General features: G+C 45.6%; 52 protein-coding genes, 1 other RNA gene, 1 pseudogene and 1 other annotated feature (1 of these 55 running past the window's edge). Of the genes and pseudogenes, 33 read left to right on the top strand and 21 right to left on the bottom strand.

The annotated features are described in order from the left end of the window. Nucleotides 1-140 (top strand): annotated as a pseudogene (locus tag QTN95_RS02050) (IS4 family transposase); the annotation flags it as partial. A gap of 44 nt (nucleotides 141-184) precedes the next feature. Here the strand turns inward: QTN95_RS02050 and serA are convergent. From serA to QTN95_RS02075, 5 genes are all read right to left on the bottom strand, one after another. Beyond that, on the bottom strand, nucleotides 185-1,414 hold the full coding sequence (gene serA / locus QTN95_RS02055) for a phosphoglycerate dehydrogenase (protein WP_138971866.1): 1,230 nt from the start codon (nucleotides 1,412-1,414) through the stop codon (nucleotides 185-187). A gap of 252 nt (nucleotides 1,415-1,666) precedes the next feature. Continuing rightward, a complete protein-coding gene (gene rpiA / locus QTN95_RS02060; protein WP_331416157.1) occupies nucleotides 1,667-2,323 on the bottom strand; it encodes a ribose-5-phosphate isomerase RpiA in 657 nt (218 codons plus the stop codon). A gap of 62 nt (nucleotides 2,324-2,385) precedes the next feature. Next, entirely contained in the window at nucleotides 2,386-2,973 is a 588-nt protein-coding gene (locus tag QTN95_RS02065) for a 5-formyltetrahydrofolate cyclo-ligase (RefSeq protein WP_331416158.1), read from the bottom strand. 33 nt (nucleotides 2,974-3,006) lie between these two features. Further along, a non-coding RNA gene (ssrS, locus tag QTN95_RS02070) (6S RNA) lies at nucleotides 3,007-3,189 on the bottom strand. Nucleotides 3,190-3,207: 18 nt separating this feature from the next. Further along, a complete protein-coding gene (locus QTN95_RS02075) occupies nucleotides 3,208-3,516 on the bottom strand; it encodes a cell division protein ZapA (protein ID WP_138971863.1) in 309 nt (102 codons plus the stop codon). A 237-nt stretch (nucleotides 3,517-3,753) separates the two neighbouring features. Here QTN95_RS02075 and QTN95_RS02080 point away from each other — a divergent pair, with 237 nt between their 5' ends. The 3 genes from QTN95_RS02080 to QTN95_RS02090 are packed head-to-tail and all read left to right on the top strand — an operon-like array spanning nucleotide 3,754 to nucleotide 6,773. Continuing rightward, nucleotides 3,754-4,329 carry a YecA/YgfB family protein gene (locus QTN95_RS02080; RefSeq protein ID WP_138971862.1) on the top strand — a complete coding sequence of 192 codons (576 nt, stop codon included), beginning with the start codon at nucleotides 3,754-3,756 and terminating at the stop codon, nucleotides 4,327-4,329. An 11-nt stretch (nucleotides 4,330-4,340) separates the two neighbouring features. Further along, nucleotides 4,341-5,516, top strand: a complete 1,176-nt coding sequence (gene ubiH / locus QTN95_RS02085) for a 2-octaprenyl-6-methoxyphenyl hydroxylase (protein WP_331416159.1) — start codon at nucleotides 4,341-4,343, stop codon at nucleotides 5,514-5,516. Between the two features lie 24 nt (nucleotides 5,517-5,540). Beyond that, nucleotides 5,541-6,773: an FAD-dependent 2-octaprenylphenol hydroxylase gene (locus tag QTN95_RS02090; protein WP_331416160.1), complete on the top strand. Its 1,233-nt coding sequence runs from the start codon at nucleotides 5,541-5,543 to the stop codon at nucleotides 6,771-6,773. Between the two features lie 40 nt (nucleotides 6,774-6,813). Here QTN95_RS02090 and QTN95_RS02095 read toward each other — a convergent pair whose 3' ends face one another. The 3 genes from QTN95_RS02095 to ygfZ all read right to left on the bottom strand — a co-directional run bounded on the left by QTN95_RS02095 (nucleotide 6,814) and on the right by ygfZ (nucleotide 9,093). Then, nucleotides 6,814-7,020 carry a DUF1107 domain-containing protein gene (locus QTN95_RS02095; protein ID WP_138971859.1) on the bottom strand — a complete coding sequence of 69 codons (207 nt, stop codon included), beginning with the start codon at nucleotides 7,018-7,020 and terminating at the stop codon, nucleotides 6,814-6,816. A gap of 635 nt (nucleotides 7,021-7,655) precedes the next feature. Next, a complete protein-coding gene (locus tag QTN95_RS02100) occupies nucleotides 7,656-8,132 on the bottom strand; it encodes an aminoacyl-tRNA deacylase (protein ID WP_138971858.1) in 477 nt (158 codons plus the stop codon). Continuing rightward, nucleotides 8,125-9,093, bottom strand: coding sequence for a tRNA-modifying protein YgfZ (gene ygfZ / locus QTN95_RS02105; protein ID WP_331416161.1), 969 nt, complete (start codon nucleotides 9,091-9,093; stop codon nucleotides 8,125-8,127). Before ygfZ ends, QTN95_RS02100 begins: the two co-directional genes overlap by 8 nt. 201 nt (nucleotides 9,094-9,294) lie before the next feature. On the opposite strand from ygfZ, the gene QTN95_RS02110 reads away from it, so the two are divergent. Both QTN95_RS02110 and QTN95_RS02115 read left to right on the top strand, forming a co-directional pair. Beyond that, nucleotides 9,295-9,555: an FAD assembly factor SdhE gene (locus tag QTN95_RS02110; protein ID WP_269376511.1), complete on the top strand. Its 261-nt coding sequence runs from the start codon at nucleotides 9,295-9,297 to the stop codon at nucleotides 9,553-9,555. 55 nt (nucleotides 9,556-9,610) lie between these two features. Then, the gene (locus QTN95_RS02115) at nucleotides 9,611-9,922 is read left to right on the top strand and encodes a hypothetical protein (RefSeq protein WP_331416244.1); all 312 of its coding nucleotides are present in this window, start codon (nucleotides 9,611-9,613) and stop codon (nucleotides 9,920-9,922) included. Between the two features lie 16 nt (nucleotides 9,923-9,938). Here QTN95_RS02115 and nadB read toward each other — a convergent pair whose 3' ends face one another. After that, nucleotides 9,939-11,552 (bottom strand): L-aspartate oxidase, encoded by a 1,614-nt coding sequence (nadB, locus tag QTN95_RS02120; RefSeq protein ID WP_331416162.1) that lies wholly within the window; start codon nucleotides 11,550-11,552, stop codon nucleotides 9,939-9,941. A gap of 404 nt (nucleotides 11,553-11,956) precedes the next feature. Here nadB and rpoE point away from each other — a divergent pair, with 404 nt between their 5' ends. From rpoE to acpS, 11 genes are all read left to right on the top strand, one after another. Then, complete coding sequence (gene rpoE / locus QTN95_RS02125; RefSeq protein ID WP_331416163.1) at nucleotides 11,957-12,535, top strand: RNA polymerase sigma factor RpoE; 579 nt, start codon at nucleotides 11,957-11,959, stop codon at nucleotides 12,533-12,535. 25 nt (nucleotides 12,536-12,560) lie between these two features. Beyond that, nucleotides 12,561-13,175 (top strand): RseA family anti-sigma factor, encoded by a 615-nt coding sequence (locus tag QTN95_RS02130; protein ID WP_331416164.1) that lies wholly within the window; start codon nucleotides 12,561-12,563, stop codon nucleotides 13,173-13,175. Next, the gene (rseB, locus tag QTN95_RS02135; protein WP_138971851.1) at nucleotides 13,172-14,137 is read left to right on the top strand and encodes a sigma-E factor regulatory protein RseB; all 966 of its coding nucleotides are present in this window, start codon (nucleotides 13,172-13,174) and stop codon (nucleotides 14,135-14,137) included. Before QTN95_RS02130 ends, rseB begins: the two co-directional genes overlap by 4 nt. Continuing rightward, on the top strand, nucleotides 14,134-14,604 hold the full coding sequence (locus QTN95_RS02140) for a SoxR reducing system RseC family protein (protein WP_331416165.1): 471 nt from the start codon (nucleotides 14,134-14,136) through the stop codon (nucleotides 14,602-14,604). Before rseB ends, QTN95_RS02140 begins: the two co-directional genes overlap by 4 nt. A 103-nt stretch (nucleotides 14,605-14,707) precedes the next feature. Continuing rightward, nucleotides 14,708-16,501 carry a translation elongation factor 4 gene (gene lepA, locus QTN95_RS02145; RefSeq protein WP_331416166.1) on the top strand — a complete coding sequence of 598 codons (1,794 nt, stop codon included), beginning with the start codon at nucleotides 14,708-14,710 and terminating at the stop codon, nucleotides 16,499-16,501. 175 nt (nucleotides 16,502-16,676) lie between these two features. Further along, nucleotides 16,677-17,573 carry a signal peptidase I gene (lepB, locus tag QTN95_RS02150; RefSeq protein WP_331416167.1) on the top strand — a complete coding sequence of 299 codons (897 nt, stop codon included), beginning with the start codon at nucleotides 16,677-16,679 and terminating at the stop codon, nucleotides 17,571-17,573. A gap of 17 nt (nucleotides 17,574-17,590) precedes the next feature. After that, nucleotides 17,591-18,268 carry a ribonuclease III gene (gene rnc / locus QTN95_RS02155; protein WP_138971847.1) on the top strand — a complete coding sequence of 226 codons (678 nt, stop codon included), beginning with the start codon at nucleotides 17,591-17,593 and terminating at the stop codon, nucleotides 18,266-18,268. Beyond that, nucleotides 18,261-19,238 carry a GTPase Era gene (gene era / locus QTN95_RS02160; RefSeq protein WP_138971846.1) on the top strand — a complete coding sequence of 326 codons (978 nt, stop codon included), beginning with the start codon at nucleotides 18,261-18,263 and terminating at the stop codon, nucleotides 19,236-19,238. The genes rnc and era overlap by 8 nt, the downstream gene beginning before the upstream one ends. 91 nt (nucleotides 19,239-19,329) lie before the next feature. Continuing rightward, nucleotides 19,330-20,058 carry a DNA repair protein RecO gene (recO, locus tag QTN95_RS02165; RefSeq protein ID WP_331416168.1) on the top strand — a complete coding sequence of 243 codons (729 nt, stop codon included), beginning with the start codon at nucleotides 19,330-19,332 and terminating at the stop codon, nucleotides 20,056-20,058. 43 nt (nucleotides 20,059-20,101) lie between these two features. Next, entirely contained in the window at nucleotides 20,102-20,833 is a 732-nt protein-coding gene (gene pdxJ, locus QTN95_RS02170; RefSeq protein ID WP_331416169.1) for a pyridoxine 5'-phosphate synthase, read from the top strand. Between the two features lie 3 nt (nucleotides 20,834-20,836). Continuing rightward, nucleotides 20,837-21,217 carry a holo-ACP synthase gene (gene acpS / locus QTN95_RS02175; protein WP_331416170.1) on the top strand — a complete coding sequence of 127 codons (381 nt, stop codon included), beginning with the start codon at nucleotides 20,837-20,839 and terminating at the stop codon, nucleotides 21,215-21,217. Here acpS and barA read toward each other — a convergent pair. Further along, nucleotides 21,214-24,000 (bottom strand): two-component sensor histidine kinase BarA, encoded by a 2,787-nt coding sequence (barA, locus tag QTN95_RS02180; protein ID WP_331416171.1) that lies wholly within the window; start codon nucleotides 23,998-24,000, stop codon nucleotides 21,214-21,216. The genes acpS and barA overlap by 4 nt on opposite strands. 219 nt (nucleotides 24,001-24,219) lie before the next feature. Here barA and rlmD point away from each other — a divergent pair, with 219 nt between their 5' ends. The 5 genes from rlmD to eno all read left to right on the top strand — a co-directional run bounded on the left by rlmD (nucleotide 24,220) and on the right by eno (nucleotide 32,047). Next, nucleotides 24,220-25,539: a 23S rRNA (uracil(1939)-C(5))-methyltransferase RlmD gene (gene rlmD / locus QTN95_RS02185; RefSeq protein ID WP_331416172.1), complete on the top strand. Its 1,320-nt coding sequence runs from the start codon at nucleotides 24,220-24,222 to the stop codon at nucleotides 25,537-25,539. Nucleotides 25,540-25,612: 73 nt separating this feature from the next. After that, complete coding sequence (gene relA, locus QTN95_RS02190) at nucleotides 25,613-27,832, top strand: GTP diphosphokinase (RefSeq protein WP_331416173.1); 2,220 nt, start codon at nucleotides 25,613-25,615, stop codon at nucleotides 27,830-27,832. Nucleotides 27,833-28,080: 248 nt separating this feature from the next. Beyond that, a complete protein-coding gene (gene mazG / locus QTN95_RS02195) occupies nucleotides 28,081-28,884 on the top strand; it encodes a nucleoside triphosphate pyrophosphohydrolase (RefSeq protein ID WP_331416174.1) in 804 nt (267 codons plus the stop codon). Nucleotides 28,885-29,030: 146 nt separating this feature from the next. After that, nucleotides 29,031-30,671: a CTP synthase gene (locus tag QTN95_RS02200; RefSeq protein WP_331416175.1), complete on the top strand. Its 1,641-nt coding sequence runs from the start codon at nucleotides 29,031-29,033 to the stop codon at nucleotides 30,669-30,671. Nucleotides 30,672-30,748: 77 nt separating this feature from the next. Next, nucleotides 30,749-32,047 (top strand): phosphopyruvate hydratase, encoded by a 1,299-nt coding sequence (gene eno, locus QTN95_RS02205; RefSeq protein WP_331416176.1) that lies wholly within the window; start codon nucleotides 30,749-30,751, stop codon nucleotides 32,045-32,047. 357 nt (nucleotides 32,048-32,404) lie between these two features. Here the strand turns inward: eno and QTN95_RS02210 are convergent, their stop codons facing one another. Then, nucleotides 32,405-33,625 (bottom strand): multifunctional CCA addition/repair protein, encoded by a 1,221-nt coding sequence (locus QTN95_RS02210; RefSeq protein WP_331416177.1) that lies wholly within the window; start codon nucleotides 33,623-33,625, stop codon nucleotides 32,405-32,407. An 88-nt stretch (nucleotides 33,626-33,713) separates the two neighbouring features. Here QTN95_RS02210 and QTN95_RS02215 point away from each other — a divergent pair, with 88 nt between their 5' ends. After that, a complete protein-coding gene (locus QTN95_RS02215) occupies nucleotides 33,714-35,336 on the top strand; it encodes an ExeA family protein (RefSeq protein WP_331416178.1) in 1,623 nt (540 codons plus the stop codon). Further along, nucleotides 35,329-36,102: a general secretion pathway protein GspB gene (locus QTN95_RS02220; protein WP_331416179.1), complete on the top strand. Its 774-nt coding sequence runs from the start codon at nucleotides 35,329-35,331 to the stop codon at nucleotides 36,100-36,102. The genes QTN95_RS02215 and QTN95_RS02220 overlap by 8 nt, the downstream gene beginning before the upstream one ends. A 49-nt stretch (nucleotides 36,103-36,151) precedes the next feature. On the opposite strand, the gene QTN95_RS02225 is transcribed toward QTN95_RS02220, so the two are convergent. The 3 genes from QTN95_RS02225 to QTN95_RS02235 form a co-directional block, all read right to left on the bottom strand. Further along, entirely contained in the window at nucleotides 36,152-36,763 is a 612-nt protein-coding gene (locus QTN95_RS02225; protein WP_331416180.1) for a TIGR04211 family SH3 domain-containing protein, read from the bottom strand. A gap of 173 nt (nucleotides 36,764-36,936) precedes the next feature. After that, nucleotides 36,937-38,196 (bottom strand): inorganic phosphate transporter, encoded by a 1,260-nt coding sequence (locus tag QTN95_RS02230; protein ID WP_138971832.1) that lies wholly within the window; start codon nucleotides 38,194-38,196, stop codon nucleotides 36,937-36,939. A 132-nt stretch (nucleotides 38,197-38,328) separates the two neighbouring features. Further along, nucleotides 38,329-39,009 (bottom strand): TIGR00153 family protein, encoded by a 681-nt coding sequence (locus QTN95_RS02235; RefSeq protein ID WP_171052190.1) that lies wholly within the window; start codon nucleotides 39,007-39,009, stop codon nucleotides 38,329-38,331. 206 nt (nucleotides 39,010-39,215) lie between these two features. Here QTN95_RS02235 and QTN95_RS02240 point away from each other — a divergent pair, with 206 nt between their 5' ends. Then, on the top strand, nucleotides 39,216-40,733 hold the full coding sequence (locus tag QTN95_RS02240) for a CYTH and CHAD domain-containing protein (protein WP_331416181.1): 1,518 nt from the start codon (nucleotides 39,216-39,218) through the stop codon (nucleotides 40,731-40,733). A gap of 30 nt (nucleotides 40,734-40,763) precedes the next feature. Here QTN95_RS02240 and QTN95_RS02245 read toward each other — a convergent pair whose 3' ends face one another. Further along, on the bottom strand, nucleotides 40,764-41,525 hold the full coding sequence (locus QTN95_RS02245; RefSeq protein ID WP_331416182.1) for a potassium channel family protein: 762 nt from the start codon (nucleotides 41,523-41,525) through the stop codon (nucleotides 40,764-40,766). A gap of 110 nt (nucleotides 41,526-41,635) precedes the next feature. Between QTN95_RS02245 and QTN95_RS02250 the strand changes: the two genes are divergently transcribed. The 3 genes from QTN95_RS02250 (at nucleotide 41,636) to hldE (ending at nucleotide 47,336) form a co-directional block, all read left to right on the top strand. Further along, nucleotides 41,636-42,892 (top strand): methyl-accepting chemotaxis protein, encoded by a 1,257-nt coding sequence (locus QTN95_RS02250; RefSeq protein WP_331416183.1) that lies wholly within the window; start codon nucleotides 41,636-41,638, stop codon nucleotides 42,890-42,892. Between the two features lie 112 nt (nucleotides 42,893-43,004). After that, nucleotides 43,005-45,845 carry a bifunctional [glutamate--ammonia ligase]-adenylyl-L-tyrosine phosphorylase/[glutamate--ammonia-ligase] adenylyltransferase gene (glnE, locus tag QTN95_RS02255; RefSeq protein ID WP_331416184.1) on the top strand — a complete coding sequence of 947 codons (2,841 nt, stop codon included), beginning with the start codon at nucleotides 43,005-43,007 and terminating at the stop codon, nucleotides 45,843-45,845. 60 nt (nucleotides 45,846-45,905) lie between these two features. Beyond that, nucleotides 45,906-47,336 carry a bifunctional D-glycero-beta-D-manno-heptose-7-phosphate kinase/D-glycero-beta-D-manno-heptose 1-phosphate adenylyltransferase HldE gene (gene hldE / locus QTN95_RS02260; protein ID WP_138971826.1) on the top strand — a complete coding sequence of 477 codons (1,431 nt, stop codon included), beginning with the start codon at nucleotides 45,906-45,908 and terminating at the stop codon, nucleotides 47,334-47,336. A gap of 108 nt (nucleotides 47,337-47,444) precedes the next feature. Here hldE and arcA read toward each other — a convergent pair whose 3' ends face one another. After that, complete coding sequence (gene arcA, locus QTN95_RS02265) at nucleotides 47,445-48,161, bottom strand: two-component system response regulator ArcA (protein ID WP_138971825.1); 717 nt, start codon at nucleotides 48,159-48,161, stop codon at nucleotides 47,445-47,447. A 325-nt stretch (nucleotides 48,162-48,486) separates the two neighbouring features. On the opposite strand from arcA, the gene QTN95_RS02270 reads away from it, so the two are divergent. Continuing rightward, nucleotides 48,487-48,741 carry a DUF3293 domain-containing protein gene (locus QTN95_RS02270; RefSeq protein WP_331416185.1) on the top strand — a complete coding sequence of 85 codons (255 nt, stop codon included), beginning with the start codon at nucleotides 48,487-48,489 and terminating at the stop codon, nucleotides 48,739-48,741. A gap of 86 nt (nucleotides 48,742-48,827) precedes the next feature. Further along, entirely contained in the window at nucleotides 48,828-49,313 is a 486-nt protein-coding gene (locus QTN95_RS02275) for a putative 4-hydroxy-4-methyl-2-oxoglutarate aldolase (protein WP_331416186.1), read from the top strand. On the opposite strand, the gene QTN95_RS02280 is transcribed toward QTN95_RS02275, so the two are convergent. Further along, a complete protein-coding gene (locus QTN95_RS02280) occupies nucleotides 49,310-49,771 on the bottom strand; it encodes a hypothetical protein (RefSeq protein WP_269376548.1) in 462 nt (153 codons plus the stop codon). The two genes, QTN95_RS02275 and QTN95_RS02280, sit on opposite strands and share 4 nt — an antisense overlap. Before the next feature lie 284 nt (nucleotides 49,772-50,055). Then, nucleotides 50,056-50,175: a sequence feature (Thr leader region), on the top strand. Between the two features lie 28 nt (nucleotides 50,176-50,203). On the opposite strand from QTN95_RS02280, the gene thrA reads away from it, so the two are divergent. The 3 genes from thrA to thrC are packed head-to-tail and all read left to right on the top strand — an operon-like array spanning nucleotide 50,204 to nucleotide 54,916. After that, a complete protein-coding gene (gene thrA, locus QTN95_RS02285) occupies nucleotides 50,204-52,663 on the top strand; it encodes a bifunctional aspartate kinase/homoserine dehydrogenase I (protein WP_331416187.1) in 2,460 nt (819 codons plus the stop codon). A 16-nt stretch (nucleotides 52,664-52,679) separates the two neighbouring features. Next, a complete protein-coding gene (gene thrB, locus QTN95_RS02290; protein ID WP_331416245.1) occupies nucleotides 52,680-53,636 on the top strand; it encodes a homoserine kinase in 957 nt (318 codons plus the stop codon). Then, complete coding sequence (gene thrC / locus QTN95_RS02295; protein ID WP_331416188.1) at nucleotides 53,633-54,916, top strand: threonine synthase; 1,284 nt, start codon at nucleotides 53,633-53,635, stop codon at nucleotides 54,914-54,916. Before thrB ends, thrC begins: the two co-directional genes overlap by 4 nt. A 241-nt stretch (nucleotides 54,917-55,157) precedes the next feature. Here thrC and QTN95_RS02300 read toward each other — a convergent pair whose 3' ends face one another. From QTN95_RS02300 to mtnN, 4 genes are all read right to left on the bottom strand, one after another. Continuing rightward, the gene (locus QTN95_RS02300) at nucleotides 55,158-55,778 is read right to left on the bottom strand and encodes a TRIC cation channel family protein (RefSeq protein ID WP_138972569.1); all 621 of its coding nucleotides are present in this window, start codon (nucleotides 55,776-55,778) and stop codon (nucleotides 55,158-55,160) included. 73 nt (nucleotides 55,779-55,851) lie between these two features. Next, complete coding sequence (gene btuF, locus QTN95_RS02305) at nucleotides 55,852-56,673, bottom strand: vitamin B12 ABC transporter substrate-binding protein BtuF (RefSeq protein WP_331416189.1); 822 nt, start codon at nucleotides 56,671-56,673, stop codon at nucleotides 55,852-55,854. Beyond that, nucleotides 56,674-57,627: a cobalamin biosynthesis family protein gene (locus tag QTN95_RS02310; protein WP_138972567.1), complete on the bottom strand. Its 954-nt coding sequence runs from the start codon at nucleotides 57,625-57,627 to the stop codon at nucleotides 56,674-56,676. 14 nt (nucleotides 57,628-57,641) lie between these two features. Further along, nucleotides 57,642-57,671: the 3' end of a 5'-methylthioadenosine/S-adenosylhomocysteine nucleosidase gene (gene mtnN / locus QTN95_RS02315; protein ID WP_331416190.1), read on the bottom strand. Its footprint extends 666 nt past the window's final position; only the last 30 of its 696 coding nucleotides appear in the window; its start codon lies off the right edge, out of view; it ends in the stop codon at nucleotides 57,642-57,644.

The following is a 57,671-nucleotide window of genomic DNA, read 5'->3' on the forward strand; positions in this document are numbered from 1 at the left end:
GTTCGATCCCCAAAAAGTTAAGGGCGATGCGAGAGCGAGTGAAGCGCTACATTCTGCCAGAGCGAAAAAAACGGCCCAAATCAAGGACCGTTCGTATGAATAAGACTCGCTATCCAGTTCGTTCCAAACACGTTAAGTGATAGGAGTTACCGTATAACGGTGGTTTTTTGCATTTATGAATTGATTAGTGAAGGATACGAGCGCGAATAGTACCTTCGATGCTTTTTAGCTTTTTCAGTGCTTCTTCAGAGCGTTCCGTCTCTACATCAATAACCACATAACCGAAGTCTGCTGCTGTCTGTAGGTATTGACCTGCGATGTTAATCCCCTCTTCAGCGAAGATGGTGTTAATTTGAGTCAGAATACCTGGACGGTTTTCGTGAATGTGCAGCAGTCGTGAACAATCGCGATGCTCTGGTAGAGAAACTTCAGGGAAGTTAACGCTTGATAGCGTTGAACCATTGTCTGAGTACTTAGCCAACTTTCCTGCTACTTCTACGCCAATGTTTTCTTGAGCTTCTTGAGTTGAGCCGCCTACGTGAGGAGTTAGGATCACGTTATCGAATTTTTGCAGTGGAGACTCAAATGGATCTGCGTTGGTTTTTGGCTCGGTCGGGAATACGTCAATTGCCGCACCAGCAAGGTGACCTGCTTCCAGACTATGGCAGAGTGCTTCGATATCAACCACGGTACCACGAGCAGCGTTGATAAAGATTGAACCTGGCTTCATGCGAGCGAACTCTTCGGCACCCATCATGTTCTTTGTATCAGCGGTTTCAGGAACGTGAAGTGAGATGACATCACATTTATTCAGAAGCTCACTCATAGTGTGGACTTGAGTCGCGTTACCTAGTGAAAGCTTGTTCTCAATATCGTAGAAGTAGACACGCATACCCAGGTTTTCAGCAATAATACCTAACTGTGTACCAATGTGACCATAACCGATAATACCTAAACGTTTACCGCGTGCTTCGTATGAATTGTCAGCACTCTTCTTCCAAATACCACGGTGAGCTAGCGCGTTCTTTTCTGGAATACCGCGTAGTAGCAATAAGATCTGACCTAGTACCAATTCCGCAACACTACGTGTATTTGAGAAAGGTGCGTTAAATACTGGAATACCGCGAGATGCGGCTGCTTTAAGATCAACTTGGTTGGTACCAATACAGAAACAGCCAATGGCGACTAACTTTTCGGCAGCGTTGATCACTTCTTCTGTCAAATTAGTGCGCGAACGGATACCAATAAAATGGACATCCTTAACGGCTTCTAGAAGCTCATCTTCTGGAAGTGAACCTTTGTGATACTCAATGTTGGTGTAGCCGGCAGCCTGAAGAACTTCTACTGTTGATGGATGTAGACCTTCAAGCAAGAGAATTTTTATTTTGTCTTTTTCCAGTGAAACTTTGGCCATTGTCTTCTTCCTTAAAGTGGGGAAATTGGGCTTAAGTGGCGCACATTAGACTAAAGCAGATAAAGCAAACGTTTTTATCAGCGTTATGTAGTACGCAAACGTTTTCCTTGTGCGTCTTCTGACCATTAACTTAACAAAAAAAATACAGTTTGGGTAAGAAAATTACGGAATAAGGCAGAATATTTATTGATTAAAATGAAAAAAACGGCGCCAAATGGCGCCGCTTGTAATGAAATAACCAAAATTGATGGGTTACTCTTCGATTTTTGCCCCTTCCGGCGTGCCAGTGATGACAACATCAGCACCACGGTGTGCGAATAGACCAACAGTGACGACACCAGCAATAGAGTTGATTTTATCTTCTAGATCTTTTGGATCAGTAATCTTCATGCCATGCACATCAAGAATAACGTTGCCATTGTCAGTGACTACACCTTCACGGTAAGCAGGATCACCACCTAATTTAACCAACTGGCGAGCGACGTAAGAGCGTGCCATTGGGATAACTTCTACTGGTAGTGGGAATTGGCCAAGTACGTCGACTGCTTTAGTATTGTCAACGATACAGACGAACTTCTCAGAAATAGCAGCAACAATTTTCTCACGAGTCAGTGCTGCGCCACCGCCTTTGATCATGTCACGAGATGCGTTGATCTCATCAGCACCATCAACATAGATGTCTAGCATCGCAACATCGTTGCAGTCGAAGACTTCAATGCCGAGACCTTTTAGCTTTTCAGTTGATGCTTCAGAGCTTGAAACAGCACCTTTGATGTCATCTTTCATTGTTGCAAGTGCATCGATGAAGTGATTCACAGTAGAGCCTGTACCAACACCAACAATGCTGCCTTTTTCAACATACTTAAGTGCTGCCCAACCAGCTTCTTTCTTCATTTCATCTTGAGTCATGCTCATCTCCTAGAGGCGGTAGTAAAATCGTTTGCGGCGGCGATTATAGCTGCAAATTGGTTTTATTCCCAATCCCAGATCTGGCTTGGCGTCACTATTTTAGGTAGAGGTACATCCCAAGACTCAATAGGCAGTGAGTCGACTTGTTGGCAGTCATGGGCTAATCCAATCGGTTTAGGCCCGAGGCGTGTGTTGAACCAAGGCTCTAGCGTTCGATCGTAGTAGCCCCCTCCCATTCCTAGGCGATGTCCAGTCGAGTCAAAAGCGACTAAAGGGGTGCAGATGAGATCAAGCTGAGCGACAGGAATAATCTGAGTCTGGTTTAATTTGGGTTCTGCAATTGCATAGCGGTTTAGCACCATAGGTGTCGTGCTTGAGTATCGAAGAAACAGTAGATGACCGTGGGAGAAGGGATGAATTACAGGCAAGTAGACATCCTTTCCCTGATGCCATAGCCATTCAATGAGTGGTTTAGTATCGATCTCGCCATCTGCGGTGATGTACAAAGCGATGTGTTGTGCTGAGGCGCTCTCAGGCAATTGCTTGAATTGTGTCACTAAGTCTAATCCTGCCAGATATTGCGTGTCGCTACTGAGCGCATTGCGTTTCTGTCGAATGACTTTGCGTAAGTCTTGGCGTGAAAGAGTCATGACATTACCCATGGTTGCTGGGTATCGAGATAGGGATACCCCAGAGTGCCGTTGGAGATATGGACCCTTGAACCAGCTGGTTCAAGGCGGATCAGCAGAGATAACCGTAGGCTTCTCGGTACAAGCCGAGCTTGCTCAATAGCTATCAAGTACTAACCCTTGGGTATTGCTTATCGGCTCAGGGACTTAATCCCCTCACGAACACTCCAGGGTAAATTCTTGATGGTGTAAAGGTTACTGCTGTCCTGGCTTAACTTTACTAATTGCATCATCCAAAGACGCAGAGAGCAGTTCCATACGCTCAACCATTGCATCTTGTTCCTGCTTTGAATCGTTGTCGCGGACTTCGAGTTCGTGACAAAAGTTTAAGGCAACAAAGGTCAGCAGCTGTACTTCGTTGGTCATCTTGGTTTTAGCCGCTAACTCTTTAAGGCGATCATCTAAACGTGCTGCTGCATTGATCAAAGACTCTTCTTGTCCTGCTGGACAGTTAACACGAGTTAGTTTGCCTAAGATTTCGACTTCTACCGCTTGATTACTCATACCGACTCTATATCTGTTGTCTAAGGTGATAAAGCAGATAATCACCGAGGGAGAAACTATAGAAAAAGCCTTATTAAGATTCAAGCTTTTCAGTTAGACCTAACCAAAATCAGTGTGTAACAACACAGTAATTGGGCAATTTGTGTAAAAGCTCCCCACAATTGCGCAATCACGCGTTTTCGCCTGCTTTGGTAAGTGATACGATTGAGGATATTTACTTTATTTTAGGTCATAGCAATGAGCGACACCAAATTACCTGATTATCTGACATTTGCCAGTGAGTTACAGTCGGCAGGCTTAGCGGTTAACCCAGCAGAACTTCACGGCTTGCTCACTGGAATGCTTTGTGGCGGTTTGAGCCTAATAGATAAAAGTTGGCAGCCACTTGTTTATGACTATGTGAGTGAAGGTATGGGGTGGCCTACAAAATCTTTGCAGTTAGCCGAAGGCACTTTAGATGCAACTATTCAGGAGCTAACAGGTTCTGGAATGGATCTTGAGCTACTCCTTCCCGATGATGAAGCGAGTGCAACACTGTTTGACGTCGCAGATGGTTTGGCCGAATGGGTTAACCACTTTATTTCTGGTCTTGGTTTAATCAATGCTGCGCTCAATAAGGCATCAAGTGACGTTAAAGAGGCATTGGCTGATTTAGAAGAAATAGCCAAACTGGGTATTGACGAAGAGGATGATCTCGAAGAACAAGCTCAGTTATTAGAGCACGTGATCGAACATGTTAAGGCATGTGTGTTGACCATTCATGCAGAATTTGGCCAAAAACCGGTCGAGAAACAGGCTCCAACGATTCATTAATAGGTAACGCGATGAAGCAGTTTGATGTGGTGATTGCTGGTGGTGCTATGGCAGGAATGACCTTAGCATTAGCGATAAATAAGCTTTCCAAACAACCTTTGTCTATTGCGGTGATAGAACCTTTTCCTGTTGACGATCAGGCTCATCCTGGCTTTGATTCACGTTCGATTGCACTTTCCTATGGTAGCGCGGCGATCCTGAGGAAGTTTGGTTTATGGGAAGAAATTGCAAAAATTGCCACGCCAATTGAACACATTCATGTCTCCGACCGAACCCATGCAGGTCTGACCGATATCGCAACTCAGGAAGTGGGTCTAGAAGCCTTGGGGTATGTTGTCGAATTGGCTGATGTTGGTCGTATTTACAATAGTCAGGCTCAGTTAGACGGCAATATTGAACTGATCCAAGCTTCTGTAAGTCAAGTTACTCGTCATGAGAAAAAAGTGCAGATAAGGCTCACCAATGAAACGGTGGTTGAAGGTAAATTGTTGGTTGCGGCAGATGGCGCGATGTCTACCTGTTGCCAGCAGTTGGGGCATGAACTGACTGAGCATAACTTCGATCAAGTTGCTGTGATAGCGAATGTTACCACAGAGCTTGCTCATAAGGGGCAAGCATTTGAGCGTTTCACCGAGTCCGGACCTGTTGCCCTGTTACCTATGTCGGAAGGGCGTATGTCCTTAGTTTGGTGTTTGCGTCCAGAACATGCGACAGAAGTCATGGACTATGATGACAAACAGTTCTTGTCAGAGCTTCAAACGGCATTTGGTTGGCGGTTAGGTAAGTTAAAAAAAGTCGGACAGCGAGCGAGCTACCCGTTACTACTTAGATACCGAAAAGAAAATGTTTCGCACCGCTTTGCTGTTGTCGGGAATGCGGCACAAACGCTTCACCCTATCGCTGGACAGGGATTTAACTTAGGTATCAGAGACGTCGCTACCTTGGCTGAAAGTATTGCAAATTCGACACATGATGTGGGTTGTTATCAGGTTTTAAAACGCTTTAAGCAGTCTCGATGTGATGATCGTGATGCGACAATTGAGATGACCTCTGCGTTAGTACATCTGTTTTCAAATGATTACTTAGCGACGCGGATCGGGCGAAATGTGGGTCTGTTTGCGATGGATAATTTGCCGATACTCAAAACACCACTATTGAGAAGAACATTAGGTTTGGTGTCTCGTTAGAGATATCAGCAAGGACACAAAGATATGATGCAAAGTGTAGATATCGCCATTGTTGGTGGTGGAATGGTTGGCTTAGCGCTCGCCGCTGCGTTCAAAGATACAGAACTACGTATCGCGGTGATCGAAAGTCGTGAACCAGAAAGTGAGCTTGGTGAGCTTCCTGATGTGCGTGTTTCAGCATTAAGTCGTTCTAGTGAGACAATTTTGCGAAACCTAGGGGCATGGCAAGGAATCGTTCAGCGTCGAGCGGCCCCTTATCGTGCAATGGAAGTCTGGGAACAAGACAGTTTTGCTCGAATTGAGTTCGAAGCACAGCAGCTAGCGCAACCGGACCTCGGTCATATTGTTGAGAACCGAGTTATTCAACTTGCGTTACTTGATCAAGTTAAGCAGCAAAGTAATGTCACTCTATTTATGCCGGCGAAATGTGCTTCGATGGCGATTGGAGAGAGTGAAGCATGGATCAACTTAGATAGCGGGCAATCATTGACGGCCAAGCTAGTTGTTGGTGCTGATGGCGCCAACTCTTGGGTACGCAAGCAGCAAGATATTCCTTTGACACATTGGGATTACGGTCACAGCGCGATTGTTGCTAACGTTCGTACTCAAGAATCTCACCAAGGTGTTGCGCGTCAAACCTTTACACCTCAAGGTCCAGTGGCTTTTCTTCCTTTAGGTGAAGATAATTTGAGTTCTATTGTGTGGTCGACGGAACCGAATCGTGCTGAACGTTTACTTGGTATGTCAGCCAATGAGTTTAGTAAAGTGCTTACTGCTGAGTTTGATAATAGACTTGGCTTGTGTGAAGTGCTTGGTGAGCGATTCGCCTTCCCATTAAAAATGCGCTATGCACGCGACTTTGTGACAGAGCGAGTTGCATTAATTGGAGATGCGGCACATACCATTCACCCACTCGCAGGGCAGGGGGTAAACTTAGGTTTGCTTGATGCGGCGAGTCTTGCCCAACACGTACTAGAAATGTGGCAGCAAGGTGAAGACTTTGGGACTAAACGAAATCTACGGGGTTATGAACGTTGGCGTAAAGCTGAGGCCGCTAAGATGATTGCGGCAATGCAAGGATTTAAAGATCTCTTCGAAGGCAATAATCCAGCGAAAAAACTGCTCCGCGGTATAGGTATGAAGCTAGCAGGCCAACTTCCTGGTGCAAAAGATGAGATTATGAAGCGCGCATTGGGTTTGAAAGGTGATTTGCCGAAACTGGCACAGAACAGAGGAATAAAATCTCAAACCCACTAAAGTGGAAAGGGTTGGCATTGCCAACCCTTTTTAAATTCTGTTATGCGTATGCACAGCGGAGTTTCATGATTTCTTTATTGATCTCTTTTACCGCTTGAAAATGCCTGCGCTCTGCCTTTTCTGGCAGAATAAGCTTACCGTTATCAAACTCAAATTTACCTACTCCGTAGATATAAATCCTTCCTTTAAATAGTCGACTAATGTGTTTAGCAATCATACCTGGTGTATAGCGCTTAAACAGTCTCATATATTTGTCCTTATGTTTAGCAAGCACCGCAATTATACTGAGTTCCCACCGTTAATTGTGTGATTGTCATGGGGGAATATGCAGTCAAAACTGTGTTATTTGGATATTTGTGTTGCTGTAGGCAAATTCGCGGATAAATATCCAAATTATTGTGATAATTACCTCATTTATGTTCTGAGTTAGGAACTTATAGAAGCTCTTAATCGTGAAGTATTAAGCCTCAACTATGTGACAGTTTTAAGAATAGTTTAACTTTTTAATTGGGTGTTAATTTGGTGTTAAATTTGCAAAAAAAAGCCCGCTTCAAGGCGGGCGAATAGTCACAGATGCATTACACAAAAAGTGGATGTCCTGAAACAATCAGTGGATTCACTTTTTTTTGTTGGAGAAGGAGTGCACTCGCATTCCAAGTTATATACAGACTCTTCAGCGAGTGTCGAACGGGGCACATGACCTTTGTTCGAACTTTAACCAACAAAAACAGAATACTTCAAAAAACACACCTTGACTACTTATGCTTTTAAATTGAATAAAAACTTAACAACCAATACTTGGGTGTGAGACGCTAATCACCAATTAATGAAATCGATTGCAAAAAAATATCTGAATGTTATCCAACTTGGGTAGGTTTCGTTTCAGTCGCGGCAGATATTGGCGACTCTAGGTTGGCAAAGGCGAATCAAATCATCACATTGGAGGGCAATACCCGCCATATTGGAGCCACTGCTGATGGTGACTTCAGGTTCACTCAGAAGTTGTTGATCGAAGATCACGGCCATTGGCGTTTTTAAAAGAAGGGGAACGACGGTACCAATCTGGTAGCCCGTTAAACTCGCTACCTGCTCCATAGATACGCAGGTCATACGTCGCCACTCTAGTAAAGCCCTGACTTTCTTGGGATCGATAGATTGATCTCCGGGTGCACAAGCGATGGCGTAACGATTGCTCATATCTCTCAGTACAATCGACTTCACCATCTGACTTGGGCGAATACCTCTTTGCATCGCCGCATCTTCAATTGTGACGGCTGGACGTTGATGAGGCAGCAGGCGAAAATTGACCTGCTGCGATTCAAGGTATTGGGTAATATGAGTAGAAAACGGACTAGTCATTGTCTTCAAGTGAGTAAGGAAGGGACGCGAAAGTCCACTGACTTTGAGCCTGGTCTTTAAGGCGTAGCTGAGTGTCCTCTTCCAAGTTGTTTGGTAATACAACAAGAGCCAAGGCATGGTTATCACTATAGCGATAGTGTGCGAGCAGTTGACCCGCGCTACGCCAGTTTTCTCCAACAGCGCGCTCTAGTTCTGCGTTAGCAGCAATCTCCTGCTGTGCTTCCCCTTTAATAATGAATAGCGCACGTTTGTTAATCCCGCGATATTTAGCTCGTGCTACCGTTTCCTGTCCGGTGTAACAGCCTTTAGTGAAGCTAATACCCGCTAAAGCTTGAACATTGAGTGCTTGTGGTATGTGCTCATTTTGCTGTTCAGCTGTTAAGATCGGCAAACCCGCTTGGATATCGAGGAGTGTCCAAAGTGTCTCATCAACCTTGTCAGCTTGGCTTGAAGCCACAATGTGCTGTGCCGCCTCTTGTGTTATTAGCAGCAACCAGCGCTGGTGGTCTATTTTAACGGCTGTTCCGCCATCTATTGGGCGCACATCTCCAGATAGAGTAGAGAGTCTATCAACCAGTTCGGTTGCCTTTTCACCCATCACACCCAGAGCGATCTCGTCGGCTTGCTTGATTTCTACCTTTGAAAAAACGGCATACTTTTTAATTTCAGCCAGCTCTTTTTCGATCACTGCTGACGGTTGAAACATGGCATAACCATCATTGTGATGGAAGAGTCGGAATACACTCCAGACTTTACCTTTGGCATCGCAGTGGGCGCCAAATGTGGATAAATGTGGTTCTAGCTTAACCACATCGCAGGTAACTTGGCCTTGTAAGTAAGACTTCTTATCTTCACCAACCATGGTGATTGCAGCCCATGAGTTGAGAGGGGCAATCGCCAGTTGGGGAAGAACATCATTTGACGCGAGTTGTAAGGGTGCAAAGTCGTTGTGCCAATCCATGATAGTTACCTAATAAGTAGTTGATGGCCGTATGTTATCGCCTATTCCTAGTGATAAACAACCTTTCGAATTGTGTGCCATTCATAATCTAGATAGTGAACGAAAATAGTGACCTTAGTCGGGAGTGTGACTGACGTACTAGTTGTAAGCTTATTTGCTTGTTACACTCGGCGCAAACAACCGATAAGGTGAGGAAGTAGAATGTATACCGCAGAACAAAAAGCGCGTATTAAATGGGCGTGTCGCCGTGGAATGTTAGAACTCGACGTAGTGATCATGCCATTTTTTGAAGAATGCTTTGATGGCCTACAAGAAAATGAACAACGTGACTTTGTCTCACTGCTGGAGTGTGATGATCCAGATTTGTTTACCTGGATTATGGGACATGGTCGAAGCGAGAACTTAGGCCATGCAGCAATGGTAGATAAGATTGTCGCGCATAACCTCAGCAAAGTGCGTTAATCTCACTTTAACCCCATCAGCTATTGCGCTAAAGGCCAATACCTTGCTACTGGTTTTGGCCTTCTCAATAATTACCCTCTCTACATTACCGTTAGCCCCAACCTTTTTGCTTTTGTTTGTGCTTTTTAAACACGTCAAGGCAGAACCGTTACTTATTAAGTCATTGCGAGATGAAGTGAGTTTTTTTTCTGCAACGCAATATCAATCAACTCGTGGTCGGCATAAGATCAAAAAAGTGATGTTCACGTTTCTACCGATCGGCTTGGTGATCATTCATCGCAATGAGGAAAGAGTGATGCTGTGGCGAGATAGTGTCACAGAAGCAAAATATCGTGAGTTAGTGGTGATGTTAAAAAGGGAGCCATAGGCTCCCTCAAGTGAGATTATTTTAGCTTCTCTGGTACTAAAATTGTTGGACCACTGTCTTCGGCAAGTTCAGGGTAGTCTAGAGTGTAGTGTAGGCCGCGGCTCTCTTTGCGTTCCATTGCACAACGTACCATAAGCTCAGCAACCTGTAGTAGATTACGCAGTTCAAGTAAGTTGTTAGATACTCTGAAGTTACTGTAGTACTCGTGTGTTTCCTGCTGAAGTAGCTGGATTCGGCGCAATGCACGCTCCAAACGCTTATCGGTTCTAACGATCCCCATGTAGTCCCACATAAAGAGACGTAACTCATGCCAGTTATGCTGAATGACGACCTCTTCATCTGAGCAGCTAACCTGACTTTCATCCCAAGCAGGAAGACTTGGTGGCAACGTTGCTTGATCGAGATTTGTGATGATGTCATTGGCAGCAGCCCACGCGTAGACCACACACTCAAGCAAAGAATTTGATGCCATGCGGTTTGCACCGTGTAGACCGGTATAGCTGACTTCACCGATTGCATAGAGTTGAGAGAGATCCGTTTGGCCTGTCTGCTCAACCATAACGCCACCACAGGTGTAGTGTGCCGCAGGAACCACTGGGATTGGTTCTTTGGTCATATCTATGCCAAGCTCGAGCAGGCGCGTATTGATGGTTGGGAAGTGTTTCTCAATAAAATCTGCTGGCTTATGACTAATGTCTAGGTACATACAGTCTGCACCCAGTCGTTTCATTTCAAAGTCGATAGCACGAGCGACCACATCACGTGGTGCAAGCTCTTCACGTGGATCGAAATCAGGCATAAAGCGAGAGCCGTCAGGACGACGTAAATAGGCGCCTTCACCGCGCAAAGCTTCTGTGAGCAAGAAGTTTCGAGCTTCTGGATGATATAAACAGGTTGGATGGAATTGATTGAACTCTAGGTTTGCCACTCGACAGCCTGCGCGCCAAGCCATCGCGATACCATCACCGGATGAAACGTCAGGGTTAGATGTGTATTGGTATACTTTTGATGCTCCACCTGTCGCAAGAACGACGAACTTTGAACGTACAGTTTCGACGTGCTCCTGATTACGGTTCCAGATGTATGCACCGACAACCTTTTTGCTGTCTCCACCGACTTTGTCTTCGGTAATTAAGTCTAGGGCGTTATGACGCTCTAAAACCGTAATGTTTGGGTGATTATGAACATTGTCTTGCAGAGAGGTTTGCATTGCCATGCCTGTAGCATCGGCGGCATGTAAAATGCGACGATGGCTGTGGCCACCCTCTCTGGTTAAGTGGTAACGAGGGGCCTCATCACTATCGTTTTCTTCACGATCAAATGGAACGCCACCATCGATTAGCCATTGCACACACTCTTTGGCGTTTCGGGCAATAAACTCAACCGTCTCTTTTTCGCAAATGCCTGCACCTGCGATTAGGGTGTCTTGAACGTGCGATTCAATGCTGTCTGACTCATCGAAAACTGCGGCGATACCACCTTGCGCGTAATAGGTCGCTCCTTCGCTACGAGCTCCTTTACTCAGCACGATGACTTTGCCGTATTCAGCGACACGCAACGCCAACGATAGACCTGCTGCGCCACTACCCACCACCAACACATCACACTGATGTTCACAGTTTGCGTTCATAAAACTTTATCATTCCCGAGTTAAGTTGTATCTGTGCGCCTTCCTTCCCGAAAAAACGCATAGACAACAGAGCGATCCCGCTCTTAAATCTGTCATTGAATTGCATATTTGACTCACAAAACAAAAGAGTCAATCCGCTATAGTACCACTCCAAGAATGGCTTTGCATAAATGCAATTGTTCGTAAATAGCATTGCTTTTCTTTACCTACATCCCCACAATTTGGAACATAGGTAGTTTGGTGCATCATTGCGTAAAAATAGTTTGAAGAATTTTTTGAACTTATCTTTATTAGCTAGGTCACAATAGTGCTCAAGTAAGCAGTGGTGTCAAGACTACATTTTGCATAATTAATGTCCATGTCAGAGAAGATAGGGGCGAATAACAATAGGAGTACCCGCTCGAATGAACGAGCAGCTGACCGATCAAGTATTAATTGAGCGAGTTCAGAATGGGGATAAGCAAGCATTCAACTTGTTGGTGACTAAGTACCAGAACAAAGTTTGCAATCTTATTTCTCGCTATGTGAATAATCCTGGTGATGTTCCCGATGTAGCACAAGAAGCATTTATTAAGGCGTACCGAGCGATACCAAGCTTTCGTGGTGAAAGTGCCTTCTATACTTGGTTATATCGGATTGCCGTTAATACTGCAAAAAACCACCTTGTCGCACAGGGCAGAAGACCCCCTGCACAAGATGTGGATACTGAAGATGCTGAATATTACGAAACGGGTAATGCATTAAAAGAAATTTCGAACCCTGAGAACTTAACGTTGTCCAATGAATTGAAACGTGTTGTTTTCAGTGCGATTGATGCACTGCCTGATGATTTAAAAACCGCAATGACGTTGCGCGAGCTCGATGGCTTAAGCTACGAAGAAATAGCAGCGGTTATGGATTGCCCTGTAGGAACGGTACGTTCGCGTATCTTCCGTGCTCGTGAAGCGGTTGAAAAGAAAATTCAACCCCTTTTGCAACGCTAGACCAGTAACATTAATGGTGAAAATAATGGCTGACAAAGAGAAACTTTCAGCACTCATGGATGGAGAGTTGGTTGATAAAGCTCTGATAAGTGAACTAGAGCAAGACCAAGAAAGCCTGCAATCATGGCACAATTATCATTTAATTGGTGACGTGATGCGTGGTGAGGCTCCGGAAAAACCGGAGTGGAACATTGCTGAAAGCGTAGCGCTAGCACTTGAAAGTGAACCAGCGCACTCAACAGTAACTCAGTTAGCGCAGCACCGTCGTGTTGAGTCTCAACCGACGCCGTCACAAGCTCGTCGTCAAATGCCTGCTTGGTTAAGCCAATTTGGTCAGGTCGCTATGGCTGCCTGTGTCTCGTTGGTTGTTATTCTTGGCGTGCAACAATATGGCGGCTCGGATGCTAGCGTTCCAGAAGCGGAAACTTTACCTGTTCTGCAAACCATTCCTTTCTCTGGAAGTGCTGAACCAGTGAGCTTAACCCGCTCTTCGCTTGAACAATCGAATACCAATGAATTAAATGTTCAGGAACAACGTCGTCGCATTAATGCGATGCTACAAGACTACGAATTACAGCTACGCTTGAATAGTGACAACGGCCTTGAGCACAGTGATAATCCTGAAACGGTAGTTGAATGAAAAAAATTCTGATCAGTGTGCTGACACTGCTCAGTTTGAATACAACATTGGCCTTTGCAGATGATGATTCTGCAGAGGCTTTGTTGCATCAAATGAACGAGGCAAGTCAGCATTTAAATTACGAACTGTCTTATATTTTAATTAAGAAAAATAGCATTGAACCACTGCTGTACCGACACGCTCGCGCAGAGGGTAAGCAACTTGCTCATCTACTTTACTTGAGTGGCCCAGTAAGAGAGGTTATTCGACGTGGTGATGAAGTGAGTTACATCGAACCTGGCGTCGAACCTTTTACGATTGAATCCGGTAACTTGGTTGCACCAACCATCCCTATGCTCAATGCCAATGTTGATAAGTTGAAAGGGTTTTACGACTTTATTCCTGTCGGACGCGCGCGCGAAGCGGGTACCGCATGTCAGGTGTTACGTGTTGTGCCTAAAGATGGGCAGCGTTACTCGTATGTGCTGTGGGTAGATGAAAAAAGCAAATTACCTTTACGGGCTGATCTGGTTGATCGAGACGGTGAAGTGTTAGAGCAGTACCGAACCATCTCATTTAGTGTTAACGATCAGATTGGACAGGCGATGAGTGGACTGAATCAGGTCAAATTGCCAGAAGTTCTCTCTTTGCCTAAAGGTCAGGTGAGCAGTTCATATTGGACGGTTGGTTGGATCCCTAATGGTTTCGAGCCGAAAGAGCTCAATCGTTATCGAATGAACAATACCGACCGCATGGTCGAAAGCCAAATGTACAGTGATGGCTTATTTAATTTTTCTATCTATATCTCGGATAGTGATGACTTGTCGCTTAAAGGACAGCTAGTGAGACAAGGTCGCAGAACGCTGCATAGCTTTGTTCGCGGCGAGTACGAAATCTCTGTTATCGGTGATATCCCCCCTGCTACTGCCAAACGTATTGCTCTGTCAGTGACGTTTGTAAAGAGTGAGAGTACCACCCAATGATGACCGCATTGGCAACAGTTTCTGAGGTGACAGAGCTGGCATCGGGATTTGATGTCGAGCTAAGTTGCGAACAGCAGACGAGCTGCAGTAGCTGTTCATCTCAGAAGAGCTGTGGGACGGGCATTGTATCTAAAGCCGTGGGGAAAAAATCGCTCCACTGGCATCTAGTGACAGATAAGCGAGTTGAGAAAGGGCAAGTGGTGGAAATCGGTTTGCCTGAAAAAAGCGTATTGCAGTCCGCAGCGCTGGTTTATCTCTTGCCACTGTTTGCGATGATCATTGGCGCGTTGGTCGCTCAATGGTGGATTGTCCCTGCGTTTTCTCTCGGAGAGGGGGTAGTCATCCTCACTTCGGCTCTTGCAACGGTTGGAGGGATTTATCTAGCAAAAAGATTATCTTTCAGATTAGAGCAGCAATCTTCGCAGCAAGTCATATTATTAAGGGTATTAGGTGAGCCAATTAGCTAGTGCGAAGCGGCTAGAAATTGGGTAGAATCTGCCAACTTGATTGAAATGCCGTCACAAGACGGCTTTCTTGTCCCCATTTATAAGAGTTTAGTCACCCCAAATCATGAAGCACATTCGTAACTTTTCGATTATCGCCCACATCGACCATGGTAAGTCGACCCTATCAGACCGTTTAATCCAAGTATGTGGTGGTTTAAGCGACCGTGAAATGGCCGCACAGGTTCTGGACTCCATGGATCTAGAGCGTGAGCGTGGTATCACCATCAAATCACAGAGTGTGACGCTAAACTACACCGCTAAAGATGGTGAAACGTATCAGTTGAACTTCATCGATACTCCGGGACACGTTGACTTCGCCTACGAAGTATCCCGTTCTTTAGCCGCTTGTGAAGGTGCGCTACTGGTTGTTGATGCGGGTCAGGGTGTAGAAGCTCAAACTCTTGCTAACTGTTATACGGCGATCGAGATGGATCTTGAGGTTGTGCCAATCTTAAACAAGATCGACCTTCCTGCTGCCGATCCTGAGCGTGTTGCTGAAGAGATCGAAGAAATCGTAGGCATTGATGCGATGGAAGCGACGCGTTGTAGTGCAAAAACAGGCCTTGGTGTGGATGATGTGCTTGAAAACATTGTCTCTGCGATTCCTGCACCAGAAGGTGACCCAGATGGGCCACTTCAAGCTCTAATCATTGACTCTTGGTTTGACAACTACCTTGGTGTTGTTTCTTTGGTTCGTATTAAGAATGGCCAGTTGAAGAAAAACGAAAAAATTAAGGTAATGAGTACAGGACAAGTGTGGGGGGTTGATCGTCTAGGCATCTTCACACCGAAACAGGTTGATACAAATTCACTAAGTACGGGTGAAGTGGGCTGGGTGGTTTGTGGTATCAAAGATATTCTAGGTGCTCCTGTAGGTGATACGCTCACACTGGCTAAACATGGTTGTGATGCACCGCTACCGGGCTTTAAGAAAGTAAAACCTCAGGTTTATGCCGGTCTATTCCCTGTATCATCTGATGATTATGAAAACTTCCGTGATGCACTAGGCAAGTTAAGTCTAAATGACGCCTCTCTGTTCTATGAGCCAGAGAACTCAGCTGCTCTTGGCTTTGGTTTCCGTTGTGGCTTCCTCGGCATGCTGCACATGGAGATCATTCAAGAGCGTCTAGAGCGCGAATACGATCTAGACCTTATTACTACAGCGCCAACCGTAGTTTATGAAGTAGAGAAGACTGATGGGACGATTATATACGTAGATAGCCCTGCGAAGTTGCCTGCGGTAAATGATATCGAGGAAATTCGTGAGCCAATCGCACGTTGTAATATTCTTGTTCCAGCAGACTACCTAGGTAATGTGATCACACTATGTGTTGAAAAACGTGGTATTCAGGTTGATATGGTTTACCACGGTAACCAAGTTGCTGTGACTTACGATATCCCAATGGCGGAAGTTGTTCTTGATTTCTTTGACCGTCTGAAGTCTACATCACGTGGCTATGCGTCACTTGATTACAACTTCCAGCGTTTTGAATTGTCTAACATGGTTCGTGTAGACGTACTTCTTAACGGTGATAAGGTTGATGCTCTAGCATTGATCACACACAAAGAACAGGCGCAAACTCGCGGTCGTCAGCTTGTTGAAAAGATGAAAGAGTTTATCCCTCGTCAGATGTTCGATATTGCGATTCAAGCAGCGATCGGCAACCACATCATCGCCCGTTCAACAGTGAAGCAGCTACGTAAGAACGTTATCGCAAAATGTTACGGTGGTGACGTGAGTCGTAAGAAGAAGCTACTGAAGAAGCAGAAAGAAGGTAAGAAGCGTATGAAGCAGATTGGTAACGTAGAGTTGCCTCAAGAAGCTTTCCTAGCGATCTTACATGTAGGTAAAGACTAAGTATCCTGATACTTTCTGACCCACTGCATGTCATTGGATAATCGCTGATTTCCTTATCGCGTAATGTGTAGAGAACTCAGTGATTTATCCAGTGTCATAGATACCGAGTAAAGCATTCAATTGAGTGGAAGAGTTATGCTCTTTCACTTTCGTATTTTTGAGAGAAGGGAAGTCAATGGCGAATACATTTTCACTCATCCTAGTAATCGTTACTTTAGTAACGGGCGTTGTCTGGGTTCTGGAAAAGCTCGTTTTTGCTAAAAAGCGTCAAGAAAAACTGGCTGAAGTTGAAGCTCAAACCAATGGTTTGGATGCAGCCGTTCTAGCAAAAGTGCAGACTCAGCCTTGGTGGGTAGAGAATAGCGTCTCTATTTTTCCAGTCATTGCTGCTGTCCTTGTATTGCGCTCATTTATCTATGAACCTTTTCAAATTCCATCAGGCTCGATGATGCCAACCCTGCTGGTGGGCGATTTTATCTTGGTTGAAAAATACGCCTATGGTCTGAAAGATCCAGTATGGCGCACTCAGTTAGTCGAAACCGGCAAGCCTGAGCGTGGTGACATTGTGGTATTTAAGTACCCACCTCAGCCAAATATCGATTACATCAAGCGTGTTGTAGGTCTTCCGGGAGATACGGTTCGCTACAACAGCAAGAAAGAAATCTGCATTCAGTCTTCAGGTGAGACGAGTTGTCAGCCTGTCAAACTGTCTAATGTAGAAGAGAGCCAGTTCATTCAAAATGGCATCCCATTGATTCAATTGGATGAAAAGTTGGGTGAAGTGGGTCATCAGATTTTGGTTAACCCACTGCGTCGTGACCGAGTTGAATTGTATCAACCTCGCAACGGTGTGAATGAGTGGGTGGTTCCAGAAGGTCAGTACTTTGTGATGGGGGATAACCGTGACAACAGTGCTGATAGCCGCTACTGGGGTTTTGTCCCAGAAGCCAACCTAGTGGGTAAAGCTGTTGCTATTTGGATTAGCTTCGAATTCGAACGCGATGCAGATAGTGTCTTACCTTCTTGGATTCCAACTGGTGTTAGGTTTAACCGCATCGGTGGTATTAACTAAATTATGAATGAGAGAGCATGAATTCTCCTATTGCAAAACTAGAGAAAAAGCTCGGCTATCAATTTAATGATGCCGAGCTAATCAGCTTAGCACTGACACATCGCAGTGCTAATGGAAAACACAATGAGCGTCTTGAGTTTCTGGGCGATTCAATTTTAAGTTTTGTCATTGCTGATGATCTTTACCATCGTTTCCCAAAAGTGAATGAAGGGGACATGAGCCGCATGCGTGCCACCTTAGTGCGTGGCAATACACTCGCGGAGCTAGGTCGTGAATTCGAACTAGGAGATCACTTAAAATTAGGTCCAGGTGAATTAAAGAGCGGCGGCTTTCGTCGTGATTCAATCCTTGCTGACGCTGTAGAAGCGATCATTGGTGGTATCTACTTAGATAGTGATATCGAAGTCGTGCGTGGCATCATATTGAGTTGGTACAAAACTCGCCTTGATGCGATTAAGCCAGGGGTTTCACAAAAAGATCCTAAAACTCGTCTACAAGAGTTTCTTCAGGGTCGAAGAAAACCTCTACCTGCTTACACAGTGACTAATATTAAAGGTGAAGCACATAACCAAGAGTTTACGGTTTCGTGTGATGTAGCAGGTATTGGACAACCTGTTATTGGTAAAGGCACCAGCCGCCGCAAGGCAGAACAAGCGGCTGCTGAATTAGCACTAGAGCAACTGACCAATGACTGATTCAACAGACAACAACGAATTTGATATCGATGCGTTTTTCTCATCGAGCAATGAACAGACAAGTTCGCCAGACAATCAACACTGTGGCTTTGTGGCGATTGTAGGTCGTCCAAACGTGGGTAAATCAACACTTCTTAACCGTATCCTAGGTCAGAAGATTTCGATTACTTCACGTAAACCTCAGACGACTCGTCACCGTATTATGGGCGTTGATACCGAAGGCGACTACCAAGCTATTTATGTCGATACTCCGGGTCTGCATATTGAAGAGAAGCGTGCGATTAACCGTTTGATGAACCGTGCAGCTAACTCTTCACTCAGTGATGTTAACCTAGTCTTTTTCTTGGTTGATGGCACGCACTGGACCAGTGACGATGAAATGGTGTTGACCAAACTGCAAAAGTCTAACTTCCCAGTGGTACTGTGTGTCAACAAAGTTGACAATGTACAAGACCGCAATGACGTAATGCTGCATATGATGGAAATGTCTAAGCGCATGGACTTTGTTGATGTGGTGCCTATCTCGGCGAAGCATGGCAAAAACATTGATGTGTTGCGTAAACATGTTCGTGAGCACTTGCCGAAGGCGACACACCACTTTCCTGAAGAGTATGTCACTGACCGTTCTCAACGCTTTATGGCGTCAGAGATTGTTCGCGAAAAGTTGATGCGTTTTACGGGTGAAGAGCTTCCTTACTCTGTTACCGTTGAAATTGAACGCTTTGACTACAACCCAGAAACAGACGGATTCCACATTAACGCTTTGATTTTGGTTGAACGCAGCGGCCAGAAGAAAATGGTAATTGGTAAAGGCGGCGAAAAGATCAAAACGATCGGCCGTGAAGCGCGTCTGGATATGGAAGAGTTATTTGGTCGCAAGGTTTACCTTGAAACTTGGGTTAAGGTGAAATCTGGCTGGGCGGATGATGAGCGCGCTCTTCGTTCACTCGGCTACATCGATGACCTTTAACGAGTGCGAGGCTTGAGCTTCGCTCCGTAGAATACGAAATAAGGAGCCACTGGCTCCTTCTTTTTTATGTAACACTAATCTGGCAGATTCTATGTCTTCTGATGGCTTACAGCGTTGCTTTGTTTTACACCGTCGCCCTTACAGCGAATCAAGTTTAATCCTTGATGTCTTTAGTGAGGAATATGGCCGTATTACCTTGATGTCTAAAGGTGCACGTAGTAAACGTTCTAACCTGAAAGGGGCTTTGCAGCCATTTACGCCTTTATTGCTCAAGTGGTCAGGCAATGGTTCGATGAAAACGTTACGTCAGGCTGAGCCAATTAGTCTCGGATTACCACTGTCGGGGAGCTCCCTTTATTCGGCTATGTATGTCAATGAGCTTGTCGGTCGAATTTTGATGGCGGAAGTTCCAATGCCTGCGCTGTTTCACGATTATTTACATGCCCTGACGGAATTGGCGCAGTGTGAAAATCCAGAGCCGGCCCTGAGACGATTTGAACTCGCTATGTTGTCAGCAATGGGCTATGGCGTCGATTTTATGCACTGCGCGGGTACGGGTGAACCCGTTGAACCGGCAATGACTTACCGTTACCGAGAGCAGAAAGGTTTCATCGCTTCGGTACGCAAAGATAACCTAACGTTTTACGGCAGTGAGCTTATCGCGATTAGTGAGCGTAGATTCACCACAAAAGAACAACTTAAAGCGGCAAAACGCTTTACACGCATAGCCTTAAAGCCGTATCTTGGCGGCAAACCATTAAAAAGCCGGGAACTGTTTTTATCCAGAGCAAAGGTTCCCTATACCAAGAACATTAATTGATAGACGATTGATGGGCTGGGTATTAAGCACGGAGTATTGGAAAATGAGCTCAATCTATCTAGGTGTTAATATCGATCATATTGCGACTTTGCGTAACGCGCGAGGTACAAAGTATCCAGATCCTGTACATGCTGCGGAAGTCGCGGAGCGAGCTGGCGCTGATGGTATTACCATCCACCTACGTGAAGACCGTCGTCATATCAATGATCGTGATGTGCGTATCCTACGTGAAACGCTTCAAACGCGTATGAACCTAGAGATGGCTGTGACTGACGAAATGGTAGAGATCGCGCTAAAAACTAAGCCTGAATACGTGTGTCTGGTACCTGAAAAACGTGAAGAATTGACCACTGAAGGTGGTCTAGATGTTGTTGGTCAGCTAGAGAAAGTTAAAAACGCGACACAAAAACTGACTGAAGCGGGTATTAAGGTATCGCTATTTATCGATGCAGACCGTGAACAGATCGATGCAGCAAAAGCATGTGGAGCGCCATTCATTGAGCTTCATACTGGTCACTACGCTGATGCAGAGAGTGAAGAAGATCAGCAAGATGAGCTGAAAAAAATCGCTGCTGGCGCAAGCTACGCGAACGATCTTGGTATTACAGTGAATGCTGGACATGGCCTGACTTACCACAACGTCGCACCGATTGCTGCTATCCCTGAAATTTATGAGCTGAACATTGGCCATTCAATTATTGGTCGTGCGGTGTTTGATGGTCTTCATAAAGCCGTTGCTGATATGAAAGCGCTAATGGTTGCAGCGCGTCGTTAAGTTATGGCAATTGTTGGCTTAGGGACGGATATTGCTGAAATAGAACGAGTAGAGAATGCGCTCACCCGTAGCGGTGAGCCCTTTGCTAAACGCATTCTCACCGCCAATGAACTCGCAAAGTTTACAGGACTGAAGCAGCAAGGACGTTTTTTAGCTAAGCGTTTTGCGGCTAAAGAAGCAGCTTCAAAGGCGCTAGGAACTGGCATCGCGTTGGGGGTTAGCTTTCAAGACTTTGAAATTACCAACGATGCGTTAGGTAAACCAGTGCTGACATTAAGTGGCAAAGCTTTAGAAATGGCACAAAAAAAACAGGTGGAGCATATCCACCTGTCCATCTCCGATGAGCGCCACTATGCCGTGGCGACAGTGATATTAGAAAGCTAGCTGCCTAAGTAGGGCTGAGCACTTGCCACTACTTTTTCCATTTCATCCTGCAATTCAAATAACTCAGGCTCAATGTCCTCGATACTTGAGCCTGAACGAAGCTCCTTCTCAATCGTTGCACAGATATTCTTGAGTCGTGGTACGCCACAATAAGAGCTACTGCCATGCAGTTTGTGCACATGATGAATCAACTGTTTAGTGTCAAAGTGATCATCTTCAAGGGCGCCCTCAACAATCGCACTCACTTCAGGCACATAGTCGACAAGCATCTGTAGCATGTCGCGTGCGAGATCTTCTTTATTCGCAGACTGTTTAAGTGCCGCTTGCCAATCGATGATCATATTGCTGTGCTCTGAATGAGCAGCTTGTTCAACCGCTTCCTCAATCACGGCTGAAGTGCTGATATCGAGTTTTTCGAGCTCTTCTTGGTTGGTATGCGGATTCCAGTGCATTAGAACCTGTTGAAGCACATGTTCTTCGATCGGTTTGGTTAGGTAGTCGTCCATGCCTGCTTTCAATAGTCGATCACGTTCGCCACTCATCGCGTGAGCAGTAACTGCGATCACTGGTGTGTTGGCATTCAACTCTGTTTGTTTAATCTTCTTACACGCGGTCACCCCATCCATATGCGGCATTTGAATGTCCATCAGGATAATATCGAAATGCTGAGCTTCTGCTTGTTTGACGGCATCGATACCATTGGTACAGGTAATGACTTGGTCAACACGCTCTTGCAGAAGGGCACTGATGAGCTTCAAGTTGGCAGGGTTGTCGTCGACAGCCATGACGGTCAGTGGCAGCGTTTTTCTATTCTCTGTAACACTTTCCAGCAACGGCTCGCTTTCTTGATTCGCCGCCAGAGTCTGAAGCAATTTGCGTCTAGAGAGTGGCTTGGTGATACAGTGAATATGATACTTCTGGATCAGGTGATCTGATAGCGCGAGGCTGGTACTAGGTGTACCAACGACGACGTGTGGAGCACAGCGCATCGCTTGTTCCACCCAGCTCTGTACTGTCGCCACTTCGTTATCGCCGCTCGGCGAAAGGTTGAGTAGAACGTAGTCATATTTCTCCACTTCCTCTGGTAATGAGGAGCGATAAGTCACGACTAAGCCTTCTTGAACCAGTGTCTGCTGAATGACAGATGCTGCTTGCATGTTTGGCTCAACCAGTAGCAATGAGCGTTGACGTAGTACTTGAGTTTCTAGCAACTCACTGACTGGCATATCGGTTGACGATAGACGTAAAGTAAACCAGAAGGTAGATCCTTGGTGGAGGCGACTGGTAAGACTGATTTCACCACCCATCTGGCTAACCAGTTTTTGCGTAATAACCAAGCCTAGACCTGTACCGCCATAACGTCTGGAGATACTGGCATCAGCTTGGCTGAACGCTTGGAATAGTTGCGATTGCTGACGCTCTGAAATACCGATACCAGTATCTCGCACCATAAATTGCAATTCGACAAAGTCATCTTTCTGAGAGCGCATCTCAACACTGATATCGATGTTGCCACGTTCTGTAAACTTGATCGAGTTACCGACTAAGTTAGTCAGAACCTGTTGAATACGCAGAGGATCCCCCACCAACCCAGCTGGAATTTTAGGATCGATCTTTAATGTTAATTCGAGCCCTTTCTCATGGGCGCTGGTGGCCTGTAGATTGACCACTTCTTCCAGCGAGCCTTGGAAATCAAACGGGATGTTCTCCAGTGCCAGTTTACCCGCTTCCAATTTAGAAAAATCTAAAATGTCATTGATGATATTGAGTAAGTTGTTTGCCGACTTTTCTATCGTTTGTAAGTAGTCGGCTTGGCTATTGGTTAGAGTTGTCTTGAGCATTTGTCGAGTAAAGCCGATAACACCATTAAGAGGGGTACGCAGTTCGTGGGACATGTTGGCCAAAAACTCGGATTTGACTCGAGCGGCTTCTTGAGCGCGTTTTTTGGCGATGTCGAGCTCGACGTTTTGAATTTCTAGCTGTTCAAGCGTTTCTCGTAAATCGGAGGTTGCTTGGTCAATGCTGTGTTGCATTTCTACGTGATATTCCGACAGTGACACCGCCATCGAGTTGATACCGTTTTTCAGGGAGTCTAACTCGCCATGCATCTTACCTTCGATACGGACATCAAGATGACCGCGACGAATTCGGTCGACCATGTTTTTCATATGGGAGATAGGGCGTGTCACGTCATACATCAATCGGTAAGCGAAGACGGCGGATAGACCTAACCCGATCAAGAGTACTAAGCAAGCCGAAAATATTTCCTGATACTGCTGCAAACGAAGTGAGGATAAATCGAGTTCAATCGCGACATAACCCAGAGCGGGGTTATTTCCCTGATCTTTCATTGTCGCCACGAGGCCTGATTCAGCGATCACAGGCGCTCTAAGTACCAAGGTGTTGTCGGTTAAATCAGAACTGACTAATAGTGGAATCGGTTCCGTGCGAGGAAAAGTAAGCAGCTCGAAATTGGGGTGAAAGTTTGAGGTAACAAAGAGGTCATGATTGTAATCGAATACTGCAATGCTTCGAACAAACTTAGAATTTTTTCGATGTGCATAACTAATGATTCGGCGGACTGACTCGCGGCTATTATTTTTTAACCCCTCTTCACTCGCGATCGCTAATGGTTCGATAATACTTAAACCTGAATTGATCACTTGCTTTTCAAGATCGTGATAGCGATTGAAAGAGAAAAATGCGCTCAAAAGCAGGCCGATAATCAGCGTAGGTGCTAACGTGAGTGTAATAACGCGGGCGCGCAAGCCATATCTTGTCATTATTATCTAAACATCGTGGTGTGGATATGGGAAAATGACTTCCAAAATTAATCGAAGTCGTCGAGTCCTTAAGCATAATCAACTCAGTCGGCTCAGACAATGATTCAGGCGTAAAAGCTTGGGACGTATACCTAAATAACCTCTAGATGAGGTTTGTCTTACGGGTATTTTAAGCAATTCGAGCACAAGGTCGTTAGACCATAGAAATAGGCACACAGCATGGCGCGTTTTTTCCAACCGAAGAAGAAAACTCAACTCAATACTAAGCATCAATCGCTAACCATTGAAAAACTCGATCATCACGGCGCAGGCATGGCTTATCAAAATAACAAACCTATCTTTATTGAAGGTGCTCTGCCCGGTGAGCAAGTGTTGGCGCAGCTGACAGAAAGTAAGAGTAAGTTTGCACGAGCCAAACTCATCAAAATTCAGCAACCCAGCCAGCAACGTATTGAACCTTTCTGTGCACATTATCATGAGTGTGGGGGCTGTAATATGCAGCACCTATCGAGTGCAGCGCAGCAAGAGTATAAGCAACAGACGTTGAGTCAGTTAATGAGTAAGTTTGCTGGGCAAAGTATTGAATTGGACGCGCCAATTTTAGGGGACTCTCAGAGTTATCGCCGTCGTGCCCGAGTGAGTATCAAGCTAAACAAAAAAACACGTCAGCTTGAATTTGGTTTCAGAAAAAAGAACAGTCAGGATATTGTCAACGTGACCCACTGTCCTGTGCTGGATACAGAACTGGATGCTTTGCTTGCCCCGCTGTATTCACTGCTACGCGGTTTCTCCAATCAAGAGAACATCGGTCATTTAGAATTGGTAAAAGGCGACAACACCAAGGTGATTGTGTTGCGCCACTTAAAGCCTCTAAAAGCACAAGATCAGCAGGCACTTGAAGATTTTGCACAGCAGCAGGGAGCGGCGCTTTATCTCATGCCAGAGAGTGATCAGCTAAATCGAGTTGTTGGTGAGTCGGCACACTATCGAGAAGCGGGAGTGACGATTCCATTTGAGCCGAATAACTTTATTCAGGTAAACCAGAAGGTCAACCAAGCTATGGTGCAGCAAGCTATCACTTGGCTAGAATTGACGGCTCAAGATAGAGTGTTGGATCTGTTCTGCGGTCTGGGTAATTTCAGTTTACCTATCGCTAAGCAGGTGATGAGTGTCGTTGGGGTTGAAGGTGTTGACGTTATGGTTGAAAAAGCCGCATCCAATGCCCAGTTTAACCAAATAGACAATGCGTCATTTTATCAGGCGAATTTGGAACAAGACGTTTCTGGTCAGCTCTGGGTCGCTGAAAAATTTGATAAAATACTGCTCGACCCAGCCAGAGCGGGGGCTAGTGGTATTATTGAGCAAATCTCTGCGTTGGGTGCAAGTCGAGTAGTTTATGTTTCTTGCAATCCTGCTACCCTAGCCAGAGATTCGCAAAGCTTGCTAAGTCAGGGCTACAGATTACAAAAATTGGGTATGCTTGACATGTTTCCGCATACCAGCCATTTAGAGTCGATGGCACTCTTTGTAAAGGATTAAACGAACTTCCTCAGCGGCTGGTAGTCTCAATGCTGAGGATATCGAAGATAAAAAATATAACAGGACGAAGATAATGGTTGCGGTAAGAAGCGCACATTTAAATCAAGACGAACAGTTTGAGCTAGATAAGTGGATTGCTAGCTTAGGGCAAGACCCTAAAATTGCTAAGCGCTTAAAAGAAGTTTACCGTCGTGGCGAAGAAATCTTAGAGGGGAACGATCAAGGCCCACTGCTTTTGTGGCGTGGTCGGGAAATGATCGAGATCTTGATTACTTTGTCGATGGACAAAGCGACGTTAGTCGCTGCATTGCTATTTCCGCTGGTGACCAGTGGGGCTTACGATAGACAGCAATTTGAAGAAGATTTTGGTAAAGAGACCATCAAGCTGATTGATGGCGTTGAAGAGATGGCCGCGCTTGGTCAATTAAACGTCACAATGGAAGGCGGTGCTGCCTCAACGCAAGTGGACAATGTTCGTCGCATGTTACTCGCGATGGTCGATGATTTCCGTTGTGTGGTTATCAAGCTTGCAGAACGAATTGCCAACCTAGTCGAAGTTAAAAAGGCGCCAGAAGAAGTTCGTCAAGCGGCAGCAAAAGAGTGTGCCAATATCTATGCGCCTTTGGCTAACCGCCTTGGCATTGGTCAGTTGAAATGGGAAATGGAAGACTACGCGTTCCGTTATCAGCAACCAGAAACCTACAAACAGATAGCTAAGCAACTTTCTGAACGCCGTATCGTGCGTGAAAAATATATCCAAGACTTTGTCGATGACCTGATGGCAGAGATGAAGGCCTCGTCAATCAATGCAGAGGTCAGTGGTCGTCCTAAGCATATCTACAGTATCTGGCGAAAAATGCAGAAAAAAGGTCTCGCATTTGATGAGCTATTTGACGTGCGAGCGGTACGTATCATTGCTGATAAGCTTCAAGATTGTTATGCCGCGTTAGGTGCTGTCCATACCAAATACAAGCATCTCCCTAGCGAGTTTGATGACTACGTCGCGAACCCGAAACCGAATGGATACCAATCGATCCATACCGTGATACTTGGCCCTGAAGGTAAGACGATAGAAATTCAGATTCGTACCAAAGATATGCACGAAGATTCTGAGTTAGGCGTGGCCGCGCACTGGAAATACAAAGAAGGTGGCGGTGGTCGTAGCGGTTACGACGAGAAGATTACTTGGCTTCGTAAGCTGCTGGATTGGCAAGAAGAAATGTCAGATTCAGGCGAGATGCTTGATGAACTGCGCAGCCAGGTGTTTGATGATCGCGTTTATGCCTTTACACCACGTGGTGATGTCGTCGACTTACCTATGGGCGCGACGCCTTTGGACTTCGCTTACCATATTCACTCAGAAGTCGGACATCGCTGTATCGGTGCGAAAGTCGCGGGACGTATCGTACCGTTCACTCACAAGCTGGCGATGGGTGATCAGGTAGAAATCATTACATCCAAAGAGCCGAATCCATCACGCGACTGGCTAAACCCTTCAATGGGCTTCGTCACTTCAGGTCGTGCTCGCGCTAAGATTAATGCTTGGTTCCGCAAACAGAGCCGTGAGAAGAACCTAGAAGCTGGACGTGAAATTCTCGAAACGGAACTGGCGAAAATCGGCGCGACGCTAAAAAATGCAGAGCACTATGCCATTAAGCGTTTTAACGTCAACAGTGCAGATGAGCTCTATGTTGGTGTCGGTAGTGGTGATTTGCGAATAAACCAAATCATTAACCATATCAACGCCTTGGTGAATAAGCCGACGGCAGAAGAGGAAGATAAGCAAGCCCTCGAAAAACTGCAAGAAGCAGAAAGCCGAGCTCCGGCTCAGAGCCGACCAAAGAAAGATGCCGTTGTCGTTGAAGGGGTTGATAACCTGATGACTCATCTCGCGCGTTGCTGTCAGCCAATCCCTGGGGATGAAATCGCAGGTTACATTACTCAAGGTCGAGGTATTTCTGTTCACCGAGCTGACTGTGAGCAGCTAGAAGAGCTAAGACATCACGCCGCAGAACGTATCATCGATACGGTGTGGGGCAGTGGCTTTGTTGGTTCATACATTTTGACGGTGCGCGTAGAAGCAATGGAGCGGAGTGGCTTGCTAAAAGACATTACCACCTTGTTTGCCAACGAAAAAATCAAAGTCACCAGCATGAAGAGTCGTGTCGACTATCGCAAGCAGTTGTCGATTATGGACTTTGACCTAGAGGTAACGAACGTTGAAGTACTGTCTCGTGTATCAAAGCGCGTAGAACAGATCAAAGATGTGATGTCGGTAAAACGCCTAGGCTAATTTTTACGTCGTATTTGGCTCCCTAACATCGTTAGCTGCACTTACTCGCTCCATCACATAGACGAGCTATGCTCAGGAGCCTCATAAGTTTGCTGCCTTGTTCGGAGAGCCAACTACTTAGTAAAAATAGTTTGTCGTATTTGGCTCTCTAACAGCGTTAGCTGCACTTATTTAGAGAACTGAGCAACATATAATCAAGGTGAGTGGTTTTGGCTACTCGCCTTTTTGTTTAAAGGAAGAGATTAAAGATGAGTCACCCAATTGAACAGTTAGAACAGATCATGGCAACGCTGCGTGATCCTGAAAAGGGTTGTCCATGGGATCTGAAACAGAGCTTCGACACCATAGTCCCTCACACCATCGAAGAGACATATGAAGTGGTTGATGCGATTCAAAACCGTGATTGGCCAAATCTCAAAGAAGAGTTGGGTGACTTGTTATTTCAGGTTATTTTCTATAGCCAGTTGGCTAAAGAGCAGGGCTTGTTCGACTTTTCGCAGGTCGTTGATACGGTCAATGAGAAGCTCACACGTCGCCATCCACACGTGTTTTCGGATATCGAATTTGAGAATGAAGAGCAAATTAATGCCAACTGGGAGGCTGAAAAAGCCAAAGAGAAAGCGCAAGTAGGCAAAACTGAGCAAAGTATTCTAGACTCAATACCAGTCTCTCTGCCGGCTCTTTCGCGTGCTACAAAAATACAGAAGAAATGCGCGAAATTCGGTTTTGACTGGGATTCAATCGGGCCTGTTGTTGACAAGGTTCATGAAGAAATTGAAGAGGTTATGGACGAAGCACTGCAGGTGACACCTAGCGATGAAAAGATAGAGCTAGAGCTTGGTGACTTGTTGTTTGCGACGGTAAATTTAGCTCGTCATTTAGGAGCTAATCCGGAAGTGGCTTTGAGCAAAGCTAACCTCAAGTTTATGCGCCGCTTTAAAGGTGTAGAAGGTTTGGTCGCAGAACAAGGCAAGCAACTGACTGATTTTACTTTAGAACAGTTGGATGCTTTCTGGGATGAAGTGAAAAGGCAAGAGGTCGGTGTTGATTAAACCGTCACTCGAATTTGATTTGAAGCAAAAAATAAAAAATTGCAGTGTGATAGATTTCACGTTGTAGCGGAAAAGGGCTTCTGGTATATTTATATCCCGTCCAGAAGAAATCCATTTTCCCTCATTCAACCAATTTCAGGTTAAACATGACGACAAATTACATTTTTGTTACTGGCGGGGTTGTATCCTCTCTAGGTAAAGGTATTGCAGCAGCATCTCTTGCGGCTATTTTAGAAGCTCGTGGTCTTAAAGTGACTATGATGAAGCTTGACCCTTACATCAACGTTGATCCAGGCACAATGAGCCCGACTCAGCACGGTGAGGTGTTCGTCACTGAAGATGGCGCTGAAACTGACCTTGACCTTGGTCACTACGAGCGTTTCATCCGTACTAAAATGACCAAGCGCAACAACTTCACAGCAGGTCGTGTTTACGCTGACGTACTACGTAAAGAGCGTCGTGGCGACTACCTAGGTGCAACGATTCAGGTAATCCCTCACATCACTAACGCTATCAAAGACCGCGTAATCGCTGGTTCTGAAGGACATGATGTTGCTATCGTTGAAGTGGGTGGTACGGTTGGTGATATCGAATCACTACCATTTATGGAAGCTATTCGTCAGCTAGCGGTAGAACTAGGCCGTGAGCGCGCAATGTTCATGCACCTAACTCTTGTTCCTTACTTAGCAGCAGCGGGCGAAGTGAAAACTAAACCGACTCAGCACTCTGTAAAAGAGCTACTGTCGATCGGTATCCAGCCAGATATTCTTGTTTGTCGTTCAGATCGTATGATCCCTGCGAACGAACGTAAGAAGATTGCTCTTTTCTGTAACGTTCCAGAGAAAGCAGTTATCTCTATGAAGGACGTAGATTCAATCTACAAGATCCCTCAACTAATCAAGTCTCAAGGTCTAGACGATCTTGTTTGTGCTCGTTTCGGTATTTCTGCACCTGAAGCTGACCTTTCTGAATGGGAACAGGTTATCTATGAAGAAGCGAACCCAACCGCTGAAGTGACTATTGGTATGGTTGGTAAGTACATCGAACTGCCAGATGCATACAAGTCAGTGAACGAAGCACTGAAACACGCAGGTCTTAAGAACCGCCTAAGCGTGAAAATTAAGTACGTTGATTCTCAAGATGTCGAAACTAAAGGTGAAGAAGCTCTGCACGGTCTTGATGCGATTCTTGTTCCTGGTGGTTTCGGCGATCGTGGTATTGAAGGTAAGATTCTTGCTGCAAAATACGCTCGTGAGAACAAAGTACCTTACCTAGGCATTTGTTTGGGTATGCAAGTGGCACTGATCGAATACGCACGTAATGTGGCGGGCATGGCAGGTGCACACTCAACAGAATTTAACAAAGAGACTAAGTACCCAGTTGTTGGTCTAATCACTGAGTGGGTTGACGGCGAAGGTAACGTAGAAGAGCGTACTGAGAAATCAGATCTTGGTGGTACTATGCGTCTAGGCTCACAACTGTGTCACCTAGAGAAAGGGACTAAAGCTTACGAACTTTACGGTAGCGCGACGATCCATGAACGTCACCGTCACCGTTACGAAGTGAACAACAATCTTCGTCCAAAAATTGAAAAGGCAGGCCTGAAAGTATCGGGTCTATCAGCGGACAAGAAACTGGTAGAAGTTATTGAGAACCCAGCTCACCCATGGTTTGTAGCGGCTCAGTTCCACCCAGAGTTCACTTCTACACCTCGCGATGGTCACCCACTATTTGCAGGTTTCGTTAAAGCAGCTGGTGAATTCCAGCGTGGCGAATTAGAGAAGTAAAGGATACAGGCAGTAGCGTTAGTAGTGCTGCTGCCTTTAATTTTGACATTATATATTCAACGAGAAGGAAACATTCAATGTCTAAGATCGTTAAAGTTCTAGGTCGTGAAATCATCGATTCACGTGGTAACCCAACTGTAGAAGCTGAAGTACACCTAGAAGGCGGTTTCGTAGGTATGGCTGCTGCTCCATCTGGCGCATCAACTGGTTCACGCGAAGCTCTTGAGCTACGTGACGGCGACAAAGCTCGTTTCCTAGGTAAAGGTGTTCTTAAAGCTGTTGAAGCTGTAAACGGTGCAATCGCTGAAGCTCTAGTTGGTAAAGATGCTAAAGACCAAGCTGCAATCGACGCTATCATGATCGAGCTAGACGGTACTGAAAACAAATCTAAGTTCGGTGCTAACGCAATTCTAGCTGTATCTCTAGCGAACGCTAAAGCTGCTGCAGCGGCTAAAGGCATGCCTCTATACGAGCACATCGCTGAGCTAAACGGTACTGCTGGTCAGTTCTCTATGCCTCTACCAATGATGAACATCATCAACGGTGGTGAGCACGCAGACAACAACGTTGACATCCAAGAGTTCATGATCCAACCAGTTGGTGCTAAGACTCTTAAAGAAGGTCTACGTATCGGTGCAGAAGTATTCCACAACCTAGCTAAAGTTCTTAAGTCTAAAGGCTACAGCACTGCAGTTGGTGACGAAGGTGGTTTCGCTCCTAACCTTAAGTCTAACGCTGAAGCTCTAGAAGTTATCGCAGAAGCTGTTGCAGCTGCGGGTTACGAACTAGGTAAAGACGTTACTCTAGCTATGGACTGTGCAGCATCTGAGTTCTTCGACAAAGAAGCTGGCATCTACAACATGAAAGGCGAAGGTAAAACGTTCACTTCTGAAGAGTTCAACCACTACCTAGCTGAGCTAGCTAACCAATTCCCAATCGTTTCTATCGAAGATGGTCTAGACGAGTCTGATTGGGCTGGCTTCAAGCACCAAACTGAACTACTAGGTGACAAGCTGCAACTAGTAGGTGACGATCTATTCGTTACTAACACTAAGATCCTTGCTGAAGGTATCGAGAAAGGCGTAGCTAACTCTATCCTTATCAAGTTCAACCAAATCGGTTCTCTAACTGAGACTCTAGCTGCAATCAAGATGGCTAAAGACGCAGGTTACACAGCTGTAATCTCTCACCGTTCTGGCGAAACTGAAGATGCAACTATCGCTGACCTAGCGGTAGGTACTGCTGCAGGTCAAATCAAAACTGGTTCAATGAGCCGTTCTGACCGTGTTGCTAAGTACAACCAACTAATCCGTATCGAGGAAGCTCTAGGTGAGCGCGCTCCTTTCAACGGTCTAAAAGAAGTTAAAGGTCAATAATTCATAGTTTGAATTATTAGCTTAAAGCTCTAATAAATGCCTCACTTTTTAGTGGGGCATTTTGCATTTAAGGCTCTAAGAACAATGAGCCGTTCTGACCGTGTTGCTGCTATACCTAAAAGAAAGCAACCAACTAATCCGTATCGAGGAAGCTCTAGGTGAGCGCGCTCCTTTCAACGGTCTAAAAGAAGTTAAAGGTCAATAATTCATAGTTTGAATTATTAGCTTAAAGCTCTAATAAATGCCTCACTTTTTAGTGAGGCATTTTGCGTTTAAGGCTCTAAGAACAATGAGCCGTTCTGACCGTGTTGCTGTCGAAAGGGTTGGTAAGAGTTATTGCCTAAAAGAGCTCATATTCTAGTTAGCGGCTAGTTCTTTAATTGCCGTAACTCTGCGTTTTTCCATCTCTTCTCGAATATCCGCACCTTTGAAGCCATCCTGAATGATTGATTGGACGTCGACAGATAATGCCGCTTGGTAGGCTTGCTCAAAAACCGCTTTTTGCGGGTAATCAATCTCTTCATGGCCTGTTCTGCCACGGCTATCGGCCATACAGCACAGTAGAATGTCTTGTAGGCGCTCTGGCTTGCGCCATACATCGAACTTATTAAGCACTTTGAGTTTGGTTTCAGGGCGAAGCTCAGCTGCACGATGGATATTTGAGTGCTGTTCACAAACCATCAATGCTAGGTCACGATATTCGTTGGGCACTCTCACTCGTTCGCATAACTGCTTAATTAACTTTAGTCCTGTGTGGCAATGCATTTTATGGCTAGGCCATTCAGAAGGAGGGGTGACACCTTTGCCTAAGTCATGAACTTGCGCTGCAAATCGCACAGGTAACGAGTTGCTGAGCAAGGCTGCTTGCTTAGCGACCATTAACGTGTGAATACCGGTATCTATTTCTGGATGCCATTTTTCTGGCTGAGGTACACCGAATAGGGCATCAAGTTCAGGAAGCAATACGCTAAGAGCACCACATTGCCTTAATACAGATAAAAATACTTGTGGGTTGGGGGTTGAAAGAGACTTTTGCCATTCAAGCCAAACTCGCTCGGGAGTAAGGTTATTCAATTCTCCAGAATGTACGATTTGGCGCATTAGCGTTAAAGTTTCATCAGCAACACTGAACCCCAAATGATCAAGCTTAGCGGCAAAGCGAGCGACGCGTAACACGCGCAACGGATCTTCAGTAAAGGCACTAGAGACATGGCGCAAAATACGATCTCTTAGATCGGCTTGACCATTGAATGGATCGATGATGGTGCCATCAGGATCTTGTGCCATCGCGTTGATAGTAAGATCTCGGCGCAGGAGATCTTCTTCTAAAGTCACATCGGCGGCAAAGTAACACTCAAATCCAGTATATCCCGAACCAATCTTGCGTTCGGTGCGGGCAAGGGCATGTTCCTCCTTCGTTTTAGGATGAAGGAATACAGGGAAATCTTTACCGACAGCGGTATAGCCTTTTTCAAGTAGTTGTTCGGGTGTTGCACCGACCACGACCCAATCTTTGTCATAGATGTCGATCTCGAGTAACTGATCGCGGACTGCACCACCAACAAGGTATCTTTGCACCTAGCTCTCCCTTTTATCTATAATGTCATTGGCTATTTGTGCCAGCAATGGTACTTTCCTTAGCGACAAATTCCCAGAGACGAGAAGTATGTATCAACAATATTTTGCGCTAACAGAGCTACCATTTTCGATTGTGCCTAACTCTCGTTTTGTATTTCAAAGTCGCCGCCATAAAGAAGCCATTTTTCAAATTCAAGCCGGGCTTGGAGAAGGCGGTGGCTTCGCGATGCTTACTGGTGAAGTGGGTACAGGTAAAACGACCATCGCTCGCTCAATACTAAATACTCTAGCAGAGACAACACAGGCTGGGTTAATCCTCAATCCTACCTTTTCTGATATTGAGTTGCTTGAAGCGGTATGTGATGAGTTTGAGCTGGATTATCCGCAGCAAGCGTCACTTAAGCAGCTTAACCAACGTATTCATAAGTTCTTACTGGATAATCACTCTAAGGGGATTCAGACCTTACTGGTGATTGATGAGGCACAACATTTATCTGCGGATGTTCTTGAGCAGCTAAGGTTGCTGACGAATCTTGAAACCGAGAGTCAGAAACTTCTCAAAGTCCTTTTAATCGGACAACCGGAGCTACAACTTAAGCTACAGATGCCACAGCTGAGGCAGCTAGCTCAACGTATTACGGGGCGATACCATTTGCTCCCGTTAAGTAGCGATGAAACTCGAGATTACATTCGATTCCGGCTTACTCTTGCAGGTGGCCCCCCTGACTTATTGCCTGCCAATGCAATTAAGTACATCGCGCGTAACACGCAAGGAATACCGAGATTAATCAACCTCGTCTGTGATGCAAGTTTAAAGCGTGCGTATGCGAATGGAGAAAATCACCCGACGGTAACGACTGTTCAACAGGCTTGCGATGAAGTGATGAGTTTTCAAACCGCGTCTGTTCAAACCTCGGCAGTTATTGGCAGCCATCCACCGCCACGCATCGCTAAGTACATGACGGCGATGAGCGTAGGTGGATTACTCTCTGTGATGGTCTATTTAATGACGCCTAGCCTAGTGAGCTCGACTATCTCTGAGTTATTGCAACAACAGTATCCAAGGGTTGAAAACGTTGAACACATAACGACGGTATTTCCTCAACAGCTTAAAGCACAGTTGGCGCAAGCGAGCGATCAGGAGCAGGCGATTTCGGATCTTTATCGAGTATGGGGCTATCGGGCTTCAGTACTGGATCAGTTATGTTTGGATAATGGCAATTCCCAGTTCCGCTGTGAACTGGCGAACGGCACATTAAGTGAGCTTATTGAACTCAATACACCTGTCGTCCTCACTCTGAATATTGATGGACAGGCTCGTTTTGCTGTTCTCTATGCGCTTTCGAACAGCAAAGCAAAGTTATTGGTCAATAATGAGCTGGTGGCGTTTGATACTCAATGGCTAGAAAGCATCTGGCATGGTGAATATCGGCATATCTGGCGCGGTTATTGGGACGAAACGCTCAAGCCAGGTATGCAAGGTGAGAAGGTAGTAATACTTGACCAGTTTATATCTCAAGCTCTCGGGCAGCCAAAATCGGCGACGTTTGTATTTGATCAACAGCTAAAAGAGAAAGTCGAACTATTTCAACGTTGGAAAGGGCTGACAGTGGATGGTATTGCAGGGAAAAAGACCTTGCGTTTACTGGAGATGTTATCTCAGCCAGATAGACCCAAACTAACAGTGGATAAGGAAAATACCGATGTCTAAGGTTATGCGACAACTCAAAAGTTCAGAGCGAAGCCGATGCTCAACTGGCATGCAAGCGCCAATGTTGGCTCCTGTCATGACGACGCAGCCACAGCCTATAGGCAGGTTGCGATACTTCTCGATAGCATTCGTTCCGCCTATGGTGATAGCGGGTCTAGTCGTTATTCATACCTATCAGTCACAAAAACAAGCTTGGCTTGAATCCAATGTTAGTGAGACGGTATCAATTGAAGTTCCGTTCGAATACCAGATTGAAAAAGCGCCAGACTTTGGGCCTCTGGCTGCGACCTATTCTCAGCGTGATGATAGAGTGTCTAACGTTACCGAAGGTGAAATAGACGATGACGCTCTGCCTGATGAGATACTCGGGAAGGCTGGAAACACCGTTCAAAGTGTAGCTTCAGATCAAACCGATCTGTTGACAGGTCTCGATTTGTCAGGTCTATCACCAGAGCTGGCGCAACGGTTTGCAAGCGCCGTTAATACAATCCCTCAAGTTGAGCCAGTGAACTCGGATGACCGAGTGTCAAACCTGTCACAACAGCCTGATAGTTGGTATGGAAAACTGCCAGCAATGAACTTTCAGACGCATGTCTACTCGAGCCGAGCCGATAAGCGTTGGGTTAAGGTAAATGGGGTAGAGTACAGTGAAGGTGACTGGATTAGCGCGGATGTTGAGTTGGTGGCGATCGAGCAGCAAGCCTGTCGGATTCGCTACAAGGGCGAGTTGATAGAAGTGCCTGCCTTATATGATTGGAAAGGTTAACTGATTAAAAAAGGTCACGACATCGTGACCTTGTTAATTTCTGTTCTACTTACGCCCAACCGGATGGAGAACGTTTTCTGCGTGGAATGATATGTGGCAGAATCAAGCCAAGCAGTAGACCGATACCTGCAACGCCACCGCCATACATAAAGTATTTCAGTAGTAAGTCATCTTTCTGTGTATCCAGTTTCGCACGCAGTTTGCGAACTTCTTCCTGAGAAGCGGATAGCTGTTGGCTCATTTCGTTGTAGCCTAGTTCTAACTCACTGATCTGACGGTTACGAGTTTCTAGAGAATCGACTAATCCCGCTTTTTCTTGATCAGCATTTGAGCGAGCATTCGCCAGCTTCTCTTTAACGTCTTTTAGCTCATCTTCAAGCTTAGGTAGTCGTAAAGCCATGCTTTCTTGATTAGTAACGAATCGGCTTTCAATCCAGCCTCTACGTCCTTTGCTGTCTTGAAGTTCTGTATATCCAGAGTCTTTGTTTGTCGACAGTAGTTTTACTTTTTCGCCAGCATCAATACTGCCGATAATGCGGAATTGGTTGCTTGGACCAGAGTGCATATAGGTAAAAAGCTTATCAGAAATATAACGGTCTTGAGCAAATGCCGCTGGCACAGCAAGCAGCGAGGCCAAAACGAAGCAAACCAGTTTTTTCACGGTAAATCCTTTAACAGTCTAAGAGGGTCTGCAAACCCATTATCTATATAATTCTAGAGCCAAATAGTAAGTAGTTTCTGAGATGACTGCAACAAAGAAGGGAGGCTTAGCCTCCCTTTATGCGGTTTTGAGTCAATAATGACAGTGAGTTAACACATCACTGACGTCATTGATTAAACAAACATCGCTTGAATCGCGTAGAAGAATACGACTGCCAATAGCGCACCTGCTGGCAGTGTAACGATCCAAGATGCAACGATGTTACGCACAACACCAAGGTTAAGTGCTGCGATACCGCGAGCAAAACCAACACCTAGAACAGCACCAACGAGTGTTTGAGTGGTAGAGATTGGCAGACCAGTACCTGACGCTAGTACTACAGTACATGCAGTAGCAAGCTGAGCGGCGAAGCCACGGCTAGGTGTTAGTTCTGTAATACCAGTACCAACCGTTGCCATTACTTTGTGACCAAGAGTCGCAAGACCAACAACAATACCAAAGCCACCGAGTGGTAGAATCCACCATGCGATCGTACTCTTGGTTGTAATCTCACCCATGTGCTCCACTGTTGATACAACCGCAGATAGAGGGCCAATGGCGTTAGCGACGTCGTTTGAGCCGTGAGCAAATGCCATCGCACAAGCTGTGATAACCATCAGAACGCTGAAGATGCCTTCTACACCAGCAAAGCCATGATCATCTTCGCGGCTAGCAAATTTCTTCTGAATGTAGAAGTAACCACCAGCCATTACGATTGCAGATACAATGGCTGCCCACATCCAAGCTTCACCGTTGGATAGGTGCAGACCAACGTGCTTAAGGCCTTTCTTAATCGTAACCAGAGCAATTACCATAGTGGTAATGAACATGTAAACAGGTACGAAGCGTTTAGCGTTAAACAGAGGTTTTTCAGTATCGAATATCAGTCGTTGTGCACTGACAAAGATTACGTAAGCAAAGAAACCAGAGATAACAGGAGTAATAATCCAGCTACCTACAATGCCTTGAACACTGCTCCAGTCAACCGCTTCTGTACCTACTGAAACACACGCAAAACCGATGATTGCACCGATGATTGAGTGAGTCGTTGAAACTGGCCAACCCATGTAAGAAGCGAGTAGTAGCCATGTACCAGCAGCTAAAAGCGCTGACATCATACCGAAGACAAGTACGTCAGGTTGGTGAGCAAATAGGGACGTTTCAATTACGCCTTTACGGATAGTGTCGGTTACTTCACCACCTGCTAAATATGCACCAGCAAACTCAAAGATCATCGCAATGATGATTGCTTGTTTGACGGTTAGCGCTTTTGACCCTACAGATGTGCCCATCGCATTGGCTACGTCATTTGCGCCAATACCGATAGCCATCATAAAGCCAAAGACTGCTGCAATAATAATCAGGACAGTGCCGTAGTTCGCAAGGATATCCATCGTAATACCTAGTTGTTGATAACAAGCGGAGCAAAAATTAAGAACGACGAAACCCCTTCAGCGCGTCAGTATTTATCGCCTATAAGGGGTGTGAACTAGTTAGATGCTCTTCGTTATTTGGTTAACTTATATTTATGAGCGAGACAACATTACTTCCAGACGCGCACCAACACGTTGCGCCTGATCAGCAATACCGCCTACCCACTCTAGAATTTTGTAAAGGAACATCACATCAACAGGATTTAGATCCGACTCGATCGCCATTAGTTGTTGGCGAAGTTGGATCTGCATCGCGTCTGTGTCGTCCTCAATCACATCCAGTTGGTGGATCATTTCAGCCACAAGCGTTACTTCGCGGCCTTTAAATCCAGTTTCCAATAACTCATCAAGCTCATTGATAACTTTTTGCGCTTGTTCAGCTGCGTCTAGGCAACGTCTTACGTACGCAATAAAATTCTCTTGAAGAGGTGCAGGGATAGTCAATTGACGGCCATAAACTCGGCCAGCAATGTCTTTTGCAAGGTTTGCGAGTTTGTCCTGTTGTGTCAGTAGTTCAAGCATGTCGCTGCGATCCACTGGCATAAACAAACCACGAGGAAGTTTTAGACGAATTTCGCGCTTAAGTACGTCGGCTTCCTTCTCAAGATGAGAAATCTGTGCACGAATTTCAGATGCTTTCTCCCAATCCCCTTTTGAACTTACTTCGAAAAAGTTGATTAGGTGTGAGCAACATTCATTTACACACACAACGTGGCGCTGCAAAGGTTTAATAGGGGACTTTGCAAATAGCCCCATAATTGTATTTACTGGCATGGTCATTCAACCCAATTAATATAACCTAAAAACTAACATACACCATTTCATGGCGAAATGTTGAACGATGGCTATAAAGGCGCGCATGTTAACTCATTAAATCCATCATTAAAACTGTTTTAGATCATCATTAAGTCGATATTTCTTTCTTGCCGAGTAAGAAAATTGGCAATATCCTGTCTCTATCTGCTTTGAAAGGTATAACTATGGAAACCGAGATAGAACTGAAGTTTTTTGTATCTCCCGATTTTTCAGACACTTTACGAGACAAGATTTCTGAAACAAAAGTACTTCAGCACAGCTGTCGAGAGTTAGGTAACACTTACTTTGATACGCCGGATAACTGGCTTCGTCAGCACGATATTGGTCTAAGGATTCGCCGTTTTGATGACGTCTATGTTCAGACGGTGAAAACATCAGGTCGTGTGGTTGCAGGATTGCACCAGAGACCGGAGTACAATGCTGAACATGACAGCAATGACCCGCAATTAGCCCTTCACCCGGGCGATATTTGGCCGGCAGGAAAAGATATCGCCACGCTACAGTCTGAGCTTCAGCCTCTTTTCTCTACTAATTTCACCCGAGAGCAATGGTTGATTGGTATGCCTGATGGTAGCCAAGTTGAGGTTGCGTTTGACCAAGGCATGGTCGAAGCCAATGGTAAGCAAGATCCGATTTGCGAAGTTGAGCTCGAGCTAAAGTCCGGACAGACCGATGCGTTATTTACACTGGCTCGTAGCTTCTCTGAAGATGGCGGTATGCGCTTAGGCAATTTGAGCAAAGCAGCCAAAGGCTACCGTTTAGCGATGGGCTACACGGGGGACGAAGTAAAACCGTTAACCTTAGTTGCAACGAATAAGAATGACACCGTTGAGTCGTGTTTTATCAACTCTTTAGAACATGCTCTTTCTCATTGGCATTACCATGAACAGATCTATTCAGAGCGTGATTCGATAGAAGCGGTGCATGAGATAAAAAATTCGCTCAGCTTCATTCGACAGATTTTAACGGTTTACGGTGGTGTGGTTCCTCGTCGTGCAAGTGCTATTTTGCGCCAAGAGCTTAAATGGCTTGAGCAAGAACTTGAGTGGTTACATGATTACGACTACCTCGAAGATCTGCTTGATGACAAAGGCCATGCGCTACGTAAACTCGATGCGCGTAAGTTTCTTGTCAGTGAACTGAAACTGCTTCAAGAACAGCTACCGAGTCGTGAACAAGTTTTGGAGTTACTGAATTCAGCACGTTATACTGGCTTGTTGTTAGATTTAAGTCGCTGGATCCTGACTCGCGGTTGGCAGCCTTTCCTTGATGATAAGTCTCGCGAAAAAATGACACTTAATATTGAGCATTTCTCAATACAGCAACTTGATCGCACATGGGCTGAGTTGATGGAAGCTTTCCCACCAGAACGCAACCTAACTAGCCAAGACTACATTGAGCAGCAATACCGTTTGATGCGTAATCTATATACCGGTGTTAGCTTTGCTAGCCTGTTTGATGTTGATGAGCGCAACGGTTTCCGTTTGCCTTGGAGTGATCTATTGCATGGTACGGATGACCTGCAAAAGCTAAAAACGTTAGAGCAATTAGTGGACAAGCTAGAAGGCGAAGAGCGTGAACAACTCGAGCGTTGGTTGGCACGACAAGAAAGCTCGATACTTCATGCTATGGAGCAGACTCGAGTCATTTGTATTGAAGCTCAGCCATATTGGCAAAGCTAATCAGTAAATAACGTAAAAGCAACGGGAGCCTTATGGCTCCCGTTTTGATTGTTGCTGCTCGAGTCGGTCTAAACGTTTTAGAATCTCATCTTGTTTCTCGACCAGTTCGACCAGCAATCGCTCTTTGTTCTCAGAGCGTTTTGTTTGGATTTTATTTGGCGAAGTGATCAACGAGGTAATCAAACCTGTGATCATACCAAATAGGCCGACACCACATATGATCAAACCGGATGCCAGCAACTTACCGCTATTGGTAACCGGGTAATGATCGCCATATCCTACCGTAGAGATCGTCACCAGCGCCCACCACAGGGCATCCCCACCTGTCTGAATATTGGCATCAGGATCCGAACCTTCAATAAACAGCATCATACTGGATCCAACCGTCAGCAGTACAACCATAAGCAATAGGATAGAAGCAAGCGTCGTTTCACGTCGATTGCTGAGAAGTTGCTTTAACAAGTAGCGACTAGATCGAATAACCAAAATGACACGCATGATATGAAATATGCGCGCAAAGCGAAGAGGTTCTACCATTGGAATACTGGCAAGAAAATCGATCCAATGACGTTTCAAAAATTGCACACGATCTGTCGCACGGATTATATCTATGCTGAGTTGTAGGATGAAAATGCTACAGATAATAAAGTCTAAGCCGATAAAAACTTGTCGAGTTTCTGGGGTGAGTGGAAAGAACAATAAGCCCGAGATCACAAATAGCGCCATAAATGACAGGATCAGTGACAACAAGCTCATCGGTTTAGTGTCGTCTTTGGTAATATCTCTTTTCATACGAGGCTCGAAAAAAATCATAATCAGCGCGTTCGAGGGAGTGGAGTCTCCGCATCACTCTAGTATAAAGCACTGAAATCAAAAAAATTTCATTTATTGGAGAACGGACAATGACCAAGATGGCATTTAAGCCGTGGGAACGAGTTATCACGGATATTCGACTGGTTCCTAAAATGGTGATGCTAATGGTGTTCAGTACAGTACTGATCATCGGAAAGCAACTATGGGATGCGAGTGTCTTCTACGACGCTCTTCTTGCAGCAACTCAAGACGCTCAAGTTGCGCAACAGCATTATGAAGCTTACCTAGTACAGGTGGCTTGGCAAACTGTTGCCATGATTGTTGTTTTCGTCGTTCTCCTTTTATTCGCTGCACGGGTTATGTTACGTCAAACCCAATACCTAAGCGAGTCAATTAAATTAATGGCGGCCAGAGACCTTTCTGTTCCTATTGAGATGGAATGTAAGGATGAATATGGTGATGTTGCGCGTGAGCTTGAAAGAACCCGCGTTCAGCTACAGGAAATGATCCGCTTGCAAATCGATGCGTCTCAAGAGCTCGCAGGACTGACGGAAGTGATGGCATTAAGTATGTCCGAAACCAAGGAGTCTGCGCAGGAAGAGTTTAATGAGATTGATCAGCTAGCCACGGCGATGAGCGAAATGACATCAACGGTCCAAACTGTTGCTGGCCACGCTCAAAACGCTTCATCACTGACTGAAAGTGCGTCTGGACAAGCCGAGACAGGTCAACGCTTTGTTCAAGATACGGTCTTGAAAATCAGTGAACTTTCTAAAGATATTTCAGCTTCAGCACAGGCTGTCAATCAAGTAGAAGAGAGTGTCGATTCCATTGGTAGTGTGGTTGGTACCATTCAAGGGATCTCTGAGCAAACTAACTTGCTAGCGCTCAACGCCGCGATTGAAGCGGCACGTGCGGGTGAAGCGGGTCGAGGCTTTGCGGTTGTTGCCGACGAAGTGCGCAACCTTGCTCAGCGTACTCAGCAGGCGACTGTCGAAATCCAAGAGATGATTTCTCAGCTACAAACAAGTGCCAACTCTGCGGTTGAACTGATGGAAAAGAGTGTGGTTGAAGCCGCTGAAGGTGTGGAATTGGTGACCAACGCGGGTAGCGAATTGGATGGTATCGTGAGTCAGGTCAATCAAATCAATGATATGAACTTCCAAATCGCCACCGCAGCAGGTCAGCAGAGCAGTGTTGCGGAAGAGATGAGTCAAAACCTGACGAATGTGCGAGAGCTGGTGCAAGCATCGGTCACCGTGGTTTCCGAGTTGCTAGAGACATCAGAAATCATGCAGCAAAATGCTGAGGAACTGGATAAGAAAATCACTTCATTTAAGGTGTAGCTTCTCAACTTAATTGCAATAAACGCCCACTTGCTACTAGTGGGCGTTTTTTATTGGTATAAATAGAGCGTTACCTTTCACTCAACTGGTATTTCTATCACAAGGAAGAATCATGCAACTGCCAGAAAGTCTTGTCTCCATCTCCCAGTCTGCAACCGACTCATTATTTCAATCTGATGCAATTTCACACTGGCCTGACTCTTTGACCCAGCAACTTAGCTACGTCGCAGGTTTAAGTCAGTTTGTCTGTAATACCTTGGTGGCAGATGAGCAACTTCAGCAATTGTTGCCACATATGTTGGCAGAGAATTCGCGCTACGAGCAATACCGAGAAAGATTGGCCAGTATGCTGAGTGAATGCAGCGATGAAATGCAGGGACATCGAGTCCTGAGACAGTTCCGCAACAGAGAAATGGTTTATATTGCGTGGCGTGACTTCACCGCTTCGTGGTCACTAGAAGAGAGCCTTACTCATTTATCCCAGCTTGCCGAAGCGATGATTTTCGAGACATATCATTGGCAGTACGATGCTTGCTGTGAACTGTGGGGAACGCCGATGAATGCTCAGGGTGAGGCTCAGCCAATGCTAATCATTGGCATGGGTAAGCTTGGCGGAGGAGAGCTCAATTTCTCTTCCGATATCGATCTGATCTTTACCTATCCAGAAAATGGTGAGACGCAAGGAACACGCCGCAGTATTGCGAACGCTCAATTTTTTACTCGTTTAGGCCAGCGCATCATTAAAGCCCTTGATCAGCAGACCTTTGATGGTTTCTGTTATCGGGTTGATATGCGCCTGCGTCCTTTTGGTGACAGTGGTCCGTTGGTAATGAGCTACGCTGCTTTGGAGGACTACTATCAGGAGCAGGGGCGTGATTGGGAACGCTACGCAATGATTAAAGCACGGGTCATGGGCAGTGAGATGTACCCGCAATATCAAGAATTGCGTCAAATGCTGCGCCCATTTGTGTTCCGTCGCTATATCGATTTCAGTGCGATTCAGTCTCTTAGACGCATGAAGTCGATGATCAGCAGCGAGGTTCGCCGTCGTGGTCTCAGCAATAACATTAAGCTCGGTGCTGGTGGTATACGTGAGATTGAGTTTATTGCCCAGGTATTTCAGTTGATAAGAGGTGGCCGAGAGCCAAGTCTACGTCAGCGCGGACTGCTCGTCACGATTGATGCCGTTGAAGCGTTAGAGCTACTTACGAAACCAGAAACGCAGGCTTTAAGAGAGGCCTACAAATTCTTACGTCGATTGGAAAACCTGCTTCAAGCGATGGCAGACAAACAAACTCAGACTCTTCCTGAATGTGAAACTGAGCGATTGCAGCTTGCGGTTGCTATGGGGTACGGCGCTTGGGCAGATCTTATCGCGGATGTAGAAACGCACATGGCGAATGTACATGGCGTGTTTGCTGCGCTGATCGGAGACGATGAAGAAGAACAGCAAGACATTGCTCAGCATTTTGTTGAACTATGGGATATGGCGGCAAAACAAGATGTTATCGAGAACATTCTTGAACAGGATATGGCAGTTGAATCGCCTCAGACTATGGCCAGTACCATCATGCAATTCAAGCAAGATTTAGCGAAAAAGACCCTCGGGCCACGTGGCCGTGAAGTTCTTAATCGCTTGATGCCAAAAGTGTTCGCTGCTATTTACTCTCATCAAGACGCCAAGTTTGGTTTGCCTCGAGTGCTGCACTTATTGCATAACATTGTTACGCGAACAACGTACCTTGAGCTGTTGGATGAGCACAATGCTGCGTTAACCCAGTTAGTTCGTTTATGTACGGCCAGTCCAATGATTTCCGAGCAGTTGGGGCGCTATCCGATTTTGCTTGATGAGTTGATCGACCCACAACAATTGTATAACCCGATTCCACTGGAGAGTTACCGCACTGAGTTGCGAGACTTTTTGGCCCGTATCCCTGAAGATGATATGGAGCAACAGATGGAAGCTTTGCGCCAGTTTAAGCAGATTTGTATCTTGCGTATCGCCGCAGCCGATATCGCGGGTGCACTGCCGGTAATGAAAGTAAGTGACCACTTAACCTATTTGGCGGAAGCGATTGTTGAGTCGGTGGTTGGGCAGGCGTGGTTGCAGATGGCTGAAAAGTATGGAGAGCCGACTCATCTTAAAGAACGGAGTGGAAAAGGCTTTGCCGTCATTGGCTATGGCAAGGTTGGTGGTTGGGAGCTAGGCTACAACTCAGATTTAGATATCGTCTTTATGCATGACTGCCCGGCTACTGTATATACCGATGGTAAGAAAGAAATCGATGGCCGCCAGTTTTATCTCAGACTGGCACAACGAATCATTCATATATTCTCAACCCGAACCGCTTCAGGGATCTTGTACGAAGTGGACACTCGCTTACGTCCTTCTGGTGCATCTGGTTTGCTGGTCAGTCCTAGTGATGCGTTCGACCTATATCAACGAGAAGAAGCTTGGACGTGGGAACATCAGGCGCTCGTTCGTGCACGAATGATATATGGTGACGAATTATTACAGCAGGCATTTGCAAAGACCCGCCATGAAATTCTTTCACTTGAACGAGACGAAGCCACTTTGAGGAAAGAAGTGTCTGAGATGCGAGTGAAGATGCGCGACCATCTGGGGGGGAAAAAGGCAGGTCGCTTTATGCTCAAGCAAGATCCAGGAGGCATCACGGATGTCGAATTTCTCGCTCAGTACCTTGTACTGCGATTTAGTCAGCAAAAACCAAAACTGACCCGCTGGAGTGATAACGTTCGAATCTTTGAGAGTATGATGGCACAAGGCATCATGGAGGAGCAGGATGCGATGGCATTGACCTGTGCTTATACCACCATGCGTGACCAAATCCATCATCGTAATCTTTTGAACCTTGATGCAGATGTTGCTGAAGATAAATTCATCAATGAACGTGAATTGGTGACTAAACTATGGCACGAGTGGCTCGAATAGGTTTTGACCACTAAAACACTATGTTAAACTCTTGCCCGAATTAGAATTTGGAGATCCACAATGAAGCCAATCCTACCGAACTACAGTGATTCTGGTGTGCTAATTATCGGCGATGTAATGCTAGATCGTTATTGGTATGGCCCTACAGGCCGTATTTCACCTGAAGCTCCAGTACCTGTAGTTAAAGTAGAAAATAACGAAGAGCGACCAGGTGGTGCTGCTAACGTAGCGATGAATATTGCCTCACTTGGTGGACATGCTCATATCGTTGGTTTAACAGGGATTGATGAACCTGCCAAAGTTCTCAACGAAACTCTCTCTGCATTGAAAGTGAAATGTGATTTTGTGGGACTGCCAAACTACCCAACTATCACTAAACTCCGCGTTCTTAGCCGTGGTCAGCAACTTATCCGTCTCGACTTTGAAGACAAGTTTGAAAATGTTGATGCTGAGCTTATTCTGGATCGTATGGAGCAAGCGCTACCAAAAGTGAAGTCAGTTGTCTTGTCTGACTACGCTAAAGGTGCTTTGGAGCACGTACAGCAGTTTATTCAAAAAGCGCGCGCTGCAAACGTGCCAGTATTCATCGACCCAAAAGGGGCGGACTTCGAACGCTATCGTGGCGCGACTCTACTGACTCCAAACATGGCGGAATTTGAGCATGTCGTCGGTAAAGTTAAGTCGAATGATGAGTTGGTTGAGAAGGGCTTAGCGCTAATTGAACAGTTTGATTTCGAAGCCCTGCTTGTTACTCGCAGTGAGCATGGCATGACGCTGCTTCGTCGTGGTCAAGAGCCGTTCCATTTACCAACACAAGCAAAAGAAGTGTACGACGTGACAGGTGCGGGAGATACGGTTATTTCTGTTCTCGCTGCCTCTGTTGCAGCTGGTAAGCCTCTAGATGAAGCGTGTGCGCTTGCAAACGCTGCTGCGGGCGTAGTTGTTGGTAAACTCGGCACTTCTACCGTTTCGACTATTGAATTGGCTGAAGCCGTTCATGGAAGTCAAGACACCGATTTTGGTGTTATCTCTGAGCATGCCCTCATTGAAGCGGTTAAAAAGGCTCAAGCATGTGGTGAGAAGGTTGTGATGACCAATGGTTGTTTCGATATTCTTCATGCAGGTCACGTCTCTTACCTTAACCATGCAGCACAATTGGGTGATCGTCTTATTGTTGCGGTCAACACGGATGAGTCAGTAAAACGCCTAAAAGGCCCAGGTCGTCCTGTGAACCCAACGGATCGCCGTATGGCTGTACTTGCAGGTTTAGGTGCAGTGGACTGGGTTGTGCCATTTGGTGAAGATACTCCACAGCGCTTAATTTCAGAAGTGCTTCCAGATCTGCTGGTGAAAGGTGGTGATTACAAACCTGAAGATATTGCTGGTGGTAAGGAAGTAATTGCCAACGGCGGTGAGGTTAAAGTACTTAACTTTGAAGATGGATGTTCAACGACTGAAATCATTGATGCGATTAAAGGTGGTAGGGGCTAACCTTACTATCCATTGCTAACAAAATGCTCACCAGTCCGGTGAGCATTTTTTATAACAAAGAAAAATGGAGCCATTTGGCTCCATTTTACTAATTGATTCAGAGGTGAATTAGTCCTCTAGGTCACCACAGAAGCGGTAGCCTTCACCATGAATGGTTGCGATGATTTCAGGTGTACCTGAAACAGATTCGAAGTGCTTACGGATGCGACGAATGGTTACGTCAACAGTACGGTCGTGTGGCTTAAGCTCACGGCCAGTCATCTTCTTAAGCAGGTCAGCGCGAGTCTGGATCTTACCTGGGTTCTCACAGAAGTGCAGTAGTGCACGGAACTCTGAGCGAGGTAGTTTGTAACCATCACCACTTGGACTAACAAGTGAGCGGCTATTGATATCCAGAACCCAACCGTTGAAAACGTATTTATCTACGCTACGCTTCTCTTCACTAACGACGCTTGAATTCATCGAACGACTTAGTAGGTTACGAGCACGGATAGTCAATTCACGCGGGTTGAATGGCTTAGTGATGTAATCGTCAGCACCAATTTCTAGGCCAAGGATCTTATCAACTTCGTTGTCGCGGCCTGTTAAGAACATTAGCGCAACGTTAGCTTGCTCACGTAGCTCACGAGCTAGCAATAGACCATTTTTGCCTGGTAGGTTAATGTCCATAATGACCAAGTTAACTTGGTTATCAGACAGCACCTGGTGCATCTCTTCACCGTCACTGGCCTCAAAAACAGCGTATCCCTCTGCTTCAAAAATACTCTTAAGAGTGTTACGAGTTACTTGCTCATCTTCGACAATAAGAATGTGCGGGGTTTGCATTGGCGGTACCTAAACTTGTGAAAAATTTGTGCTAATAGAATAAATTCTAGGCAAAAACATAACATACAGGTAATGTGATGTTGATAATAAACCAAAGACTGTAAAAATACACTCTCTTTGATTGCCCGCCATCCGTGGTACTTCTTTTCTACCCTTAGAGGTCCTTTATCCTCTGAATCCTACTAGTCTTTGAGGCGGATTCTATAATGTTAACAGCATGCTAACAACGTAGAAGTGTTAATTCCAATCACTTTGTTGATTTATATCAAGAGTTAGAATGTAACAAATATTAATAGTGTCCAGTAAATGTAAAACTGTTGGTTTTATGATAATTGATGCAAAGCTATGGCAAGCCTATTGTGATCCCTATTTTCGTTTCGAAGGTAAGATCAAGTACGAAAATTTTGCCATCATAACAGCTTGGAATCCGAGTAGCGTTTGGCTCTCACCGGACGAGAATTATCGAAATAATCAGTACTTAGCAGCAGAAATAGGCCATACTTGTTGTATGTCGGTCAATGTTGGCAATGAGGATTTCTCGTTGTGCGAAGAGATAAGCTTTACCTTATCTCGTGCCTAGAACAAAAACAGACAACGGTGTTGCTTGGTGACTGGCGATCCCGTTGCAGATAAAGGATTTACTTTTTAGAAGTTCAAGGAGGAAAAATGAAAGATATGACCCCTGATATTTGTGATAAACATGCGGATAAAGTCACCTTGCTCGAGCTGCCATTGCATAGCTTCGGTCGCAAGGATGCATTCTTTGGCGAAATTGTCACTGTTCGTTGCTATCACGATAATTCCAAGGTTCGTGAAATGCTCAGTCAGGATGGTACAGGCAAAGTGCTGGTGGTCGATGGGCATGGCTCATGTCAAAGAGCTTTGCTTGGTGATCAATTAGCTATTCTTGCGATTGATAATAATTGGGAAGGTGTCATCGTTAATGGTGCTGTACGCGATGTTGCTGCAATGGCCGAAATGGATTTAGGGGTTAAAGCCTTGGGTGCTTGCCCGTTTAAGACAGAAAAACGCGATGTCGGTGAAATCAACGTCACCTTAACAATACACAACCAAATGATTCAGCCAGGTGATTACATCTACGCCGATTGGAATGGTGTTTTAATGTCTACTGAATTGTTAGATTGGAACTAAAAGCGAAATCCAAGACCAACTTCAATCCCTTTCTGCCACTCTTGATAGTCGAGAGTGGCATGAATATCTAGATTTTCAGTCAGCTTCATACGACTCGAAACTTCTGCTGCAATTGTCGATTCTTTACCATCACTCAGAGTGTCATCACTGTAGGAGTGAAGGGTACTTTTTACCGAGAATCTTGGTGTCAATTGGTAACTTACGCCACTCAAAAAACCGGTCTCGTTTGCTCGTTCGCTATTGTTTAAGCGAGCACCTACGTACAGGTCGACCTTGCTGAAAATGTTATAAGAATAACCACCGTCTATTTTCCATGAATCAAAGTCATTGTTGTCATTTGTACTGGAAATAAAAAGCTTGTGTGGTGAAACGTTTTGTTGGGAAGGGAGTACGGGCAACTCAGCAGCAAATGACGAGCAGGCGCAAAGTAGCACTGATAGGCTAAATATTGTTTTCATACGCCACTCCTTTGCTGTCGTCTGCATTCCACTGCAAAATTAATTAAAGCATAAAACTTCCGGACTAGATGCAACTTTTATATAGCAATTAGTTATTATGATATGTGCCTATGGTTTCATTGGTTGTTGGAATTATGAGAAAGTTGGTCACATTGTGTAAAGACTGCAGAGTCGGCGTGTGAACAAAAAATAGTAACTTTTCATTGACGTGAAGATGAAAAATAGGTTAAACGTATGGGTAAGCAAACACACATTGTTATAGAAAACTAATTTTATGCAGCACCAAAGCCTAGTAATGACCACTACCATTATTATTACCGACATCGCTATTGTTGGGGCAGGCTGCTAAGCGAAAGAAAATCATAAATAAGGCCTGTATCCCACAAGATACAGGCCTTTTTTTATGTCAATTTAAGACATTTGGAGGAAGGGATGCGAGTTTTAAAGTTTGGAGGATCATCATTAGCCGATGCTGATCGTTTTTTACGAGCGGCAGATATCATTGCTAATAATGCTCAACAAGAAGAAGTCGCAGTCGTGCTTTCAGCACCAGGCAAGACGACCAATAAATTAGTTTCTGTCATTGAAGGGGCGCTAAAAAATGGCGAAGCAGAATTGCAAATCGCCGAGCTTGAGGATTCTTTCCGCGACCTTTACCAAGACATCAAGCAAGTGCTGCCGAACATCAATGGCAGTGCTTACGACAATCAAGTTAAAACATCGCTATCTCAGCTGCGCCAATTCGTTCATGGTATAAACTTGCTGGGTATGTGCCCTGACAACGTCAACGCACGTATCATTAGTAAAGGTGAACGAGTTTCTATTCAGCTTATGAAAGCGGTATTAGAGGCGAAAGGCCAACCAGCCAGTCTGATCGACCCAGTGCAATACTTATTTGCTCGTGGTGATCATCTTGAAGCGATGGTTGATGTTGAAATCTCTACTCAAAACTTCCGTCAGAATCCTCTTCCACAAGGCCGTGTAAACATCATGCCTGGCTTTACTGCTGGTAATGATGAAGGCGAGTTAGTGACGCTAGGACGTAATGGTTCGGACTACTCAGCAGCCGTTTTGGCCGCGTGTCTTCGTGCCGATTGTTGTGAAATCTGGACTGATGTTGATGGCGTTTATAACTGTGACCCTCGCTTAGTAGCGGATGCGCGTTTATTAAAATCTCTCAGCTACCAAGAGGCGATGGAGCTTTCGTATTTTGGTGCGTCTGTACTGCATCCTAAGACCATCGCGCCGATTGCCCAATTCCATATTCCTTGTCTGATCAAAAACAGTTTTAACCCACAAGGTGCGGGGACGCTCATTGGCCAAGACACGGGTGAAGATAACCTAGCGATCAAGGGTATTACCACACTCAGCGACCTGACTATGGTTAACGTGTCTGGCCCTGGTATGAAAGGCATGGTTGGCATGGCTAGCCGCGTATTTGGTGCGATGTCCTCAGCGGGAGTATCGATCGTTTTGATTACTCAGTCTTCTTCAGAGTACAGCATCAGTTTCTGTATAGAAGCTCAAGATCAGGCAATCGCAGAGCAAGCGCTTGGTGATGCTTTTGAGCTTGAACTGAAAGATGGTCTGTTGGAGCCTGTTGAGTTCCTTAATGATGTTGCGATCGTAACGTTAGTGGGTGATGGAATGCGCACTTCTCGTGGTGTTGCGTCTCAATTCTTCTCTTCGTTAGCCGAAGTTAACGTTAATATTGTTGCGATTGCTCAAGGCTCATCTGAGCGTGCTATCTCAGCAGTGATCCCAGAAGATAAGATTTCAGAAGCCATCAAAGCCTGTCATGAAAACCTATTCAATTCAAAACACTTCCTCGATGTGTTTGTGGTTGGTGTTGGTGGTGTGGGTGGCGAACTGGTGGATCAGATTGATCGTCAGCAAGCGAAACTGGCTGAAAAAGGCATCATCTTACGAGTTTGTGGTTTGGCAAACAGTAAAGGACTTCTGTTGGATAGCGAAGGGCTTCCACTTGAACACTGGCGTGATCGTATGAAAGATGCGTCAGAAGAGTTCAGTCTGGCACGCTTAATCTCGCTGGTGCAACGCAACCACATTATCAACCCAGTATTGGTTGACTGTACTTCTAGTGAATTAATCGCGAATCAATATGCTGACTTCTTAGCTGCTGGTTTCCACGTGGTTACGCCGAACAAAAAAGCGAACACCGCGAGTATGTCTTACTACCATCAATTGCGTGATGTTGCGCGTAGCTCACGCCGCAAATTGATGTACGAAACAACCGTTGGTGCGGGTCTACCTGTTATTGAAAACCTACAGAATCTTATCTCAGCGGGTGACGAACTGGAACGTTTCAGTGGCATCTTGTCTGGTTCACTATCATTTATATTCGGTAAGTTGGATGAAGGTATGACACTTAGCCAAGCGACGAATATTGCTAAAGAGAGTGGTTTTACAGAGCCAGATCCACGTGATGACCTGTCGGGTATGGACGTAGCACGTAAACTACTGATTCTTGCTCGTGAAGCCGGTATGAACTTAGAACTGGAAGATGTCATTGTTGATCAAGCTCTGCCACCAGGCTTTGATGACTCAGGCACTATAGAAGAGTTTATGCAGCGTTTACCTCAAGCAGACGCTTATTTCCAACAACTTTCTGCGCAAGCAGCCGAAGAAGGAAAAGTGCTACGCTACGTGGGTGAAATCTCGGATGGTGAATGTCGAGTAAGCATTGCGGCGGTCAATGAAAACGACCCAATGTTTAAGATTAAAGATGGTGAAAATGCGTTGGCGTTTTACAGCCGTTACTACCAGCCAATTCCATTAGTATTACGAGGTTACGGTGCGGGTACTGAAGTGACAGCGGCAGGTGTGTTTGCTGATGTGATGCGTACATTAGGTTGGAAATTAGGAGTATAAAGAAATGAGTCGAGGTATGGATGTCGTTGTTTATGCTCCTGCGTCAATCGGTAATGTGAGCGTTGGTTTCGATGTTTTGGGGGCGGCCGTGTCCCCCATTGATGGCACGCTACTGGGTGACCGAGTTATGGTTAAATCAGGCGATGAGCCGTTTAGCCTAAAAACAGCAGGTAGCTTTGTCTCAAAACTACCTGAAAACCCGAAAGAGAATATTGTTTATGACTGCTGGCGTGTATTTGCTCGCGAGCTAGACAAGAAAGGTCAAGATCTTTTGCCCCTAGAGATGACTCTAGAAAAGAATATGCCTATTGGCTCAGGATTAGGTTCAAGTGCTTGTTCCATTGTGGCTGCTTTGGATGCGCTCAACCGTTTCCATGGGGAACCTCTCAACGAAACTGAGTTGCTTGCATTAATGGGGGAAATGGAAGGACAGATATCTGGTGGTGTTCACTACGATAATGTCGCACCATGTTACCTTGGCGGCGTACAGTTGATGTTGGAAGAGTTAGGCATTATCAGTCAAGAAGTGCCATGTTTTGACAATTGGTATTGGGTAATGGCTTATCCGGGAATCAAGGTCTCGACTGCCGAAGCGCGTGCAATTCTGCCATCACAATATCGCCGTCAGGACATTATCGCCCACGGTCGTCATCTTGCTGGCTTTATACATGCTTGCCACTCTAATCAGCCTGAACTGGCAGCGAAAATGATCAAAGACGTGATCGCTGAACCGTATCGTGAGAAACTGTTACCTGGTTTTGCTGAAGCGCGTAAATACGCTGTAGCAGCCGGTGCTTTGGCGACGGGTATTTCGGGTAGTGGTCCAACGCTATTTAGTATTTGTAAAGATAAAGATGTCGCTGAGCGTGTGGCACGCTGGCTTGAACAAAACTACGTACAAAATGAAGAAGGATTCGTCCATGTTTGTCGTCTCAACAAGCAAGGTTCGAACGTAACAGGAAGTGAGCTATGAAGCTGTACAACATAAAAGAAAATGACGAACAAGTATCCTTTGGCCAAGCCGTGCGCCAAGGGTTAGGTCGTAACCAAGGCCTTTTTTTTCCATCAGAACTGCCTAAGTTTGACGATGTAGATGCGCTTTTAGCTGAAGACTTTGTTTCACGTAGTACTAAGATTCTCTCAGCACTTATTGGTGATGAGTTAGCAGAAGAAAAAGTAAATTCAATGGTTGATGCAGCGTTCCAATTTCCTGCACCAATCAAGCAAGTAAAAGAGGGTGTTTATGCCCTTGAACTGTTTCACGGTCCAACTCTAGCGTTTAAAGATTTCGGCGGCCGTTTTATGGCTCAGTCGTTAGCTGCTGTTTCTAATGGTGGTAAAATCACGATTCTGACAGCAACGTCTGGCGATACTGGTGCGGCAGTGGCACACGCTTTTTATGGGATGGAAGATATCAACGTTGTTATCCTTTACCCGAAAGGCAAAATCAGCCCTCTGCAAGAAAAGCTATTCTGTACGCTTGGCAACAATATCCACACGGTTGCTATCGATGGTGATTTTGATGCTTGCCAAGCGCTCGTTAAGCAAGCTTTCGATGACGCCGCTCTGCGTGAAGAGATTGGCTTAAATTCCGCTAACTCAATTAACATTAGCCGCCTAATGGCTCAGATCTGCTACTACTTTGAGGCCGCTTCTCAACTAAGCAAAGAGCAGCGTGAAAACCTCGTGGTATCGGTACCAAGTGGTAACTTTGGTAACCTGACAGCCGGTTTGTTAGCAAAAGCTCTAGGTTTGCCGATTAAGCGTTTCATTGCTGCGACTAACGCGAACGATACCGTGCCACGTTACTTAGAAACGGGTAAGTGGGACCCAAAACCAACGGTTGCAACCACTTCAAACGCGATGGATGTGAGTCAGCCAAACAACTGGCCGCGTATCGAAGAGCTATGCCAAGTGAAAGATTGGGGCTTAGAGACGTTAGGTAAAGGTGCGGTGAGTGATGAGCAAAGCGCGGCATCAGTAAAAGAGCTGTACCAACAAGGTTATCTGTGTGAACCGCACGGTGCGATCGCCTATCGAGTGCTGCAAGAGCAGCTTCAAGAAGGTGAGACAGGGTTATTCCTATGTACAGCACATCCAGCGAAGTTCAAGGAAGTGGTTGACGATATTTTAGGTACAGATATTGACCTGCCAGGCCCGCTAGCAAAACATGCAGTGATGGATTTGCTGTCTGAAGACCTCGCCAATGATTTCGATGCATTGAAAGAAGTCCTGCGTCGAGTGCAGAAATAAGTTAGCAAAGGTCGCTCAGGCGGCCTTTGTTTTTTTAGAGCGCTTCGAATCGAGAACGGACTTCGTCCTGCGAGAGGAACTTGTGATGAGCGAGTCGAAAGTTGCAGGCAGCGCTGGCTAAGATTTGAGTTTAATTATCTGAATTTAAAAGAAAAGGGTTGACACTGTGTGTCAACCCTTCAAAATTTTCTCGTTTCTCGTTTCTCGTTTCTCGTTTCTCGTTTCTCGTTTCTCGTTTCTCTTATTTGTTCAAAGCAAATGTCGGTAACGAAAGGTGCCAGCGAATAGCGCCTAAGCGAATAATCAGTGTAGAAGCTACACCTGCGAGGAAAGCTGTATCGTTATCATAGCCAATCGCTAAGGCTGTGGTATGGAATACCCCACCAATCAAACACGCAGTCGCATAGACTTCACTTCGTAGTACCATTGGGACTTCACGCGCTAATACATCGCGAATGATGCCGCCGCCACAACCCGTTATTACACCCATGATGATAGCGACCAACGCTGAATCTTGATAATGCATCGCTTTGTCTACACCAATACCGACAAAGACGGCTAATCCAATCGCATCACACACTGGTAAAACCCACCACGCTAGGCGTTTAGGTCGTCGAACGATGAGCATAGTGATCAAACAGGTAATTAGGATAGTCCATAAGTAGTTGGTGTCAGTGATCCAGAATACCGGGGTTGCTCCAAGAGCCATATCACGAATCGTACCGCCACCGATAGCAGTGACACTGCCCAAAACGGTGACACCAAATGGATCCATCTTTAAGCGGCCTGCAAGTAGAACGCCTGAAATAGCAAAAATAGCTGTACCGAACAAGTCGATCAAATAAAGCAGCATGGAGTCCATGTTACTAAAATCTCTTACTAAAAAGTTGCGAATAAAAGTGAGACTGGATTGTACGAGATATCACCATTGACCGTTAGTGTTTTCGCCTAACGTTATCAAAATACTCGCAAACTTGTTTGACCGCTAAGAATGTTCTCGGCGTCGGTCGGTTTAGCCAGTCTGAGTTTAAAGACCAGACATGTTTATTTTGAACAGCATCAAGTTGGTGTGCCCATTTGTGCCACATATTGCCATCGGCAATAGCATGTTCAGAAGAGAAGATGACATCTGGGTTACTGATGATAACTTGTTCCAGCCCAACTTGAGGATAAGGCGCGACACTGTCGGCGAAGACGTTGACGCCCCCGCAGAATGTAAATACTTCACTTGGCCATTTCTCTTGGGCGAGGGTGATGATGGGTTGGGCGCTTAATTGATAGAAGTAGCGAACAGGTGTTTCTGTGTGGTACTCGTTTTTAAGCTTTTCTAATTGTTGTCTAAAGTCGGCTGCGGCTCGTTTGCCTATATTGGGATCGTCTGAGTATTCACTTAACTGTTCGAGATTATTAGCGATATCGCTAAGAGATGAGGTTTGTGAGTAATAAATATTGATGCCAAACTGCTTTAGCTTCTCCAGCTCACCGTTTGGGTTACCTGCGGGCCAAGCGATGACTAGGTCTGGTTGAAGTGCAATGATTCGCTCGATTTTTATGCCCTGATAATTGGACACTTTTTCCAGCGTTTTTGCCTGTTCTGGATAGTCGCTACGCTCACTGACCGCAACAAGCTTGTCACCCAGTCCCGCAGCGAAAGCAATCTCTGTCGCATGTGGCGCTAAACTAATGATTCGCTCTACGGGGGCTGCGAAAAGGCTGGGAATAACCAGTGCAGCCAAACTGGCAACGATAAGGCGCATCTAAATACCTTGATAGAATAGGCCCATAAGCAGGCTTTGAATAATGATCCAAATGAACATGCGCCAAGCCAACATCTTCTGAACTTGAGCCACATGTATTGCAGATGGTGCAATACGACCGCCGAGCTTAGCGCGTACGGATTTTTTACCGTCGTAGATGGCAGGGCCACCCAAAGATAGCTCCAACTTACCGCCCACAGCGACGATCAGCCAAGCCGGTCCAGGAAGAGGCCAAGAACTTGCTTGCTGTTGAATGAGTTGGACAGAGGCTTTTGCTCGGTGACCGACGGCGATCATGAGCGCAAACAGGCGCAAAGGGATAAAATCGAGGACGGCGACAGCACGCACAGCAGTCAATCCAAACGGCGAGAACTTTTGTCTTGAAGGGGACCAAGCACGAGCCAGTTCTACCGACATTCGATAGCCAAAAGCCCCAATACCGCCGGCAATGGCATACCAAAACAGTACTCCAACGACATTACGCCCGTAAGACATAATCAAGGTTTCAGAGCCGGCTTTGCCAAGTCCGAGTAGCGATAAAGGATCGGTGGAGCGATTTATCAGCGGCTTAATTAGCATCTTTGCTTGCTCTTTGTCCTCTCGGGCGAGAGCGGCAACGAATTGAGCGGTAAATTTATCTGTATTGCGCCAATCAATGGCAAGAAGGAGAAAGGCCAGCTCAAAAAGTTGCGGCTGCCAAACCAATGGCTTTAACGCGATTAAAACGGCTAGCATAGGCAGAATCATCAGTAGCCAAGCTAAGCTGCCTGAAATGATACTTTGCTGGTAGCTGTTGTTTACGTTGACTTTATCGGCCAATTGCTCGGCGAATTTATGCCACAAAATGGCTGGATGAGCTTCGCGGGGAAAGGGCAATATCAGATGGCATAATAAAGCGCCCCACAACACGAGGAGCGCACCATTTGAGTAGAGTTGCTGAAACAGATCTTCCATGATGTCTCTTTAAGTTACTTTAGAAGTTCAACCATCTTGATAAC

It is taken from the genome of Vibrio sp. M260112 (assembly GCF_036533775.1).
In the GTDB taxonomy this organism is placed as follows: domain Bacteria; phylum Pseudomonadota; class Gammaproteobacteria; order Enterobacterales; family Vibrionaceae; genus Vibrio.

Coding starts and splice junctions, on each gene's coding strand:
- serA (WP_138971866.1), bottom strand. CDS start 1,414: ATGGCCAAAGTTTCACTGGAAAAAGACAAAATAAAAATTCTCTTGCTT.
- rpiA (WP_331416157.1), bottom strand. CDS start 2,323: ATGACTCAAGATGAAATGAAGAAAGAAGCTGGTTGGGCAGCACTTAAG.
- QTN95_RS02065 (WP_331416158.1), bottom strand. CDS start 2,973: ATGACTCTTTCACGCCAAGACTTACGCAAAGTCATTCGACAGAAACGC.
- QTN95_RS02075 (WP_138971863.1), bottom strand. CDS start 3,516: ATGAGTAATCAAGCGGTAGAAGTCGAAATCTTAGGCAAACTAACTCGT.
- QTN95_RS02080 (WP_138971862.1), top strand. CDS start 3,754: ATGAGCGACACCAAATTACCTGATTATCTGACATTTGCCAGTGAGTTA.
- ubiH (WP_331416159.1), top strand. CDS start 4,341: ATGAAGCAGTTTGATGTGGTGATTGCTGGTGGTGCTATGGCAGGAATG.
- QTN95_RS02090 (WP_331416160.1), top strand. CDS start 5,541: ATGATGCAAAGTGTAGATATCGCCATTGTTGGTGGTGGAATGGTTGGC.
- QTN95_RS02095 (WP_138971859.1), bottom strand. CDS start 7,020: ATGAGACTGTTTAAGCGCTATACACCAGGTATGATTGCTAAACACATT.
- QTN95_RS02100 (WP_138971858.1), bottom strand. CDS start 8,132: ATGACTAGTCCGTTTTCTACTCATATTACCCAATACCTTGAATCGCAG.
- ygfZ (WP_331416161.1), bottom strand. CDS start 9,093: ATGGATTGGCACAACGACTTTGCACCCTTACAACTCGCGTCAAATGAT.
- QTN95_RS02110 (WP_269376511.1), top strand. CDS start 9,295: ATGTATACCGCAGAACAAAAAGCGCGTATTAAATGGGCGTGTCGCCGT.
- nadB (WP_331416162.1), bottom strand. CDS start 11,552: ATGAACGCAAACTGTGAACATCAGTGTGATGTGTTGGTGGTGGGTAGT.
- rpoE (WP_331416163.1), top strand. CDS start 11,957: ATGAACGAGCAGCTGACCGATCAAGTATTAATTGAGCGAGTTCAGAAT.
- QTN95_RS02130 (WP_331416164.1), top strand. CDS start 12,561: ATGGCTGACAAAGAGAAACTTTCAGCACTCATGGATGGAGAGTTGGTT.
- rseB (WP_138971851.1), top strand. CDS start 13,172: ATGAAAAAAATTCTGATCAGTGTGCTGACACTGCTCAGTTTGAATACA.
- QTN95_RS02140 (WP_331416165.1), top strand. CDS start 14,134: ATGATGACCGCATTGGCAACAGTTTCTGAGGTGACAGAGCTGGCATCG.
- lepA (WP_331416166.1), top strand. CDS start 14,708: ATGAAGCACATTCGTAACTTTTCGATTATCGCCCACATCGACCATGGT.
- lepB (WP_331416167.1), top strand. CDS start 16,677: ATGGCGAATACATTTTCACTCATCCTAGTAATCGTTACTTTAGTAACG.
- rnc (WP_138971847.1), top strand. CDS start 17,591: ATGAATTCTCCTATTGCAAAACTAGAGAAAAAGCTCGGCTATCAATTT.
- era (WP_138971846.1), top strand. CDS start 18,261: ATGACTGATTCAACAGACAACAACGAATTTGATATCGATGCGTTTTTC.
- recO (WP_331416168.1), top strand. CDS start 19,330: ATGTCTTCTGATGGCTTACAGCGTTGCTTTGTTTTACACCGTCGCCCT.
- pdxJ (WP_331416169.1), top strand. CDS start 20,102: ATGAGCTCAATCTATCTAGGTGTTAATATCGATCATATTGCGACTTTG.
- acpS (WP_331416170.1), top strand. CDS start 20,837: ATGGCAATTGTTGGCTTAGGGACGGATATTGCTGAAATAGAACGAGTA.
- barA (WP_331416171.1), bottom strand. CDS start 24,000: ATGACAAGATATGGCTTGCGCGCCCGCGTTATTACACTCACGTTAGCA.
- rlmD (WP_331416172.1), top strand. CDS start 24,220: ATGGCGCGTTTTTTCCAACCGAAGAAGAAAACTCAACTCAATACTAAG.
- relA (WP_331416173.1), top strand. CDS start 25,613: ATGGTTGCGGTAAGAAGCGCACATTTAAATCAAGACGAACAGTTTGAG.
- mazG (WP_331416174.1), top strand. CDS start 28,081: ATGAGTCACCCAATTGAACAGTTAGAACAGATCATGGCAACGCTGCGT.
- QTN95_RS02200 (WP_331416175.1), top strand. CDS start 29,031: ATGACGACAAATTACATTTTTGTTACTGGCGGGGTTGTATCCTCTCTA.
- eno (WP_331416176.1), top strand. CDS start 30,749: ATGTCTAAGATCGTTAAAGTTCTAGGTCGTGAAATCATCGATTCACGT.
- QTN95_RS02215 (WP_331416178.1), top strand. CDS start 33,714: ATGTATCAACAATATTTTGCGCTAACAGAGCTACCATTTTCGATTGTG.
- QTN95_RS02220 (WP_331416179.1), top strand. CDS start 35,329: ATGTCTAAGGTTATGCGACAACTCAAAAGTTCAGAGCGAAGCCGATGC.
- QTN95_RS02230 (WP_138971832.1), bottom strand. CDS start 38,196: ATGGATATCCTTGCGAACTACGGCACTGTCCTGATTATTATTGCAGCA.
- QTN95_RS02235 (WP_171052190.1), bottom strand. CDS start 39,009: ATGCCAGTAAATACAATTATGGGGCTATTTGCAAAGTCCCCTATTAAA.
- QTN95_RS02240 (WP_331416181.1), top strand. CDS start 39,216: ATGGAAACCGAGATAGAACTGAAGTTTTTTGTATCTCCCGATTTTTCA.
- QTN95_RS02245 (WP_331416182.1), bottom strand. CDS start 41,525: ATGAAAAGAGATATTACCAAAGACGACACTAAACCGATGAGCTTGTTG.
- QTN95_RS02250 (WP_331416183.1), top strand. CDS start 41,636: ATGACCAAGATGGCATTTAAGCCGTGGGAACGAGTTATCACGGATATT.
- glnE (WP_331416184.1), top strand. CDS start 43,005: ATGCAACTGCCAGAAAGTCTTGTCTCCATCTCCCAGTCTGCAACCGAC.
- hldE (WP_138971826.1), top strand. CDS start 45,906: ATGAAGCCAATCCTACCGAACTACAGTGATTCTGGTGTGCTAATTATC.
- arcA (WP_138971825.1), bottom strand. CDS start 48,161: ATGCAAACCCCGCACATTCTTATTGTCGAAGATGAGCAAGTAACTCGT.
- QTN95_RS02270 (WP_331416185.1), top strand. CDS start 48,487: ATGATAATTGATGCAAAGCTATGGCAAGCCTATTGTGATCCCTATTTT.
- QTN95_RS02275 (WP_331416186.1), top strand. CDS start 48,828: ATGAAAGATATGACCCCTGATATTTGTGATAAACATGCGGATAAAGTC.
- QTN95_RS02280 (WP_269376548.1), bottom strand. CDS start 49,771: ATGAAAACAATATTTAGCCTATCAGTGCTACTTTGCGCCTGCTCGTCA.
- thrA (WP_331416187.1), top strand. CDS start 50,204: ATGCGAGTTTTAAAGTTTGGAGGATCATCATTAGCCGATGCTGATCGT.
- thrB (WP_331416245.1), top strand. CDS start 52,680: ATGGATGTCGTTGTTTATGCTCCTGCGTCAATCGGTAATGTGAGCGTT.
- thrC (WP_331416188.1), top strand. CDS start 53,633: ATGAAGCTGTACAACATAAAAGAAAATGACGAACAAGTATCCTTTGGC.
- QTN95_RS02300 (WP_138972569.1), bottom strand. CDS start 55,778: ATGGACTCCATGCTGCTTTATTTGATCGACTTGTTCGGTACAGCTATT.
- btuF (WP_331416189.1), bottom strand. CDS start 56,673: ATGCGCCTTATCGTTGCCAGTTTGGCTGCACTGGTTATTCCCAGCCTT.
- QTN95_RS02310 (WP_138972567.1), bottom strand. CDS start 57,627: ATGGAAGATCTGTTTCAGCAACTCTACTCAAATGGTGCGCTCCTCGTG.